At 72.6% G+C, this 56,586-nt stretch carries 55 protein-coding genes and 3 tRNA genes (1 of these 58 only partly in view); 29 read left to right on the top strand and 29 right to left on the bottom strand.

Annotation, left to right across the window (positions count from 1 at the left end; all coding sequences use genetic code 11):
- Positions 1-228, bottom strand: partial view of a Nif3-like dinuclear metal center hexameric protein gene (locus AC0I8G_RS08100; RefSeq protein WP_471729596.1) — the 5' end (the start) only. The gene continues 633 nt to the left of window position 1, outside the view; 228 of the gene's 861 nt are visible here — the first part of the coding sequence; the start codon lies at positions 226-228; its stop codon lies off the left edge, out of view.
- Positions 229-277: 49 nt separating this feature from the next.
- Here AC0I8G_RS08100 and AC0I8G_RS08095 point away from each other — a divergent pair.
- A tRNA-Val gene (locus tag AC0I8G_RS08095) sits at positions 278-350 on the top strand.
- A 2-nt stretch (positions 351-352) separates the two neighbouring features.
- Here AC0I8G_RS08095 and AC0I8G_RS08090 read toward each other — a convergent pair.
- Together AC0I8G_RS08090 and AC0I8G_RS08085 are read right to left on the bottom strand one after the other, a co-directional pair.
- Positions 353-820 (bottom strand): peroxiredoxin, encoded by a 468-nt coding sequence (locus AC0I8G_RS08090; protein WP_471729595.1) that lies wholly within the window; start codon positions 818-820, stop codon positions 353-355.
- 5 nt (positions 821-825) lie between these two features.
- On the bottom strand, positions 826-1,254 hold the full coding sequence (locus AC0I8G_RS08085; protein WP_380157175.1) for a DUF3052 domain-containing protein: 429 nt from the start codon (positions 1,252-1,254) through the stop codon (positions 826-828).
- A gap of 200 nt (positions 1,255-1,454) precedes the next feature.
- Between AC0I8G_RS08085 and fdhD the strand changes: the two genes are divergently transcribed.
- From fdhD to AC0I8G_RS08070, 3 genes are all read left to right on the top strand, one after another.
- Positions 1,455-2,339 carry a formate dehydrogenase accessory sulfurtransferase FdhD gene (fdhD, locus tag AC0I8G_RS08080; protein ID WP_471729452.1) on the top strand — a complete coding sequence of 295 codons (885 nt, stop codon included), beginning with the start codon at positions 1,455-1,457 and terminating at the stop codon, positions 2,337-2,339.
- A gap of 135 nt (positions 2,340-2,474) precedes the next feature.
- Positions 2,475-5,171 (top strand): pyruvate dehydrogenase (acetyl-transferring), homodimeric type, encoded by a 2,697-nt coding sequence (gene aceE / locus AC0I8G_RS08075; protein ID WP_471729594.1) that lies wholly within the window; start codon positions 2,475-2,477, stop codon positions 5,169-5,171.
- Positions 5,172-5,189: 18 nt separating this feature from the next.
- On the top strand, positions 5,190-5,627 hold the full coding sequence (locus AC0I8G_RS08070; protein WP_471729451.1) for a hypothetical protein: 438 nt from the start codon (positions 5,190-5,192) through the stop codon (positions 5,625-5,627).
- A gap of 1 nt (position 5,628) precedes the next feature.
- Here the strand turns inward: AC0I8G_RS08070 and AC0I8G_RS08065 are convergent, their stop codons facing one another.
- A complete protein-coding gene (locus tag AC0I8G_RS08065) occupies positions 5,629-6,321 on the bottom strand; it encodes a hypothetical protein (RefSeq protein WP_471729450.1) in 693 nt (230 codons plus the stop codon).
- A gap of 159 nt (positions 6,322-6,480) precedes the next feature.
- On the opposite strand from AC0I8G_RS08065, the gene AC0I8G_RS08060 reads away from it, so the two are divergent.
- The 5 genes from AC0I8G_RS08060 (at position 6,481) to fabF (ending at position 11,550) form a co-directional block, all read left to right on the top strand.
- Complete coding sequence (locus AC0I8G_RS08060) at positions 6,481-7,692, top strand: PucR family transcriptional regulator (RefSeq protein ID WP_471729449.1); 1,212 nt, start codon at positions 6,481-6,483, stop codon at positions 7,690-7,692.
- 155 nt (positions 7,693-7,847) lie between these two features.
- On the top strand, positions 7,848-8,813 hold the full coding sequence (locus AC0I8G_RS08055) for an ACP S-malonyltransferase (protein WP_471729448.1): 966 nt from the start codon (positions 7,848-7,850) through the stop codon (positions 8,811-8,813).
- Positions 8,810-9,856: a beta-ketoacyl-ACP synthase III gene (locus tag AC0I8G_RS08050; protein WP_471729447.1), complete on the top strand. Its 1,047-nt coding sequence runs from the start codon at positions 8,810-8,812 to the stop codon at positions 9,854-9,856. Before AC0I8G_RS08055 ends, AC0I8G_RS08050 begins: the two co-directional genes overlap by 4 nt.
- An 85-nt stretch (positions 9,857-9,941) precedes the next feature.
- Positions 9,942-10,187 (top strand): acyl carrier protein, encoded by a 246-nt coding sequence (locus tag AC0I8G_RS08045; RefSeq protein ID WP_012086932.1) that lies wholly within the window; start codon positions 9,942-9,944, stop codon positions 10,185-10,187.
- A gap of 91 nt (positions 10,188-10,278) precedes the next feature.
- Positions 10,279-11,550: a beta-ketoacyl-ACP synthase II gene (gene fabF / locus AC0I8G_RS08040; RefSeq protein ID WP_328295528.1), complete on the top strand. Its 1,272-nt coding sequence runs from the start codon at positions 10,279-10,281 to the stop codon at positions 11,548-11,550.
- A gap of 88 nt (positions 11,551-11,638) precedes the next feature.
- On the opposite strand, the gene AC0I8G_RS08035 is transcribed toward fabF, so the two are convergent.
- Positions 11,639-12,145: a DUF3145 domain-containing protein gene (locus AC0I8G_RS08035; RefSeq protein ID WP_328295527.1), complete on the bottom strand. Its 507-nt coding sequence runs from the start codon at positions 12,143-12,145 to the stop codon at positions 11,639-11,641.
- A gap of 231 nt (positions 12,146-12,376) precedes the next feature.
- Here AC0I8G_RS08035 and AC0I8G_RS08030 point away from each other — a divergent pair, with 231 nt between their 5' ends.
- On the top strand, positions 12,377-12,802 hold the full coding sequence (locus AC0I8G_RS08030) for a hypothetical protein (protein ID WP_471729446.1): 426 nt from the start codon (positions 12,377-12,379) through the stop codon (positions 12,800-12,802).
- A 101-nt stretch (positions 12,803-12,903) separates the two neighbouring features.
- Positions 12,904-13,545, top strand: coding sequence for a hypothetical protein (locus AC0I8G_RS08025; RefSeq protein WP_471729445.1), 642 nt, complete (start codon positions 12,904-12,906; stop codon positions 13,543-13,545).
- A 155-nt stretch (positions 13,546-13,700) separates the two neighbouring features.
- Here the strand turns inward: AC0I8G_RS08025 and efeB are convergent, their stop codons facing one another.
- From efeB to efeU, 3 genes are read right to left on the bottom strand one after another with little or no spacing between them, the layout of a single operon-like run.
- Entirely contained in the window at positions 13,701-14,972 is a 1,272-nt protein-coding gene (gene efeB, locus AC0I8G_RS08020; RefSeq protein ID WP_471729444.1) for an iron uptake transporter deferrochelatase/peroxidase subunit, read from the bottom strand.
- 10 nt (positions 14,973-14,982) lie between these two features.
- Positions 14,983-16,134 (bottom strand): iron uptake system protein EfeO, encoded by a 1,152-nt coding sequence (efeO, locus tag AC0I8G_RS08015; protein WP_471729443.1) that lies wholly within the window; start codon positions 16,132-16,134, stop codon positions 14,983-14,985.
- Positions 16,135-16,169: 35 nt separating this feature from the next.
- Positions 16,170-17,006 carry an iron uptake transporter permease EfeU gene (efeU, locus tag AC0I8G_RS08010; protein ID WP_471729442.1) on the bottom strand — a complete coding sequence of 279 codons (837 nt, stop codon included), beginning with the start codon at positions 17,004-17,006 and terminating at the stop codon, positions 16,170-16,172.
- A 215-nt stretch (positions 17,007-17,221) separates the two neighbouring features.
- Between efeU and ilvA the strand changes: the two genes are divergently transcribed.
- Together ilvA and AC0I8G_RS08000 are read left to right on the top strand one after the other, a co-directional pair.
- Positions 17,222-18,529 carry a threonine ammonia-lyase IlvA gene (ilvA, locus tag AC0I8G_RS08005; RefSeq protein WP_471729441.1) on the top strand — a complete coding sequence of 436 codons (1,308 nt, stop codon included), beginning with the start codon at positions 17,222-17,224 and terminating at the stop codon, positions 18,527-18,529.
- A 79-nt stretch (positions 18,530-18,608) separates the two neighbouring features.
- Positions 18,609-18,869 (top strand): thioredoxin family protein, encoded by a 261-nt coding sequence (locus AC0I8G_RS08000; protein WP_471729440.1) that lies wholly within the window; start codon positions 18,609-18,611, stop codon positions 18,867-18,869.
- A gap of 510 nt (positions 18,870-19,379) precedes the next feature.
- Here AC0I8G_RS08000 and AC0I8G_RS07995 read toward each other — a convergent pair.
- From AC0I8G_RS07995 to dnaG, 5 genes are all read right to left on the bottom strand, one after another.
- Positions 19,380-19,453 (bottom strand) — tRNA-Ile (locus AC0I8G_RS07995).
- Positions 19,454-19,543: 90 nt separating this feature from the next.
- Positions 19,544-20,686 carry an XdhC family protein gene (locus tag AC0I8G_RS07990; RefSeq protein ID WP_471729439.1) on the bottom strand — a complete coding sequence of 381 codons (1,143 nt, stop codon included), beginning with the start codon at positions 20,684-20,686 and terminating at the stop codon, positions 19,544-19,546.
- A 13-nt stretch (positions 20,687-20,699) separates the two neighbouring features.
- Positions 20,700-21,137, bottom strand: a complete 438-nt coding sequence (locus AC0I8G_RS07985) for a DUF4396 domain-containing protein (RefSeq protein ID WP_471729438.1) — start codon at positions 21,135-21,137, stop codon at positions 20,700-20,702.
- 101 nt (positions 21,138-21,238) lie between these two features.
- Positions 21,239-21,311 (bottom strand) — tRNA-Asn (locus AC0I8G_RS07980).
- Positions 21,312-21,396: 85 nt separating this feature from the next.
- A complete protein-coding gene (gene dnaG, locus AC0I8G_RS07975; protein WP_471729437.1) occupies positions 21,397-23,274 on the bottom strand; it encodes a DNA primase in 1,878 nt (625 codons plus the stop codon).
- Between the two features lie 52 nt (positions 23,275-23,326).
- Here dnaG and AC0I8G_RS07970 point away from each other — a divergent pair, with 52 nt between their 5' ends.
- The 4 genes from AC0I8G_RS07970 (at position 23,327) to AC0I8G_RS07955 (ending at position 26,514) form a co-directional block, all read left to right on the top strand.
- Positions 23,327-24,655, top strand: a complete 1,329-nt coding sequence (locus tag AC0I8G_RS07970) for an O-acetylhomoserine aminocarboxypropyltransferase/cysteine synthase family protein (protein WP_471729436.1) — start codon at positions 23,327-23,329, stop codon at positions 24,653-24,655.
- Complete coding sequence (locus AC0I8G_RS07965; protein ID WP_328295509.1) at positions 24,652-25,254, top strand: CoA-binding protein; 603 nt, start codon at positions 24,652-24,654, stop codon at positions 25,252-25,254. The genes AC0I8G_RS07970 and AC0I8G_RS07965 overlap by 4 nt, the downstream gene beginning before the upstream one ends.
- Positions 25,255-25,359: 105 nt before the next feature.
- Positions 25,360-25,788 (top strand): hypothetical protein, encoded by a 429-nt coding sequence (locus AC0I8G_RS07960; RefSeq protein WP_471729435.1) that lies wholly within the window; start codon positions 25,360-25,362, stop codon positions 25,786-25,788.
- Positions 25,789-25,851: 63 nt separating this feature from the next.
- Positions 25,852-26,514 carry a DUF4190 domain-containing protein gene (locus AC0I8G_RS07955; protein WP_471729434.1) on the top strand — a complete coding sequence of 221 codons (663 nt, stop codon included), beginning with the start codon at positions 25,852-25,854 and terminating at the stop codon, positions 26,512-26,514.
- On the opposite strand, the gene AC0I8G_RS07950 is transcribed toward AC0I8G_RS07955, so the two are convergent.
- The 3 genes from AC0I8G_RS07950 to AC0I8G_RS07940 are packed head-to-tail and all read right to left on the bottom strand — an operon-like array spanning position 26,504 to position 29,342.
- The gene (locus tag AC0I8G_RS07950; RefSeq protein WP_471729433.1) at positions 26,504-27,763 is read right to left on the bottom strand and encodes a deoxyguanosinetriphosphate triphosphohydrolase; all 1,260 of its coding nucleotides are present in this window, start codon (positions 27,761-27,763) and stop codon (positions 26,504-26,506) included. The genes AC0I8G_RS07955 and AC0I8G_RS07950 overlap by 11 nt on opposite strands.
- On the bottom strand, positions 27,760-28,926 hold the full coding sequence (dusB, locus tag AC0I8G_RS07945; RefSeq protein ID WP_328295505.1) for a tRNA dihydrouridine synthase DusB: 1,167 nt from the start codon (positions 28,924-28,926) through the stop codon (positions 27,760-27,762). Before dusB ends, AC0I8G_RS07950 begins: the two co-directional genes overlap by 4 nt.
- A complete protein-coding gene (locus AC0I8G_RS07940; protein WP_380260196.1) occupies positions 28,923-29,342 on the bottom strand; it encodes a universal stress protein in 420 nt (139 codons plus the stop codon). The genes dusB and AC0I8G_RS07940 overlap by 4 nt, the downstream gene beginning before the upstream one ends.
- 154 nt (positions 29,343-29,496) lie before the next feature.
- Between AC0I8G_RS07940 and AC0I8G_RS07935 the strand changes: the two genes are divergently transcribed.
- The gene (locus tag AC0I8G_RS07935; protein WP_471729432.1) at positions 29,497-30,480 is read left to right on the top strand and encodes a LacI family DNA-binding transcriptional regulator; all 984 of its coding nucleotides are present in this window, start codon (positions 29,497-29,499) and stop codon (positions 30,478-30,480) included.
- A gap of 174 nt (positions 30,481-30,654) precedes the next feature.
- The gene (locus AC0I8G_RS07930) at positions 30,655-31,605 is read left to right on the top strand and encodes a hypothetical protein (protein WP_471729431.1); all 951 of its coding nucleotides are present in this window, start codon (positions 30,655-30,657) and stop codon (positions 31,603-31,605) included.
- A 66-nt stretch (positions 31,606-31,671) separates the two neighbouring features.
- Here AC0I8G_RS07930 and AC0I8G_RS07925 read toward each other — a convergent pair whose 3' ends face one another.
- From AC0I8G_RS07925 to AC0I8G_RS07895, 7 genes are all read right to left on the bottom strand, one after another.
- Positions 31,672-32,280 carry a response regulator gene (locus tag AC0I8G_RS07925; RefSeq protein WP_471729430.1) on the bottom strand — a complete coding sequence of 203 codons (609 nt, stop codon included), beginning with the start codon at positions 32,278-32,280 and terminating at the stop codon, positions 31,672-31,674.
- Entirely contained in the window at positions 32,277-33,395 is a 1,119-nt protein-coding gene (locus tag AC0I8G_RS07920; protein WP_471729429.1) for a sensor histidine kinase, read from the bottom strand. The genes AC0I8G_RS07925 and AC0I8G_RS07920 overlap by 4 nt, the downstream gene beginning before the upstream one ends.
- Before the next feature lie 38 nt (positions 33,396-33,433).
- On the bottom strand, positions 33,434-34,183 hold the full coding sequence (locus tag AC0I8G_RS07915; RefSeq protein WP_471729428.1) for an ABC transporter permease: 750 nt from the start codon (positions 34,181-34,183) through the stop codon (positions 33,434-33,436).
- Positions 34,180-35,121 (bottom strand): ABC transporter ATP-binding protein, encoded by a 942-nt coding sequence (locus tag AC0I8G_RS07910; protein WP_328295499.1) that lies wholly within the window; start codon positions 35,119-35,121, stop codon positions 34,180-34,182. The genes AC0I8G_RS07915 and AC0I8G_RS07910 overlap by 4 nt, the downstream gene beginning before the upstream one ends.
- A gap of 69 nt (positions 35,122-35,190) precedes the next feature.
- Positions 35,191-36,453, bottom strand: coding sequence for a benzoate/H(+) symporter BenE family transporter (locus AC0I8G_RS07905; RefSeq protein ID WP_471729427.1), 1,263 nt, complete (start codon positions 36,451-36,453; stop codon positions 35,191-35,193).
- On the bottom strand, positions 36,390-36,839 hold the full coding sequence (locus AC0I8G_RS07900; protein WP_471729426.1) for a MerR family transcriptional regulator: 450 nt from the start codon (positions 36,837-36,839) through the stop codon (positions 36,390-36,392). The genes AC0I8G_RS07905 and AC0I8G_RS07900 overlap by 64 nt, the downstream gene beginning before the upstream one ends.
- A 58-nt stretch (positions 36,840-36,897) precedes the next feature.
- A complete protein-coding gene (locus AC0I8G_RS07895) occupies positions 36,898-38,286 on the bottom strand; it encodes a glycine--tRNA ligase (protein ID WP_328295496.1) in 1,389 nt (462 codons plus the stop codon).
- 203 nt (positions 38,287-38,489) lie between these two features.
- On the opposite strand from AC0I8G_RS07895, the gene AC0I8G_RS07890 reads away from it, so the two are divergent.
- The 3 genes from AC0I8G_RS07890 to ppc all read left to right on the top strand — a co-directional run bounded on the left by AC0I8G_RS07890 (position 38,490) and on the right by ppc (position 42,311).
- A complete protein-coding gene (locus AC0I8G_RS07890) occupies positions 38,490-38,891 on the top strand; it encodes a Fur family transcriptional regulator (protein ID WP_471729425.1) in 402 nt (133 codons plus the stop codon).
- 136 nt (positions 38,892-39,027) lie between these two features.
- Complete coding sequence (locus AC0I8G_RS07885; protein ID WP_380260202.1) at positions 39,028-39,306, top strand: HU family DNA-binding protein; 279 nt, start codon at positions 39,028-39,030, stop codon at positions 39,304-39,306.
- Positions 39,307-39,476: 170 nt separating this feature from the next.
- Positions 39,477-42,311 (top strand): phosphoenolpyruvate carboxylase, encoded by a 2,835-nt coding sequence (gene ppc, locus AC0I8G_RS07880; RefSeq protein WP_471729424.1) that lies wholly within the window; start codon positions 39,477-39,479, stop codon positions 42,309-42,311.
- A 61-nt stretch (positions 42,312-42,372) separates the two neighbouring features.
- On the opposite strand, the gene AC0I8G_RS07875 is transcribed toward ppc, so the two are convergent.
- Entirely contained in the window at positions 42,373-43,143 is a 771-nt protein-coding gene (locus tag AC0I8G_RS07875) for an isoprenyl transferase (protein ID WP_380162154.1), read from the bottom strand.
- 77 nt (positions 43,144-43,220) lie between these two features.
- Between AC0I8G_RS07875 and AC0I8G_RS07870 the strand changes: the two genes are divergently transcribed.
- Entirely contained in the window at positions 43,221-43,790 is a 570-nt protein-coding gene (locus tag AC0I8G_RS07870; RefSeq protein WP_471729423.1) for a histidine phosphatase family protein, read from the top strand.
- 8 nt (positions 43,791-43,798) lie between these two features.
- Here AC0I8G_RS07870 and recO read toward each other — a convergent pair whose 3' ends face one another.
- The 4 genes from recO to AC0I8G_RS07850 all read right to left on the bottom strand — a co-directional run bounded on the left by recO (position 43,799) and on the right by AC0I8G_RS07850 (position 49,199).
- Entirely contained in the window at positions 43,799-44,578 is a 780-nt protein-coding gene (gene recO / locus AC0I8G_RS07865) for a DNA repair protein RecO (RefSeq protein ID WP_471729422.1), read from the bottom strand.
- 33 nt (positions 44,579-44,611) lie between these two features.
- On the bottom strand, positions 44,612-46,192 hold the full coding sequence (locus AC0I8G_RS07860; RefSeq protein ID WP_471729421.1) for a GGDEF domain-containing protein: 1,581 nt from the start codon (positions 46,190-46,192) through the stop codon (positions 44,612-44,614).
- 144 nt (positions 46,193-46,336) lie between these two features.
- On the bottom strand, positions 46,337-48,064 hold the full coding sequence (gene leuA, locus AC0I8G_RS07855; RefSeq protein ID WP_471729420.1) for a 2-isopropylmalate synthase: 1,728 nt from the start codon (positions 48,062-48,064) through the stop codon (positions 46,337-46,339).
- 613 nt (positions 48,065-48,677) lie between these two features.
- Positions 48,678-49,199 (bottom strand): Uma2 family endonuclease, encoded by a 522-nt coding sequence (locus AC0I8G_RS07850; RefSeq protein ID WP_471729419.1) that lies wholly within the window; start codon positions 49,197-49,199, stop codon positions 48,678-48,680.
- A gap of 156 nt (positions 49,200-49,355) precedes the next feature.
- On the opposite strand from AC0I8G_RS07850, the gene AC0I8G_RS07845 reads away from it, so the two are divergent.
- The 4 genes from AC0I8G_RS07845 (at position 49,356) to AC0I8G_RS07830 (ending at position 53,773) form a co-directional block, all read left to right on the top strand.
- Positions 49,356-50,645 carry a glucarate dehydratase family protein gene (locus AC0I8G_RS07845; RefSeq protein ID WP_471729418.1) on the top strand — a complete coding sequence of 430 codons (1,290 nt, stop codon included), beginning with the start codon at positions 49,356-49,358 and terminating at the stop codon, positions 50,643-50,645.
- A gap of 26 nt (positions 50,646-50,671) precedes the next feature.
- The gene (locus AC0I8G_RS07840) at positions 50,672-51,595 is read left to right on the top strand and encodes a 5-dehydro-4-deoxyglucarate dehydratase (RefSeq protein ID WP_471729417.1); all 924 of its coding nucleotides are present in this window, start codon (positions 50,672-50,674) and stop codon (positions 51,593-51,595) included.
- Positions 51,596-51,706: 111 nt separating this feature from the next.
- Complete coding sequence (locus AC0I8G_RS07835; protein ID WP_471729593.1) at positions 51,707-52,975, top strand: enolase C-terminal domain-like protein; 1,269 nt, start codon at positions 51,707-51,709, stop codon at positions 52,973-52,975.
- A gap of 33 nt (positions 52,976-53,008) precedes the next feature.
- A complete protein-coding gene (locus AC0I8G_RS07830; RefSeq protein ID WP_471729416.1) occupies positions 53,009-53,773 on the top strand; it encodes a trans-aconitate 2-methyltransferase in 765 nt (254 codons plus the stop codon).
- Here the strand turns inward: AC0I8G_RS07830 and AC0I8G_RS07825 are convergent.
- Entirely contained in the window at positions 53,716-54,636 is a 921-nt protein-coding gene (locus tag AC0I8G_RS07825) for a LysR family transcriptional regulator (RefSeq protein ID WP_380260210.1), read from the bottom strand. The two genes, AC0I8G_RS07830 and AC0I8G_RS07825, sit on opposite strands and share 58 nt — an antisense overlap.
- Before the next feature lie 76 nt (positions 54,637-54,712).
- On the opposite strand from AC0I8G_RS07825, the gene AC0I8G_RS07820 reads away from it, so the two are divergent.
- Together AC0I8G_RS07820 and AC0I8G_RS07815 are read left to right on the top strand one after the other, a co-directional pair.
- On the top strand, positions 54,713-55,600 hold the full coding sequence (locus AC0I8G_RS07820; RefSeq protein ID WP_471729415.1) for an aldo/keto reductase: 888 nt from the start codon (positions 54,713-54,715) through the stop codon (positions 55,598-55,600).
- The gene (locus AC0I8G_RS07815) at positions 55,597-56,529 is read left to right on the top strand and encodes an aldo/keto reductase (protein WP_380260212.1); all 933 of its coding nucleotides are present in this window, start codon (positions 55,597-55,599) and stop codon (positions 56,527-56,529) included. Before AC0I8G_RS07820 ends, AC0I8G_RS07815 begins: the two co-directional genes overlap by 4 nt.
- Positions 56,530-56,586: the final 57 nt, after the last annotated feature.

Below are 56,586 nucleotides of genomic sequence, written 5' to 3'. Positions count from 1 at the left end.
CAGCAGCAGCGGGTGGTGGGTGACGAGCAGGTCCGCCCCGGCGGCGATGGCCTCCTCCACGACGGCCTCGACGGGGTCGACCGCGAAGTGGACCCGGCGCACCGGTGCGCTCGGGTCACCGCAGACGAGACCGACGGCGTCCCAGGACTGCGCCCACTCCAGCGGGTGCATGGCCTCGAGGGCGTCGGTCACCTGGCGCAGGGTGGGGGGCTCGCCGGCCGGGGAGATCACGGGCCCTGACCCTAGCGGTCGGGCGGGCGCTACGGTGGTCCGGTTGGGGCCTGTAGCTCAGTTGGTAGAGCACCGCGTTTACACCGCGGCTGTCGTCGGTTCGAGCCCGGCCGGGCCCACCTCAGAGCTGGTCGAGCGCGCTCAGGTGCGTCGCGAGGGACCGGGGCGCACCGAGTTCCCCGCGCAGGCTCCAGCGCACGGTGCCGTCGACGACCAGCAGCGACAGGCGCTGCGACACGCCGAGGTCCTCGTCGAAGGCACCCAGGTCGCGGGACACCGCCCCGTGCGGCCAGAAGTCGCTGAGCAGGGGGAAGGGGTAGAACCGGTCCTCGGCCCAGGACTTCAGCGACGTCACGGGGTCGCAGGACAACGCTGCGACCTGCACGCCCGCGTCGTCGAAGCGCTCGATCTCGAAGGCGAGGGACCCGAGCTCGGCCGTGCAGTGCGTCGAGAACGCCGCCGGCACGAGGACCAGCAGCGCGGGCCCCTGGGCCCACAGCTCACGCAGGGCCAGCCGCTCGCCGTGCTGGTCGGGCACCACCGCGTCCGGGACGGGGAAGCGGTCTCCCCGTCCCGGCGTGGTGCGCAGCTCGTTCAGCGACGGCCGTTCTTCGGCGTCGTCATGCGTGTCCCCGCCCAGTTGGCGGAGGCGCTCACGCTCGTCGTCGCGTGCAGGCCCGCCGTGGGGGCCGCTTCGTCGATCTCGGCCGCGGGGACGTGGCCCGCGCGGTTCTTCTTCGGCGTCAGGAGCCAGACGATGCCGCCGTCGGCGAGGTTGGTGATGGCGTCGACGAGTGCGTCCACCAGATCACCGTCACCCTCGCGGTACCAGCAGATCACGACGTCCGCGACGTCGTCGGCGTCCTCGTCGAGCAGCTCGCTGCCGACCAGGTCCTCGACGGCCTGCCGGAAGTCCTCGTCGACCTGCTCGTCCCAGCCGAACTCCTGGACCAGTTGCCCGGACTTGAAGCCCAGCTTGGCCACTGCAGCCTCATCGGCCGCAGGGTCCGCGGTCGCACCCACTCGTGTTCCTGCCTCTCTCAAGGCCCCACTCCCGGTCGGTGGGGACGCTGAACGTGCTCGTGACCTCCTAGTGCACCGGAGAGTGCACCCCCAGCGCAAGGCGAACCGCCCGCACGGTGGGATCACGAGCCCATCACGACTCGTCCACCGACGTCGCGGCGGGGGCTGCCAGGAGGCCCCGGGGGTGGCACTCTGAGCACGTGGGAAGGGTCACCGTCCGTACGCGCACCGTCCGTCTCGACCTCGCCGAGGGATCCGCCGACGCCCGACCGGACACCCTCGCCGTCGAGGAACCGCTGCAGCTCGAGGTCGACGGCGAGCAGCTGACGGTCACGATGCGCACCCCCGGCGACGACGTCGACCTCGCCCTGGGCTTCCTGCACGCCGAGGGCCTGCTGACCGGCGCCGACGACGTGGTCCAGGCGATCCACTGCACCGACGTGGGCCCCGACGGCGAACCGACGTACAACCTGCTCCGGATCACCGCCCGCCCCGGCAGCCGGCTCGCCGGTCCGCGGGTGGCCCGGCCCTTCACGACGACGTCGGCCTGCGGGGTGTGCGGCTCGGCCAGCGTCGACGACGTCCTCGCCCGCGTCCCCGCCCCGCTGCACGACGACCCGCTCACGCTGCGCACCGACGTCCTCGCCGTGATGCCCGACACGTTGCGCGCGGCGCAGGCGGCGTTCGAGCGCACCGGCGGGCTGCACGCGGCGGGACTGTTCGACGCCGACGGCACCCTGCTCTGCCTGCGTGAGGACGTCGGCCGGCACAACGCCGTCGACAAGGTCGTCGGATGGGGCCTGCGGGAGGGGCGCCTCCCGTTGCGCGGCACCGTGTTGGTCGTCTCCGGACGCGCGTCCTTCGAACTCGTCCAGAAGGCCGCGATGGCCGGGGTGCCCGTCCTGGCGGCGGTGTCCGCCCCCTCCTCCCTCGCCGTCTCGCTGGCCCGGGAGGTGGGGATGACGCTCCTGGGTTTCGTCCGTCCCCCGCGCGCGAACGCCTACTCCCGGGAGGACCGGCTGGTCCCTCCCGGGCCGCCGGAGCGGACCGGGGTGGGTCGGTGTCCGACGTCGGTCCTAACCTGAGTCCAGGAAGAGCTGGGCCCCCGCGGCTTCCAACCGGACCGCGGGACCCTCGACGACAGCGGGAGGACCACCACCGTGGCCAGACGCGATGAGGCGGGCAACGGCCCCGCCGGCAAGGGACCCATCCTCAACGGGATGCCCTCGCAGTTGCCGGACATCGACCCCGAGGAGACGGCCGAGTGGCTCGCCTCCCTCGACGGCGTGGTCGACGACCGCGGGAGCACCCGGGCGCGCTACCTGATGCTGCAGCTGCTGCAGCGCGCCCGTGAGCGCCAGGTCGGCGTCCCGAGCCTGACGGCGACCGACTACATCAACACCATCGGTCCCGAGAGCGAACCCTGGTTCCCGGGTGACGAGGAGGTCGAGCGCCGCTACCGCGCCTGGATCCGCTGGAACGCGGCGGTCATGGTGCACCGCGCGCAGCAGCCGGGCATCGGCGTCGGCGGCCACATCTCCACCTACGCCTCCTCCGCGACGCTCTACGAGGTGGGGTTCAACCACTTCTTCCGCGGCAAGGACCACGCGGGCGGCGGCGACCAGGTCTTCATCCAGGGCCACGCCTCCCCCGGTGTCTACGCCCGCGCCTTCCTCGAGGGCCGGCTCTCCGCCGAACAGCTCGACGGGTTCCGCCAGGAGGTCTCCAAGGCCCCGAACGGGCTGTCGTCCTACCCCCACCCCCGGCTCATGCCGGACTTCTGGGAGTTCCCGACGGTCTCGATGGGCCTCGGCCCGGCGAACGCGATCTACCAGGCGCAGTTCAACAAGTACCTGCACAACCGCGGCTTCAAGGACACCTCGCAGCAGCACGTCTGGGCCTACCTCGGCGACGGCGAGATGGACGAACCGGAGTCGCGCGGTTTCGCGCAGCTCGCGGCCTACGAGGAACTCGACAACCTCACGTTCGTCGTGAACTGCAACCTGCAGCGCCTCGACGGCCCGGTGCGCGGCAACGGGAAGATCGTCCAGGAGCTCGAGGCGTTCTTCCGCGGTGCCGGCTGGAACGTCATCAAGGTCCTCTGGGGCCGTGAGTGGGACACCCTGCTGGCCCAGGACAACCAGGGCGCCCTGGTGAACCTCATGAACGCCACCCCCGACGGGGACTACCAGACGTTCAAGGCCGAGAACGGCGCCTTCGTCAAGGAGAACTTCTTCGGGCGCGACCCGCGCACGGCGAAGCTCGTCGAGGGCATGTCCGACGACGAGGTCTGGAACCTCAAGCGCGGCGGCCACGACTACCGCAAGGTCTACGCGGCCTACCAGGCGGCGGTGAACCACACCGGTCAGCCGACGGTCATCCTGGCCAAGACCATCAAGGGGTACGGCCTCGGGCCGCACTTCGCGGGCCGCAACGCGACCCACCAGATGAAGAAGCTGACGCTGGAGGACCTCAAGCTCCTGCGCGACTCGCTGCGCATCCCGATCAGCGACGAGCAGCTCGAGAAGGACCCCTACCGCCCGCCGTACTACCACCCGGGTGAGGGCGACGAGTCGATCCAGTACCTGCGCAAGCGCCGCGCCGACCTCGGCGGGCCCGTGCCGCAGCGACGCGTCCAGCACGCTCCGCTGCACCTGCCGGGCGAGGACTCCTACAAGATCGCCGCCAAGGGGTCCGGCAAGCAGGAGATCGCCACCACCATGGCCTTCGTCCGCCTGCTCAAGGACCTCATGCGGGACAAGGAGTTCGGCAAGCGCGTCGTGCCCGTCATCCCCGACGAGGCCCGCACCTTCGGGATGGACTCGCTGTTCCCGACGATCAAGATCTACAACCCGCACGGGCAGCAGTACACCTCCGTGGACCGCGAGCTGATGCTCGCCTACAAGGAGGCCACCGACGGGCAGATCCTGCACGTGGGCATCAACGAGGGCGGTTCGATGGCCGCCTTCACCGCGGCCGGGTCGTCCTACGCCACGCACGGGCAGCCGATGGTCCCGATCTACGTCTTCTACTCGATGTTCGGGTTCCAGCGCACGGGCGACAACATCTGGGCCGCGGCCGACACCATGGCCCGCGGGTTCATGATCGGCGCGACGGCGGGGCGCACGACGCTGACGGGTGAGGGCCTGCAGCACGCCGACGGCCACTCGCTGCTGCTCGCGGCGACGAACCCGGCGGTCGTGTCCTACGACCCCGCCTACGCCTACGAGATCGGCCACATCGTCAAGGACGGTCTGCGCCGGATGTACGGCGAGGACCCCGAGAACGTCATCTACTACCTGACGGTCTACAACGAGCCGATGATCCACCCGGCCGAACCGGCGGACGTGGACGTCGAGGGCATCCTGCGCGGCATGCACCGCATCTCCGTGGGCGAGGGCGACGGTCCCCGGACCCAGCTGCTCGCCTCCGGTGTCGGCGTGCCGTGGGCGCTGGAGGCCCAGCAGCTGCTGAAGGACGACTTCGGCGTCGTCGCCGACGTGTGGTCGGTGACGAGCTGGAACGAGCTGCGCCGCGACGGCCTGGAGAGCGACGAGCACGCGTTCCTCAACCCCGGCGAGGACCGTCGGATGCCCTTCGTGGAGCAGAAGCTCGGGGAGACCACCGGCCCCGTCGTCGCGGTCAGCGACTGGATGCGTCAGGTGCCCGACCAGATCGCGCAGTGGGTTCCGGGCGACTTCGCCTCCCTGGGCGCCGACGGGTTCGGCCTGTCCGACACCCGCGCGGCGGCCCGTCGCCACTTCCACATCGACGGGCCCTCCGTCACGGTCCGGGCCCTGGAGATGCTCGCCAAGCGCGGTGAGATCGACTGGCGCGCACCGGGTCAGGCCATCGAGAAGTACCGGTTGCACGACGTCCGTGCCGGGCGCAGCGGCAACGCGGGCGGCGAGAGCTGACCCGGCGGTGACCGCGCGGTGAGCAGCCGGCAGCTGCTGCCCGAGGAGGTGGGGATCACCGTCCTCGGGCGGTTGCTGCTGGTCGGACTCGGCGCCGGCGCGCTCATCGGGGGCGCGACCGGCGCCGTCCTCGGTGCGGGGACGGCGGGCGGCCCCTGGACCGAGGTCTACGTCTACCTCGGAGTGGTGGTCGGGCTCTTCGCCGGCGTGCTGACCCAGTCCGTGACTGCTCTGGTGGTGCACCTCGTGCACCACCGCGTGGCGTGGGGGACGGTGCAGCGCAGCGCCCTCGTGCCCCCCGTGCTGGCCTCGGGTGTCCTCGCGGTGCTGGCGGGCGATCCGCTGCCGGCCGACCTGGGCCTCGCGGGCGCCGTCGCTGCGGTGTCCCTGGCCGCGGTGGCCGCCGTCGCCACCGTGCGGTGGTGCCTGGCCCCCTACCCGCGGCCCCGGTGGTGACTCAGCGGCGCGCGCGGTCCGCGCGGGCCAGGGCGTCCTCGAGTTCCGTGCGCAGCTGCACGACACGGCCGGTGTCCGGGTGGTCGGCGAGCGCCTTGAGGTGACGCCGCGCCTCGGCGAGGCGACCGGCGTCGATCGCGGCCGCCACCAGGTGACGGCCCGCCTCGAGGTCGTGGTCGCGCGGGCGCCAGTGCCCGACCCCCAGGCTCAGGGCCTCGTCGTTCATCCCGGCCTCGCGCAGGACGGCGAGCGCGGCGGCCAGGGCCTGGCCGCTGGTGTCGCGGTCGGCGGCGATCCCGAGCCGACGCAGGGCCGCGTCCCGGTCGTCGGTCAGCGAGAGCCGCCCGAGCACCAGCAGCGGTCGCCACGCCCTGGGGCTCTGGGCGAGTTCCTCCGCGAGGGCCCACACCGCGTTGTCCGCGGCGCGCTGCACCTCGGCGGGGTCGGGGGTGGCGTCCTGCGACTCCCGTCCGCTCAGTTCCTCGTGGGCCAGCGCGGCGCGGGTGCGGACGAGTTCGGCGAGGGTGGCGAAGGCCCGTTCATCGTTGGGGTCCTCACGCAGCACCTCGCGCAGCTGGGCCTCGCCCAGCACCGCCTCGGCCTGCTTCGCGCGTCGACGTGGACGGCGGCTGGGCGGGCGGGCATCGGGAACGGTTGCGGGGCGCGGCGTGCGCCACCTGTCGAGCAGTCCCATGCGTCCCCTTCCGTGGACCCCCCGGGGAACGTCCCCGGAGGTCGTCGGGCGGGTCACCCGGGCTGACCCTAGCCCAGGCGGGGGAACCCGGCCCCCTGCGCGGACCGGCACCTGCGCTCGACACCGGGGGTGGGTCCGTCACGCCCTACGCTCGCGTGCGTGTCCACCGCCCGGTCCGAACTGTCCCCGTCGACGGTCCGACGCCTGGAAGCGGCCCAGGGATCCTTCGCCTCCGCGATCGCGGCCCGGATGGACTCCGCCCACCCCTGGTACGCGGCGCTGCCCGCGGACGAGCGGTCCTGGGTCGGGCTGGTCGCCCAGGCCGGGTTCGGCGACTTCCTGCGGTGGCTCTCCGAACCCGAGCCCGACGTCCTGGCCGGGATCGCGGTCTTCGGGACGGCACCGCGGGAGCTGATGCGCTCGGTGACCTTGCAGCAGACCGTGGAGCTCGTCCGGACGGCGATCACGGTCGTGGAGGAGGGACTGGACGCGGTCGTCGGCGACGGGCACCCGGCGGAGCAGGTCATCGCCCGCCAGGCCCTGCTGCGCTACTCCCGCGAGGTCGCCTTCGCCGCGGCCGCCGTCTACGCCCGGGCCGCTGAGGCCCGCGGCGCGTGGGACGCGCGGCTGGAGGCGCTGGTCGTCGACGCGGTGCTGCGCGGCGACGGCGAGGACACCATCGCCTCCCGCGCGGCGGCGCTGGGCTGGAGCCTCGACGAGTCGACGACCGTGGTCATCGGTCCCTCCGGGGAGACCTCCGCCGGCGCGGTGGCCCGGATCCGGACGCTGGCCCGCGCGGCGGGCGGCGAGGCGCTCGTCGGTGTGCAGGGTGACCGCCTCGTCGTCGTCCTCACCGGCGGACTGGACGTGCAGGCGACGGCGGAGCAGCTGGCGCGCAGCGAGTTCGGGCCCGGTCCGGTCGTCGTCGGGCCCACCGTCGCGACGTTGCCGGTCGCCGCGCGCTCGGCCCGGGCGGCGCTCGCGGGTGTCGTCGCGGCCCGCGCGTGGCCGGAGGCCCCCCGGCCGGTGCTGGCCGACGACCTGCTCCCCGAACGGGCCCTCAGCGGGGACGCGACGGCGAGACGCGCCCTGGTGGACCGCGCCTACGTCCCCCTCGAGGAGGCCGGCGGGGCCCTGCTGGAGACGTTGACGGCCTACCTCGCCCACGGTGGGTCGTTGGAGGCCTGCGCACGCTCGCTGTTCGTCCACGCCAACACGGTCCGCTACCGACTGCGACGGGTCGCCGAGGTCTGCGGCTGGACGCCGTCGGCCCCGCGGGAGCGCTTCGTCCTGCAGACGGCTCTGGCGTTGGGCCGGTTGTCGCAGGCCGGGCCGGGTGGGCGGGCAGAGGGCCCACCGCTCGGTCGCTGAACCGTTCCCCACGCAGCGTCCCAACTCGGTCACGCACCGTTCACCCCTGCGAGTGGCCTCCGGTCCCCTCCTTGGAGGATCCCTACAAGGCGGGCCCGCAAAGTCGGTTCGCGTCGTGACCGTGTCCGAGGCCCCGCACCGGGCAGGCTGTCACGGTGCTCGTCTTCGTCTTCCCCGGCCAGGGTTCGCAGTCACCCGGCTTCCTCGCCCCCTGGCTCGAACTGCCGGGGGTCGCGGACCGGCTGAACTGGGCCTCCGCCGTCGTCGGCGACGACCTGCTCGCCCACGGCACGGTCTCCGACGCCGAGACGCTGCGCGACACCGCCGTCGCCCAGCCGCTCATCGTCGCCGCCGGCCTGCTGGGGCTGCGCGAACTCGTCACCTCCCCCGCCGACCTCGCCGCCACGGCCGGGGCCGTCGCGGGCCACTCCGTCGGTGAGCTCACCGCCGCCGCCGCAACCGGTGCGCTCGCCCCCGAGCAGGCCCTCGTCCTGGTCCGCGAGCGCGGTCGCGGAATGGCCGCCGCCGCCGCCGTCCGCCCCACCGGGATGAGCGCCGTCCTGGGCGGTGACCCCGCCGAGGTCGCCGCGGCGCTGCAGGAGCACGGACTCACCCCCGCCAACGCCAACGGCGGCGGGCAGACCGTCGCCGCCGGCACCCTCGAGGCGCTGGCCGCGTTCGCGGCGAACCCCCCGGCCAAGGCGCGGGTCGTCCCGCTGCAGGTCGCGGGCGCCTTCCACACCGAGCACATGGCCCCCGCCGTCGGCGCGCTGGCCGCGCTGGCCGCGGGGATCGATCCCGGGACGGCGAGCGTGCCGATCGCCGCCAACGCCGACGGGGAGCTCGTGACCGACGGTCAGGCCTTCCTCCAGCGGCTCGTGGCGCAGGTCAGCCGCCCCGTCCGCTGGGACCTGGTGACCGAGGCGTTCGCCCGGCTCGGGGTGACCGGTTTGATCGAGGTGCCCCCGGCGGGCACACTCACGAACCTGGCCAAGCGCACACTGAAGGGCGTGGACGTCCTGGCGCTCAAGACGCCGGACGACCTGGACAAGGCCCGCACCATGATCACCGACCACGGTGGCCTGGCCGCGACCGTGACGACCTCGGAGGCCACCCTGTGACCGCACTGACCGCTGCACCCACCCGCGAGGCACGCATCCTCGGGGTCGGCGCCCACCGCCCGCCCCGGGTCATCGACAACGCCGAGGTGTGCACCTGGATCGACTCCTCCGACGAGTGGATCCAGCAGCGCACCGGCATCAAGACCCGTCGCTGGGCGGCCCCCGACGTCTCCGTCGTCGACATGAGCGAGGACGCGGGCGCGAAGGCCCTGGCCGCCGCCGGTCTCAGCGGTTCCGACGTCGACGCGGTCATCCTCGCGACGGTCTCCTACCCCTTCCAGACCCCCGCGGCCGCGGCCGTCGTGGCCCACCGCCTGGGGGCGACCCCGGCGGCCGCGTTCGACATCTCCGCCGGCTGCGCGGGGTTCTGCCACGGCGTCGCCCTCGCGAGCGACCTCGTCCGCGGCGGCACCGCCCGCAACGTCCTCGTGATCGGGGCCGAGAAGCTCTCCGACTTCACCGACCAGCACGACCGCTCGACGGCGTTCCTCTTCGCCGACGGCGCGGGTGCCGTCGTCGTCGGCGCCTCCACCGAACCCGGCATCGGGCCCACGATCTGGGGCTCCGACGGCGGTCAGGCCGACCTCATCAAGTCCAAGTTCTCCTGGCTGGAGCTGCGCGCGGGCCAGTCCGGCGACGCCGCGCTGGCCGCGGAGGAGCCCGAGACGGTCGGCGAGGTCGAGCACTGGCCGTTCCTGGAGCAGCAGGGCCAGTCGGTCTTCCGCTGGGCCGTGTGGCAGATGGCCCCCGTGGCGCAGGCCGCGATGGACGCCGCCGGCGTGAGCGCCGGGGACATCGACGTGTTCGTGCCGCACCAGGCCAACGCGCGGATCATCGACGCGATGGTCAAGCAGTTGAAGCTGCCGGAGAGCGTCCACGTGGCCCGCGACATCGTCGACATGGGCAACACCTCGGCCGCCTCGGTGCCGCTCGCGATGGAGCGCGCGGTCGCCGACGGTGACGCGCCCTCCGGTGGGCTGGCCCTGCTCATCGGCTACGGCGCGGGCCTGTCCTACGCCGCCCAGGTCGTCCGGCTCCCGTAGTCGGATGTCGTCTCCTGGCCACGAACCCCGTGGTCAGGTCGTTACCGGTGACCGCCAGGTCGCCGACCAGATGGAGGAGCAACGCATGGCCAGTGAGCAGGAGATCCTCAGCGGTCTCGCCGAGATCGTGAACGAGGAGACGGGCCTGCCCACCGACAGCGTCCTCGCGGACAAGTCCTTCACGGACGACCTCGACATCGACTCGCTGTCGATGATGACGATCGTCGTGAACGCCGAGGAGAAGTTCTCCGTCCGCATCCCCGACGAGGACGTCAAGAACCTGCGCACCGTGGGCGACGCCGTCGCCTACATCTCGCAGGCCCAGGGCTGAGCACCACCCACCGGCCGGCCCGCTCCCGCGGGCCGGCCACCCCGCCCCACACCACAGTTCGCCGCAGGGCTTCAGGAGGAGCTGACCGATCATGACCTCGACGACCACGAACAGGACGAGTTCGTCGCGCCGCGTCGTCGTCACCGGGCTGGGCGCCACGACTCCGCTCGGCGGCGACGTCCGCACCAGCTGGGAGGCCGCGCTCGCCGGCCGTTCCGGCGCCCGCTCGATCACCGACCCGTGGATCGAGGAGTTCGAGCTCCCCGTGACCTTCGCCGCCCAGGCGGCGGTGCGCGCCGACTCGATCCTCGAACGCCGCGAGATCAAGCGGCTCGACCCGTCCCAGCAGTTCGCCGTGATCGCCGCCCGGGAGGCGTGGGCCGACGCCGGCTCCCCCGAGGTGGACCCGCTGCGCCTGGGCTCGGTCGTCGCCACCGGCATCGGCGGCATCTGGACCCTGCTGACGGCCTACGACACCCTCAAGGAGAAGGGCGCCCGCCGCGTCCTCCCCCTCACCGTCCCGATGCTCATGGCCAACGGCCCGACGGCGGCGATCAGCATCGAGTTCACCGCCCGGGCCGGGGCGCACACCCCGGTCAGCGCCTGCGCGTCCGGCGCCGAGGCCATCGCCTACGGCGCCGACATGATCCGCACCGGCCGCGCCGACATGGTGATCTGCGGTGGTACCGAGGCCGCCATCCACCCGCTGCCGATCGCGTCGTTCACCTCGATGCACGCGATGTCCAAGCGCAACGAGGACCCCGAACGCGCCTCCCGCCCCTTCGACTCAGCCCGTGACGGGTTCGTGCTCGGGGAGGGGGCCGGGATCCTGATCCTGGAGTCCGAGGAGCACGCGAAGGCCCGGGGGGCCCGCATCCACGCCGAGGTGCTCGGCGCGGGGCTCTCCGCCGACGCGTACCACGTGGCCGCCCCCGAACCCGAGGGTGCGGGGATCAGCCGGGCCATGCTCGACGCGCTGCGCCAGGCGGACCTGACCCCGGCCGACATCGTGCACGTGAACGCGCACGCGACGTCGACCCCGGTCGGCGACGTGGCCGAGGACAAGGGCCTGCGCCTGGCCTTCGGTGACGCCGTGGACGGCATCGCGGTCTCGGCGACGAAGTCGATGACCGGTCACCTCCTCGGTGCGGCCGGCGCGGTGGAGAGCATCTTCACGATCCTCGCGCTCCGCGACCGGATGGCGCCCCCGACGATCAACGTCGACGACCTCGATCCCGCGATCACCCTCGACGTCGTCCGCAAGGAGTCCCGTCCGTTGCCGGCGGAGGGTCGCCTCGTCGGCCTCAACAACGCGTTCGGCTTCGGCGGCCACAACGTGAGCGCCGTCTTCGCGACCCCCTGAGGCCCCGCCCCACCAACTTCTGGGGACTTCTCCACCCTTCCTGAGCGCGGGAAGGGTGGAGAAGTCCCCAGAAGTCGTGGGGGGGAGGTCAGCCGACCTGGTGCAGCCAGCGCACGGGGGTGTCGTCACCCGCGTGGCGGAACGCCTCGAGCTCGCAGTCCCAGGCCTCGCCGACGGCCAGCGCCAGCGCACGACGGGCGGCGTCGGCGTTCCCCTCGGCCATGAGGTCCATCGCGGCCCGGACGCGGTCCTCGGGCACCTGGACGTTGCCGTGCACGTCGGTGACGGCGTGGAAGATCCCCAGCGCGGGGGTGTGGCTCCAGCGACCGCCGTCGCAGCCCTGGGACGGTTCCTCGGTGACCTCGAAACGCAGGTGCGACCAACCGCGCAGAGCGGAGGCGAGCAGTGCCCCGCTGCCCTGCGGCGCCTGCCAGGAGTACTCCGCACGCAGGCAGCCGGAAGCGACCGGCTGGCCCGTCCAGTCGAAGGACGCGCGCACACCGAGCACACCGCCGGCTGCCCACTCGATGTGCGGGGTCAGCGCTCGCGGTGCGGAGTGCACGAAGAGCACGCCGCGGGTCGTCGCACCGGACATGCCGTTCTCCTTCTGCGTTGGTGTGAGGGACGTCTTCCCCAACGACCTCACGACACGCAGCGAACGACTATCGGTGATGCTCTGACTACACGGTGTGCTGCTCCGTTACCGCCATCATGCCTCACCGGACACCGACGGCACCACCGCCCCGCCGGAGTCTCAGGAACCACCTCCGCGCTGCCGATGAAGCCTCAGGACCAGCGACGCAGCACCAGACCAGGGGGACCCCACGTGGACGACCAGCTCACCCAGCCCGCCACCAGGGCCGCCACCGGGGAGATCTCCGAGGTCATCCGCCCGGCCGCGATCGTGCCCGAGGAGGCGGCCCGGTCCGTCCTCGTCGAGCTCGCGCTGCGCGACGTGCAGAACGGTGGCGTCTGGCAGGCCGGCCCCTCGCTCTGGAGCCGCTACGACCGCCCCTGGCACGGCGCGGAGAACGCCGCGGGCGCCGAGCTGATCGGGCGCATCCACGTCGCCTACGGCACCCCCACCAAGTACGAGATCACGATCTACCGCGTGACCGTCACCCTCTTCGGCAGCCAGCTCGGCTGGAGCGTGGAGTCGCTGTGCGACGAGGCACTCGGACACGGCGGCCTGCGCCTGCAGGACTGCCCCCGCGCCACCCTCGCCGCTCCCCCGCCCCCCTTCCGCGGCTGACCCCCCCAACTCCTGGGACACTCTCCACCCTTCCCCGGCTCGGGAGAGGTGGAAAGTCCCCCAGAAGTCGTTGCGCGCACGAACGGTGGCACCATCGTCGCGTGCCCGATCCCGCACAGCCCCCGCGCCGTCACCACCACCGTCCCGCCCTGCCCGGCGACGACGCGATCGTCTCCATGGCCGGCGGGGTCGACCCCTCCGCCGTCCAGGAGGCCGCCCACGCCGCGGCCAGCGCCCTCGTCCACGGGGCCCGCTCCGCCCGGGACTCCGAGGTCACCCGTCGCGTCGTCCGGCTCGCGCAGGACGAGGGCCTCGAGGTCATCGCCGACCTGTGGGCCGACGCGCCCGCGGACACCCTCGCGGGCGCGCTGTGGCGGCTGTACGTCCTGCGGACGTGGGTGCAGCGCCAGCCCGTCGCCGTCGCCCGCCAGTACGGCGAAGGCCGCCGCCACGCCCCCGTCCTGGAGGTCGTCGCCGGGGTCGCCGACCCGCCGGGCCCCGCCGAGGTCTCGGCCATGGTCGACGCCGTCCTCACCGGGGTGGCGGAGGGGGACTTCGCCGTCACCCTCGAACGGGCCGCGGCCTTCTGCCGGATCCTCGCCGTCGGCCGGGCCCACGACGCCGACGCCCCCGCGGCGGAGGACGCCGCGAGCGCGCTGACCCACTCCGCGGCCCGCCTCGTCCGCACCGCGGAGCAGCTCGAGCACGCCGCCGGACGGTGGCGACACGGAGATCTGGGCTGACCCGCAGCGCGCCTGGGCTGGGCGCATCGCCGAGGGCTCGTTACAATGGGAGGGCGTCGGGCCGCGGTAGCCCCGGGTCCCAATTTGAAGCCGCTACGAGCGGCCGTGCGCCGTGAGGCGCTTCCCGGTCCGGCGCACCTTCGTGAACACCAGGGTCAGGTGAAGAGCCCCTCGCCCCACGAGCCCCCCGCGGAGATCCCGGGCGGGCACGCGAAGATCGCCGAGCCGGTGTGCTTGAGGTACTCCGTGAGCGCGTCCTTCGCGCCGAGCTTGCGCTGGACCGCGACGAACTGCGACGCGGGGTCGTTGCCGAAGACGATGAAGAACAGGCCCGCGTCGAGCTGTCCCGTCGTCAGGTCGAGGCCGTCGGTGTAGGAGTAGCCGCGGCGCAGCATCCGCATCCCCCCGTTGGTCTCCGGCGCAGCCAGGCGCACGTGCGCGGCGACGTCGATGGCCGGCTTCCCGGTGGCCGAGGTCTTCGCCAGGTCGAGCGCGTCGAACTCCCTCGTGCCCGACAGCGGCGCCCCGGAGACCTTGGCCCGGCCGATGACGCGTTCCTGCTCGTGCAGCGAGGCCCGGTCCCAGCTCTCGATGAGCATCCGGATGCGGCGGGCGACCAGGTAGGTCCCGCCCCGCATCCACTCCTGGTCGACGGCGGGCGACCCCTCGCCCCCGACCCAGACGAAGCGGTCGAGGTCGGCGGTGTCCTCGGCCCGCAGGTTGGCGGTGCCGTCCTTGAAGCCCATCAGGTTGCGCGGCGTCGCCTGCGTGCTCGACGTCGTCGAGGTGCGCCCGAAGCCCAGCTGCATCCAGCGCACGGTGACGACGCCGCGCCCGATGCGCACGAGGTTGCGGATCGCGTGGAAGGCGACCTGAGGGTCGTCCGCGCAGGCCTGCAGGCAGAGGTCGCCGCCGCACTTGGTCGGGTCGAGCTGCTCCCCCGGCAGCGCGGGGAGCTCCTCGAGGTTCGCGGGGCGACGCTCGGCCAGGCCGAAGCGCTCGTCGAACAACGAGGGCCCGTAGCCGAGGGTCACGGTGAGGTTCGCGGCCGGCAGTTCGTGGGCCTCACCGGTGTCCTGGGGCGGTTCCCCCGGAGCGCCACCGAGGCCGCCCGGGCCGCCGACGGGGACCCCGGTCGCCATGGTCGCGGTGGCCTCGCTCCAGCGCTGCAGGACGTCGGCGAGGTCGGCGGGGTTGCGGCTCGTGACGTCGAGCGCCGCGAACACCAGGGAGTCCTGGGCGGGGGTGACGATGCCGGCCTGCCGGGTGCCGTGGAAGGAGACCGTCGAGGCCGCCCCGGCCGCCGCGGTCGCCGTGGTCGCGGTGTCCCGCCCCGCGAGGGCGCTGACGCCGACACCGACCCCGGCGGCTCCGACGACCGCAGCGCCCGTGAGGACGCCGCGACGGCTGGGACGAGAGGCGCTCACGGGTTCGTCCTCACTGGTCCGCAGCGCCGACGACCTTGCCGGACACCGTGGACAGCGGCTCGGCCAGCGCGTCGACGTCGGTCGCGAGCTCGCGGACCTGGTCCTGGGTCAACGTCGTGTAGAGGGCGTAGGTGTCGCCCTGCTGGTAGGGCGCCAACGCAGCGGTGACGGTGTCGAACTGGGTGGTGAGGGTCGTCACCAGGTCGGGGTCGGTGACCTGCAGCGCCGGGGTCAGCAGGTTGAAGGCCTTGCGGGCGCCGTCGACGTTGGCCGCGAAGTCGAGCAGGTCGAGGTGGGAGTACGCCTCCTCCTCGCCCGTCACCTTGGACTTGGCGACCTCGTCGAGCAGTCCGCTGGCTCCGTTGGCGAGGTCGGCCGGCTGGTAGGTCGTCGTCTGCACGAGCTCGGCAAGCTTCACCACGTTCGCGTCGAGCTCCTGGGCCACGGGGGTCATGCCCGCCGTCGTGCCGTCGACCCAGAGGGCCTGCTCGATGCGGTGGAAACCGCCCCAGGTGCTCGGGTCCTCGACGTCGGCGATGCGCGCGTCGATGAGCGGGTCGAGGTCGCCGAAGCTCTCGGCGACGGGTTCGATGCGCTCGTAGGGCACGCGCGCCGGGCCGTAGAGGGACTTGGCCTTCTCGACGTCGCCGGCCTGCACCGCCGCGGTGAAGGCCGAGGTCGCGGTGACCAGGTCGGCGACCTGGGCCTTGACGTAGTCCTGGTAGCCCTGGGTGGCGGCCGCGAACAGCGGGTCCGCGGTGCCCGACGCCGACGCGGCGGCCCCCGTGACGGTGAACTTCGAGGACTCGGTGGCGGCGTTGGGGCACTGGACGGTGTAGTCGCCGGCGTCGAGCGTCAGCGAGAACGTCCCCTTCAGCCCGGGGGTCAGGTTCTCCCGCTCACCGACGATCCGGCCCCCGGAGTTCACCAGTTCGCCCTCGGTCACCGAGCTCGCGCCCTCGTTGACGACCTCGAAGGTCCTGGCCCCCGCGGTCACCGAGGTCGGCTCCGCGGTGCAGCCGTCGTCGGTGAGGGTGATCTTCACGGTGCCCGGGGCGCCGGCGGCCCCGCCGGAGGCCGCCTCAGAACCCCCGCCGCAGGCGGTCAGCAGCAGGAGGGGACTCGCAGCGAGGGCGAGGAACAGGCGGGGCTTCGTGGTCACGACAGACCTTTCGCAGGGACGCGGGAGAGCGGGAGTCAGACGGAGACGGGTTGCGACGCGGCAGGCTGGCGCGAGCGCCGCGGCCACAGGACGACGACGAGCATGGGCACCAGGTAGACCAGCCAGCCGATGACCTCGGCGACGGTCGGTCGGGGCTGCCAGCCGAGGACGCCCATCAGGAGGGCGGCACGGACGGTGCCGGGCTCCACGACGGTGGAGAGGTCCAGCGCCTGGGCCTGTCCGGCCAGCAGCCAGCCCGCCTCGTAGGCGGTGTGCGCGGCGGACATGACCAGCCCGGCGGCGACGAGGACGAGCAGGACACCCGTGACGCGGAACAGGCGAGCGAGGTCCAGCGTGATGCCGCCGCGGTAGATCAGGTAGCCGAGGCCGACGGCCAGCAGGATCCCGAGCGAGGCACCGACCGCGCCCTCGGCGTTGCTGCCGGAGGCCTGGTAGGTGGCGAGCAGGAAGACCGAGGTCTCGAGCCCCTCGCGCAGGACGGCGAGGAAGGCCATCGCGACCAGCGCCCACGCGGAGCCCTTGGCCAGGGCGCTCGAGGCGGAGGCCTCGAGGTCGGACCTCATGGAGCGGGCGTGGCGGGTCATCCAGACGATCATGTAGGTGACCATCGCGACGGCGACCAGGGCGAGGACGGTCTCGAGCTGTTCCTGCTGGCGCTGCGGGAGTTGCTGCGTCGCGGCCTGCAGGGCGGCGGCGACCCCGACGCAGAGGGCGACGGCCAGCACGACCCCCGCCCACACGGAGCGCAGCGCACGACGCTGCCCGCGCTGGACGAGGAAGGCGGCGACGATCCCGACGATGAGAGAGGCTTCGAGGCCTTCACGCAGTCCGATGACGAACGTGGCGAGCACGGGGAACTCCTCCGGCCGGGACGATGGGGACCCACCGAAGTGAGGTGAGCCTCGCCGATGCTAGGCCTGCCTCACCCGCCCCGAACTCCCTCCGGGCCCGGATGTGCGACACATCACACGGGCGCGCAGGAACGTGGCCGGGACGGCGGCGTTGAGGGACCCGGTCCCACACCCCTGCTGGCTCTCGACGGGGAGGCACGGGCAGGATCGACCCCATGTCGCTCGACGCTGCCCGCCCCCCGGCGCCCTCCACCAGCCCGTCCGGCAGCCTGCCGAGGGCCGCGGACGTCGAGGAGGCGGCGCAGCGACTGGCGCAGGTCGTCACCCGCACGCCGCTGGAGACGAACCCGCGGTGGTCGGCCGCCCTCGGCGCGCACGTCCGGGTCAAGCGCGAGGACCTGCAGGCCGTGCGGTCCTACAAGCTGCGCGGGGCCTACAACCTCGTCGCCCAGCTGAGCGAGGACGAGCGGGCCCGGGGCGTCGTCACCGCCAGCGCCGGCAACCACGCCCAGGGCCTGGCCTACGCGTGCGCGGCCCTTCGCGTGCAGGGCCGCATCTACGTGCCCCGGACCACGCCCCGCCAGAAGCGCGACCGCATCGCGGCACTGGGTCAGGAGTTCGTCGAGACGATCGTCCTCGGCGACACCTACGACGACTCCGCGGCCGCCGCGACGCAGGACGCCGCACGCAGCGGGGCGACCCTCGTCCCCGCCTTCGACGACCCCCGGACCCTGACCGGGCAGGGGACGGTCGCGGTCGAGGTGTTCGAGCAGCTCGCCGAGTTCGACGAGGACCCCCCGGACGTCCTGGTCGTCCCCGTCGGCGGCGGCGGCCTGCTGGCCGGGGTCCTGACCTGGGTCCGCGAACGCCACCCGCAGGTGCGGATCGTCGGCGTGGAACCCGAAGGGGCGCCGTCGATGGCGGCGGCGCTCGCCGCGGGCCACCCGGTGCGCCTGGACACGTTGGACACCTTCGTCGACGGCGCGTCGGTGCGTCGCGTCGGTGACGTCACGCACGCCGTCGTCGCCGGTCACGAGGTGGAACTCGTCACCGTGCCCGAGGGGGCGATCTGCGTCGAGATGCTCGCGATGTACCAGACCGACGGGATCATCGCCGAACCCGCGGGCGCGCTCGCGACGGCCGCCCTGGCCGAGGCCGTGCGCGTCGAACCCGGCCAGAGCGTGGTCTGCGTCGTGTCCGGCGGCAACAACGACATCAGCCGCTACGCCGAGATCATCGAACGCGCCCTGGTGCACGAGGGCCGCAAGCACTACTTCCTCGTCGAGTTCCCGCAGGAACCCGGCGCGCTGCGCCGCTTCCTCGACGAGGTCCTCGGGCCGGACGACGACATCGCGCTGTTCGAGTACGTGAAGCGCAGCAACCGCGAGTTCGGGCCCGCCCTGGTGGGGATCGAGATCCCCGGCAAGGACGACCTGCCCGGGCTGCTCGCCCGGATGGAGGCCGCTCCCCCGACGTTCGAACGGATCTCCGCCGCCGAGCCGCTCTACCGCTACCTGCTCTGAGGCGCCCCCCCGCACCGCCGAGGGACTGCGTGATCCGGACCAGCGGAAGGCTGTCGGCCTCCTCGACGTTGTTCCCGTCGTGATCGTCGAACTCTTCTCGTCCGCGTTCTGCGGGCCGTGCCGCACGGCCCGCTCCGTCCTCGGCCAGGCGGCCCGCCTCGTCCCGCAGGCGCGGTTCGAGGAGGTCGACGTCGCCGACGACACCGTCCGGGCCGAGGCTGCGGACGTGTCGAGCACCCCGACGATCGTGGTGCGCGACGACGCCGGGACCGAGGTCTTCCGCGCCGCGGGCGCTCCGACGCTGCCGCAACTGCTGGCGGCGATGGGGCGCGCCGTCTGAGCACCCTGTGGTGATCACGTCGCCGTGGCTGCGGACGGGTCGCGGGGTCGGGTTTCACCCGATCAGCCGCTGTCGTCACCGCCGTCGCGCCCCGATCTTCTAGTCATCACCGACTGCCTCTCGCACCGCACCCCACGATTCGAAACCTCCCTGGTCAGCACCCTCCTCCCCCCTCGACGAGAGGTACCGCACCACGATGGCTGCACGTTTCGATCCGGCCCCGGGCCGGCGGTCCACCCCTGAGGGCAGGCTGCCACCCGCGGGCCGGGAACCGGACCCCGCTCGGTCGCCCGTCCCGCGGGGTCGACCGATCGTCGCGAACGGCACGGATCTCCCGCGCACGCCGTTCGGTCGTCCCTGCGCGTCGACGCGGACACCCCGTGGTCGCATGCTGCACCTGTTGCGCGGCAGGGTGTCGCACTGAGGACCTGAGGACGGCGGCACCGTCGCCGCTCCGGACTGCGCCGCCAGGAGACCCCGCTCACGGGCCTCGACCGGACCCTTACGCGGTAGGGCGGGTGGGGCTCGAACCCACGACCGAGGAATTATGAGTTCCCTGCTCTGACCGACTGAGCTACCGCCCCTCGCGACCTCCCGCGCGACGGTGCCGGCGAGCGAACGCTCCGCCGGACTCTACCCGACCGGCCCCCCACGCCCCCGGGGCCCAGGTCGGTTCAGGAGGGCGAGACGTCCTCGAACCCCTCGGCCGCGACGACGGTCGCGAGGCGGTCGTGGTGGATCCGTCCGGCGCTGTCCCGCAACGGTTTCCCGGTCCCACCCCACCGCGCGGCGGTGATCTCGGCGGCGATCGAGATCGCCGTCTCCTCGGGGGTCCGGGCGCCGAGGTCGAGCCCGATCGGCGAGTGCAGCCGGGCCAGCTGCGCTTCAGACACCCCTGCGTCGAGCAGTCGCGCGACGCGGTCCTCGTGGGTCCGACGAGACCCCATCGCCCCGACGTAGGCGGCGGGGCCGCGCAGGGCGAGTTCGAGCAGCGGCACGTCGAACTTCGGGTCGTGGGTCAGCACGCAGAGCACCGTCCGGTCGTCGACGGCGGTCCGGGACAGGTAGCGGTGCGGCCAGTCGACGACGACCGCGTCGGCCATCGGGAACCGCCGCGCGGTGGCGAACACGGGCCGCGCGTCGCACAGCGTGACGTGGAACCCGAGGAAGCTCCCGACGCGGGCGAGCGCCGCGGCGAAGTCGATGGCCCCGAAGACGATCATGCGGGCCGGCGGCGCGAACGACTCCACGAACACCTCGAGGTCGTCGGGACGGCGTTCTCCGTCCGGACCGACGTGCAGCACACCGCTGACGCCGGCGTCGAGCAGTCCGCGGGCGTCGTCGGTGACGGCGTCGTCGAGGCGTTGCGAGCCGAGCGACCCGGTACGGCCCAGCGGGTCCACGAGCATCCGCCGGCCCTGCGCCGCGCCCGGTGCGACGACGGTCGCCAGCGCCACCGCCGAACGTTCCGCGACGGCTCTCGACAGCGCGCGGACGAGGTCGACGTCGTCGACGAGGGTGACGAAGACCTCCAGCTCGCCCCCGCAGGTCAGCCCGACGGCGAAGGCGTCGTCGTCGCTGACCCCGTAGCGCGCGAGGACGGGCCGTCCGTCCGCGACGACCTGGCGGGCGAGGTCGTAGACGGCCCCCTCGACGCACCCCCCGGACACGCTGCCGACGACCTCACCGTGGTCGTCGACGGCGAGCGACGCTCCGGGTTGTCGTGGAGCCGAGCGCCAGGTGCGCACGACGGTCGCGACGGCCACCCGGCGACCCGCCGAGAGCCACCGGTCCACCTGGTCCAGGACGTCGCGCACACCCCATGGTCGCTCACGACGAACCGTGCCCGGCGTGGACCTCGTGCACGACGGCGTGCCCCCTGCCGCGCGACATCAACCAGCGGTTCACCGGCCAGGCCAGGACGAACGCCAGCGCCAACGAGAGGGCCAGGGTCCACCAGAACAGCCACTGCGACAGGGTGGCGGCCATCGCGCCCGGGACGAGACCGATGAAGCCGTTGTCGACGACCTCCATCACCGCGATCGAGACGGTGTCGGAGGCCAGGGCGAGTCGGGCCGCGCGCCGCCAGCCGACCCCGGCCGCGAGCACCCCGTGCATCGTCAGGGCGTACCCGAAGGCGAAGGCCAGCACGAGCGAGACGACCACCGTCGCGGCGTTGCCGAAGCCGAAGAGGGTGGCCAGGACCATCCCGAGGACCTCACCCGCCGCACACCCCGTGAGGCAGTGCCGGGTCGCCTGGGCCGCCATCCGCCACGTCGTCCGCACAGCACCGAGTAGACGACCGTCGGGGGCGCGACGCACCCGGAACGACGAAGGGGCAGGCCTTCCGGCCTGCCCCTTCGTGGAAGCTCCCGCAGTTGGACTCGAACCAACAACCTGCCGGTTAACAGCCGGCTGCTCTGCCAATTGAGCTATGCGGGACCACTTCTCACGACCGGGATGTAACCCCCGGTCACGACTGTCCAACCGTACCAGCCCCACGGACCGCTCCGTGCACGGCACGGGATCACGCGCCCTGGGCGCGCTCCTGCCAGGTCCGGCGGGCGGCTTCGAGGCGGAACAGCTCGGCCGAGGCCTCCCCGTACTCCGCGCTCGCGGGGTCGAGGCGCTGCAGCGTGCGGCGGGCCTCGGCCACGGCGCGGGTCGCGGACTGCCCGGCGAGGGCGGCCACGAGCTGACGTCCCCAGCTCTCCAGCTGCTCCTCGCTGGAGACGGGCAGGTCGGTGGCCGCGAGCTCGTCGACGAGGGCCGCGACGGGGCCGTCGGCGTAGTCGAGGACGCCGGCCAGCCAGGCCGGTCCCTGCGGAGCCTCCCCGGGGCCACCGGCGGCGGTGACGGCGTCGTGGACGGCCCGGTGCCCGGGCGCCGCGAACGCGTCGGCCTCCAGGGAGTCGAAGACCTCGGCGACGGCCCACGGCGCCTGCAGGACGCAGGCCAGCACCTGCCGCTCGAGCTGGGCCACGGGGTCGTTGGCGGCGAGCGAGCGGACCGGCTGCCGGGCGGGCGGCTGCTGCGGGCGCCCCTGCTGCTGCGGTGCCCCGCTCCCGGAGTGGCGACGGACCCGGTCGAGCACGAAGCGCTCGTCGAGGAACCCCGTCCAGCGGTCCAGGTTGATGGCGTAGCGCTGCTGCAGCCCGCGGTCGCGGATGGCGGCGACGATGGGCGCGGCGGCGTCGAGCGCGGCGAGGCGGCCGGCGTCGGAGTTCAGGTCGAACCGTTCGATGGTGGAGCGGATCGCGAACTCGAACAGCGGTACCCGGCCGTCGACCAGTTGCGCCACAGCGGCTTCCCCGGCGGACAACCGCAGGTCGCACGGGTCCTGACCCTGCGGGGCGACGGCGACGTAGGTCTGGGCGCTGAAGCGCTGGTCGAGCTCGTAGGCCTTCAGCGCGGCCTTCTGCCCGGCGGCGTCGCCGTCGAAGGTGAAGACGACCTCGGCGGAGCCGTCGCTCTCCCCCAGCATCCGCTGCACGATCCGGGCGTGGTCCTCGCCGAACGCCGTGCCGCAGGTCGCGACGGCCTGCCCGACCCCGGAGAGGTGGCAGGCCATGACGTCGGTGTAGCCCTCGACCACGACGACGCGCTTGGTGCGCGAGATCTCCCGCTTGGCGAGGTCGAGGCCGTAGAGCGCCTGCGACTTCTTGTAGATGGGGGTCTCCGGGGAGTTCAGGTACTTCGACTCGATGCGGTCGTCGTCGAAGAGCCGGCGGGCCCCGAAGGCGACGGTGTGACCGCTGACGTCGCGGATCGGCCACACCAGTCGCCCGCGGAAGCGGTCGTAGAGGCCCCGCTGGCTCTGCCCGGCCAACCCGGAGGTGACGAGCTCCTCCTCGCCGAACCCCTTGGCGCGCAGCTGACGCAGCAGCGCGTCGCCGGTGTTGGGGGCGAACCCGACCCCGAACCGGGCGGCGTCCTCGCGGCTGAACCCGCGTTCGGCGAGGAAACCCCGTGCCGTCTCCGCCGGGCCGACCCCCTCGAGCTGCTGGGCGTAGAACTCCTCGGCGAGGGTGTGCATCTCGAGGAGGCGCTGGCGCTGGCCCGCGTTGGAGGCGGGGCGCTGGGCGCTGCGACCACCGTCGTCGACGTAGCGCAGCTGGATCCCGGCGCGCTGGGCGAGGCGCTCCACGGCGTCGGCGAAGCCGAGACCGTCGATGCGCATGACGAACTCGATCGCGTCGCCGGACTCCCCGCAGCCGAAGCAGCGCCAGCGCCCGGTCGCCGGACGCACGGTGAAGCTGGGGGTCCGCTCGTCGTGGAAGGGACAGAGGCCCTTGAAGGAGCCCACACCCCCCGTCCGCAGGGAGACCTGCTCGCCCACGACCTCGTCGAGGCGCACGCGTTCCTTGACCGTCTGCAGATCGTCTGGATGGATGCGCCCGGCCACGGGTGGAGTGTAGGCGCCGGAGCGCCGCCGCCCGGGTGGCAGGATCGCCCCTGTGAGCAGCGAACGGACGAGCAGCAGCGCCGCGGGCAGCGACGACCGGGCCTGGGGCTTCCGCACCCGGGCCGTGCACGCCGGGGCGGTCCCCGAGCCGACGACGGGCGCACGCGCCGTGCCGATCTTCCAGACGACGAGCTTCGTCTTCGAGGACGCCGCCGACGCCGCGAACCTCTTCGCGCTGCAGAAGTACGGGAACATCTACTCCCGCATCTCCAACCCGACCGTCGCCGCCTTCGAGGAGCGCATGGCCTCCCTGGAGGGCGGGCTCGGGGCGCTGGCCTGCGCGAGCGGGCAGGCCGCGGAGTTCCTCACCTTCGCCGCCCTCGCCGGTGCGGGCGACCACGTCGTCGCCTCCAACAACCTCTACGGCGGCACCGTCACCCAGCTCGACGTCACGCTGCGCCGCTTCGGCGTGGACACCGTCTTCGTCGCCCCGGAGCCCGAGACCGTCCGCGCCGCGATCACCGAGAAGACCCGCTTCGTCTTCACCGAGCTCGTCGCCAACCCCTCCACGGTGATCGCCGACATCCGCGCGCTGGCCGACGTCGCCCACGAGGCCGGCATCCCGCTGATCGTCGACGCGACCACCGCGACCCCCTACCTCTGCCGGCCGATCGAGCACGGCGCGGACATCGTCATCCACTCCGCGACGAAGTTCCTCGGCGGTCACGGCACCACGCTGGGCGGCGTCGTCATCGACGCCGGCACCTTCCCCTGGGACAACGGCAAGTTCCCGGCCATGACCGAACCGGTCGCCTCCTACGGCGGCCTCAGCTGGTGGGGCAACTTCGCCGAGTACGGCTTCCTCACCAAGCTGCGCAGCGAGCAGCTGCGCGACATCGGCGCGACCCTGTCGCCGCACTCCGCGTTCCTGCTGCTCATGGGCGTGGAGACGCTGCCGCAGCGGATGCGCGAGCACGTCGCCAACGCCCGCACCGTCGCCGCCTGGCTCGAGGCCGACGACCGCGTCTCCTGGGTCCGCTACTCCGGTCTGCCCAGCCACCCGCACCACGGCCGGGCCGAGAAGTACCTGCCCGAGGGTCCCGGCGCCGTCTTCTCCTTCGGCGTCGTCGGGGGCCGCGCCGCCGGCGAACGCTTCATCAACAACGTCCAGCTGTGCTCGCACCTGGCCAACATCGGCGACGCGCGCACCCTCGTGCTGCACCCCGCCTCCACGACCCACCAGCAGCTCTCCGCGGAGCAGCTCACCGCCGCCGGGGTCCCCGAGGACCTCATCCGGATCAGCGTGGGACTGGAAGACGTCGAGGACGTGTTGTGGGACCTGGACCAGGCGCTCGCCGTCGCTGTGGAGGGGAACCGATGAACGACTCGACCAGCGGGGCGACCGGCACCGTTCCGGACGCGGGCGCGGACCTCGGCTCGGTCGCCGCCCCGGAGAACCTGGAGCAGGCCCCCGCCGCGACCGGTTCCAAGGACGCCGCTCCGACGTCGTGGACGGCCCCCGGCGCCGGGGAACGCCTGCGCATCCTGCGCCGCACGAAGACCGTCGCGATCCTCGGTGCCTCGAACAAGCCCTCGCGCGCCTCGTACTTCGTCGAGACCTACCTGCTCGCGGACTCCGACTTCGAGCTGTGGTTCGTCAACCCGAACGAGACCGAGATCCTCGGTCGGCCCGCCTACCCGTCGTTGCGTGAACTCCCCGGGGTCCCCGACCTCGTCGACGTGTTCCGCCGTCCGAGCGAACTCGGGGGTGTGCTCGACGACGTCATCGCGGTCGGCTCCCCCGTGATGTGGATGCAGCTGGGCCTCGCGGACGACGCCGTCGCCCAGCGCGGTGCCGAGCACGGCGTGACGGTCGTGATGAACCGCTGCCTGAAGATCGAGCACGCGAGGTTCCACGGCGGTCTGCACCTCGCCGGTTTCGACACGGGCGTCATCTCGGCCCGGCGCCGCGCCCGCTGAGAGTCGTCCACAGCTCGACCGCGGAGAACTCCGGGGCCCCCGAAGAAGCTCCTCTGGATCCTGGTCGGGGTCGGCGCCGCCGTCGGCCTCCACCTCCTGATCGGTGTGGCGGTGGTCGCCGCCGGGTTCGCCCGCGGCGCGTCCGACGTGCGCAGCACGGCTGCGCCGCAGTCGGTCCGCCTGTCCTCGACCGTCACCTGGACGGTGGGGACCTGTCTCGCGGAACGCTCCGAGGTCTCGTGTGCGAGCGGACACGACGCCGAGGTCGTCGTCGTCGTCCCGGTCACCGCCGACCTCCGCGACGGACGACGGCGCTGGGGCGCGAACTCCTCCTGCGCCCGCGAGGTGGCGGCCGTCATCGCGGCCGGGGAGTTCAGGCCGGACACCGTCACCTACGCCTCCGCCTACCCGCCCCACCGGCTCCACGACGAGCGGGTGTTCTGCCTGCTCGTCGCCGCCGACGACTCCCCGGTGCGGGGGTCCTGGACCGGCGGGGACCTGGTCGGGCCGACCGCCCCGGCTCCCTTCGAGTGAGTCCCGGACACGACGGGCGCAGTGTGCCGACCGCCGCGACGTGACCCGCCGTAACCTGGGCGGGTGATCGAGCACCGGCCGCCACGACCCACCGACGGGTTCTCCCTCGCCGCGCTCGTGACGGGAATCCTGGGCACCGGCCCGGTCGCCTTCGCCCTCGGCGCGATCGGGCTGCACCGCACCGGTCGTGCGCAGACGGCGGGCCGCGGGTTCGCGATCGCCGGGATCGTGCTGGGCGGGCTGCAGATGCTGGCCGCCTCCGTCGCGATCGCCTGGATCGTCGGTGCCGCGGTGACCGGGGTCTCGTTCCTCGGCCGCCTCCCCGCCGACCCCTTCGGGACGAGCACGGGCCCGACGACGATCGACGACCTGACGGCCGGCGACTGCTTCGACAGCGGGGACGACGACGGTCTGCACGGCACCGTCGAACGCACCGCCTGCGCCGACACCCACGACGGCGAGGTCCTCGAGGTCGTCACCCTGCCCGACGGGACCTACCCCGGCGAGGCCGAGCTGGAGACCTACGCCGAGGACCACTGCGAGTCCGACGCCTCCACCGCGGTCGACGACGCCGGCCTCGACCCGGACGACTTCGAGTACGGCTACTACTACCCGTTGGAGCAGAACTGGGCCGACGGCAGTCGGCTGCTGCAGTGCACCATCCACGGCTGGGAGGGCGACCTGCAGGGTTCCGTCCTGGACGGGGACGCCGCCGTCACGTCGTGAGATCGCGGGGCGTGAGCCGGCGGTGCCAGGCCAGGGCAGAGACGTCGGTGAGGGAGGCGACCTGGTCGATCACCACCCGCAGGCGGGCTGCGTCGTCGGGCGCGAGGGCGTGGTCCTCCCGGAACGGCGGTTCGAGGACGTCGGGCCCCTGCCGGACGAGGGCGTCGAGGAGCTCGCGCAGCAGTTCCCGCTGGCGGGCGTAGAACGGCTGACGTTCCTGCGCGCTCATGACGAACGTGGCCGCGACGCCCTTGAGGACGGCCACCTCGAGGGTCGTGTCCACGGGGACGACGACGTCGGCGGCGTAGCGGGTGAGGCGGCCGTCGCCGTGGCGTTCCCGGGTCGCGTGCTCGGCCGCGTTGGCGAACCGGCCGATGAGCTGGGAGGTCATGTCCTTCAACGCCGCCAGGTGGCGACGACCGCCGAACACCTCACCGGGTTGTTCCCGGGCCCAGAAACCCGACGTCGAGAGCCGTTGCAGCGCAGCGGCGACGGCCTCGTCGGAGGCGTCGGGCAGGTACCAGTCCCGCACCTGGGCGGCGACCCGGGCACGGATCTCGTCCTGGTCCAGCCAATCGAGGCGGACGTGACCCGCGACGATCGCGTCCTCGACGTCGTGCACCGAGTAGGCGACGTCGTCGGAGAAGTCCATGACCTGGGCCTCGACGCACGGCCGGTTCTCCGGCGCGCCGTCGCGCAACCAGGCGAACACCTCGGCGTCGTCGACGTAGGCCCCGAACTTCGAGGTCACGCGCGGCGCCTTCCCGTGCAGCCACGGGTACTTCGTCGAGGCGTCCAGGCTGGCGCGGGTCAGGTTCAAGCCGACGGGCGAACCGTCGGCGGCGACCGTCTTGGACTCCAGCCGGGTCAGCAGCCGCAACGTCTGGGCGTTGCCCTCGAAACCCCCGATGTCCTGAGCCGCGTCGGCCAGCGCCCGTTCGCCGTTGTGGCCGAACGGCGGGTGGCCGAGGTCGTGGGCCAGGCAGGCGGTGTCGACGACGTCGGGGTCGCAACCGAGCGCCGCCCCGAGTTCGCGGCCGACCTGCGCGACCTCGAGGGAGTGCGTGAGGCGGTTGCGGACGAAGTCGTCGGTGGCGGGGCCGACGACCTGGGTCTTGGCGGCGAGCCGGCGCAGCGAGGAGGAGTGCAGGACGCGGGCGCGGTCACGCATGAAGGCGCTGCGACCGTGCGTCTTCGGCGGTTCCGTGGCCCAGCGTTCGAGGTCGCCCTCCTGGTAGCCCGCGCTCATCCGCCGGACACCGAGAGCTCGGCCTGGGCGATCATCTCGGCCGCGGCGCCGGTGAGCTCCTGGGTCTCCAGCCAGCCCTCCGGCAGCGCGACCCTCGCCTGCGGCGACCCGGCCCGGCCGCGGGAACCCTCCGCGGCGGCACCCGGGTAGTCCTGGTCGAGGTCGAGGTCGGCGATGAGCTCGTCGAGGGCCTCGAGGGTGTCGACGAGGCCGAGGCGGGCTCGCATGTCGCCGCCCACGGCGTAGCCCTTGAAGTACCAGGAGATGTGCTTGCGGATGTCGCGGCAGCCGCGCAGTTCGTCGCCGTAGAACTCGACGAGCAGGTCGGCGTGGCGGCGCAGGACCTTCGCCACGTGGCGCATCCCGGGCCTCACCCGGTCCTCGCGACCGGCGAACCCCGCCTCGAGGTCGGCGAACAGCCACGGTCGCCCGAGGCAGCCGCGGCCGACGACGACCCCGTCGCACCCGGTGCGCCGCATCATCTCCACCGCGTCCTCAGCGCTCCAGATGTCGCCGTTGCCGAGCACGGGGATGGTGGTGACCGTCTCCTTGAGGCGCGCGATGGCCTCCCAGTCGGCGTGGCCGGAGTAGTGCTGCGACGCCGTCCGCCCGTGCAGCGCGACGGCGGCGGCCCCCTCCTCCTCGGCGGCCCTGCCGGCCTGGAGGTAGGTGAGGTGGTCGTCGTCGATGCCCTTGCGCATCTTCACCGTCAGCGGGATGCCGCCCTTGGACGCCTCGCGCACCGCCCCGCGGACGATGTCGCGGAACAGGGTCGCCTTCCACGGCAGCGCGGACCCGCCGCCCTTGCGGGTGACCTTGGGGACGGGGCAGCCGAAGTTGAGGTCGACGTGGTCGGCGATGTCCTCCTCGACGACCATCCGGACCGCCGCGGCGACCGTCGTCGGGTCGACCCCGTAGAGCTGCAGGCTGCGCGGGGTCTCGGTCTCGGTGAACGTCACCAGGCGCATCGTCTCGGCGTTGCGTTCGACGAGGGCGCGCGAGGTGACCATCTCGCTGACGTAGAAGCCCTCACCCTGCTCGCGGCAGAGCTGCCGGTAGGCGGAGTTGGTGATGCCGGCCATCGGTGCGAGGACGACCGGCGTCGCGGAGACGTGCGGTCCGATCCGCAGCGGCTGGACGGCCGTCAGGGTAGGTGCGCTCACACACCCATTGTGACGGCCCACGCGGGTGCCGGGGAGCCGGCGCTCGTGTCCGGCTCGGGGACGGACAGCACCGGGCACGGCGCGTCGAGCACGACGAGCCGTGCGCGACCGCCCAGGAGGTCGTCGACCCCGCGCCGGGCCAGGCCGACGACCAGCAGGGCGGCCTGTTCGCGTTCGGCCAGGTCGAGGACGGCCTCGACGACGTCGGCCCCCTCCGGGGGCAGGCGCAGGTCGAGTTCGACGGGGGCGCTGCGCAGCCGCAGCAGCAGCCCGTCCGGCAGCGGCGCCGCGGTCACCACCGCGATCGTCCCGCCGCGCAGGCGGGCCTGGGCGAGGGCCTCGAGGACGGCGTGCTCGTCCCCCGGTTCGTAGCCGACGACGATCAACGGGTGCTGCCGGGACCTCGGACCGCACATCGAACGCTCCTTCGCGTCAGGGGTGGATCGACGACCTGGGCACCGTAGGATCCGGGCAAGCGCTTGCGCAAGCGCTTGCCTGGTCCTGTTGCCAGACCGTGACAGGCCTACCGGGCCGGGTTCGACGAGCGAGGGGGCTCCTGCGGTGGTGACCATGGCCGACGTCGCGCGGCTGGCCGGGGTGAACGCCTCGACCGTCTCGCACGTCCTCAACGGGACCCGCGCGGTCAGCGGACCCACGCGGGAAGCGGTCCTGTCCGCGATCGCCAGCACCGGGTACCGCCAGAACACCCTCGCCCGCTCACTGGCCCGGTCCTCGACGACCACGCTCGGCCTGGCGAGCCGCTTCGTCTCCAACCCGCACTTCGCCGACCTCGTGACCTCCATCGAGGGCGCCGCCCACGCCGCCGGGTACACCCTCGTCCTCGCCGACACCCACGACGACCCCGCCGAGGAGGTGCGAGCCGTCCACGAGCTCGCGGACCGTCGCGTCGACGGGATGCTGCTGGCCCCCTCCGTCCACGCCGAGGTCGAGGCCCTCCCCTTCCTCGCCGCGCACGGCATCCCCACCGTCCTGCTCGACCGCTTCGCCGACGCCGACGTGGACCAGGTGGCGCCGGAGAACACCGAGGCGACCGCGCTGCTGACCTCCCACCTCGCCGACCTCGGCCACCGCCGTCTCGCGTTCGTCGCGGGGCTGACCGGGCTGAGTTCCACCTCCGAACGCCACGCGGGGTTCTCCCGGGTCCTCGCCGAACGCGGACTGACCGGCGTCGTGCTGGACGGGGGCAGCGAGACCTCCCTCGCCGAGACCGCGGTGCTCTCGGCGTTCGCCGGCGCCGACCGTCCCAGCGCCGTCGTCGTCGGCAACAACTCGATGACCGTCGGCACCCTGCGCGCGCTGCGGTCGCTGGGGTTGTCCGTCCCCGACGACGTCGCCCTCGTCTGCTACGACGACCCCGAGTGGGCCGACCTCGTCGAACCCCGCCTCACCGCCATCCACCAGGACGTCCCCGTGATGGCGACCCGCGCCGTCACCATGATCCTCGAGCGCCTCGCCGGCACCGCGCCCGACACCCCCCGCCGCGAACGCATCCCCCCCACCTTCCGGCACCGGAACTCCTGCGGCTGCTCCTGACCCTGCTCGTGGCCGGCGGGTTCGGGTCGTGGACGCCACGCACCGCTAGGTCCGGCGCGTGGCGTCCACGACCCGGAGTCATCCCGGTGTCCACAGGAACGCAGGAGTCCCCAGTCCTGCACAGACGCGAAGCCGGCGACCGGCGACCCCGCGTTCCTCCCGCACGATCCCCGCATGCCCCGGAAGAAGAACTACGACCGTGCCGCGGTCGATGCGTTGATCGCGCGGTCCGACGGCGTGGTCAAGCGCGCAGACCTGGTCCTCCTCGGAGTTCCGGACTCCACGCTGACCAACCTGACGGGACCTCGCGGTCGCTGGCAGCGCATCCTCCCCGGCGTCGTGCTCGCGCACCGCGGAAACCCGACGCTGCTCGAACGGCGCCGGGCCGCGTTGACGTACGCAGGGCCCGACAGCCGCCTCAGCGGCCACCACGCCCTGGACGTCTGGGGCGCGCTGGGTCGACGCGTCGAGGTCGGCCGGGAGATCCTGGTCGTGGTCCCCCATCCGCGGCACCGCGTGTCGAGCGGGTTCTGCGTCGTCGAGCGGTCAGAACGTGGAACGGGACGCGCCGAACGGGGTGGGCTGCGCGTCACGGGAGTCGCCCGAGCCCTCGGTGACGCCTGCCGACGGCAGGACCTCTCGCTCGACGACGTGCGAGAGGTCATGAGCACCGTGCTCGCCGCGGACCGGTGCACCCTGCGACAACTGGACGCCGTGATCAGGCACGGCCCCACCCAGCGCAGCGGTCACTCACGGGTGGCGCTGGAAGAACTCGGCGCGGCGACTCGCAGCGCGGCCGAGGGGCGCGCCTTCCGCGTCGTCTCCCGATCCGGACTCCCCCAGCCGGTGTGGAACGAGCCCGTCGTCGTGGCCGGACGGTGGATCGGGAACGCGGACGCCTACTGGCCCGACCTCGGCGTCGTCCTCGAGATCGACTCGATGACGTGGCACCTCGGAGCTCAGGCGCTCCGCCGCACCCAGGCGAAGGCTCGGCGTTACGCGGAGGCCGGTGTCATCCTGCTCTCCATCGCCCCCGCCGATCTCCTGGGCGACCCGACGGCGTTCCTGGACCAACTGCGGCGGACGCTCGAGACGGCGGCCGCGGCCAAGCGTTCGGGGCGTTGACGCCACACGACGAACCTGGTGGCGCGAGGCGTCCACGACCCGAACCCCCGGACCCCGCGACGACGGCTACAGCCACCCCCGCGACTCCGCCAGGCGCACCGCCTCGGCGCGGGTCCGCGCGCCGGTCTTCCCGATCGCGGCGGAGAGGTGGTTGCGCACCGTGCCCTCGGACAGCGACAACCCGCCGGCGAGGTCGGCGACGGTCCGGCCGTCGCGGGCCAGGCGCAGGACGTCGGTCTCGCGTTCGGTCAGGGGGTTCACGCCCGCGGCCAGCGACTCCGCGGCCAGCGCGGGGTCGACGACGCGGAGCCCGGAGGCGATGCGGCGCACCACGTCCGCCAGTTCCCGGGACGGGGTGTCCTTGACGACGAAACCGTGGGCGCCGGCCTCCATCCCGCGGCGCAGGTAGCCGGGACGGCCGAAGGTGGTGACGATGAGCACCCGCACCGAGGGGACCGAGCGGCGCAGCGCCGCGGTCGCGGCGATCCCGTCGAGACCGGGCATCTCGATGTCGAGCAGCGCGACGTCCGGGCGGTGCTCGCGGGCGGCGGCCACGACGAGGTCCCCGCGGGAGACCTCGCACACCACGGACAGGTCCTCCTCCAGCGACAGCAGCGCCGCCAGCGCACCCCGCACCAGCGCCTGGTCGTCGGCCAGCATCAACCGGATGCTCACACCCGGACCGCCAGTTCGAAACCGCCCTGGGCGGACCGGCCGACGGTCAACGCGCCCCCGGCGACGCGGGCGCGTTCGGCGAGGCCCGCGAGTCCCGCTCCGCCCCCGGACCCCGGCCGGGGCCCGGAGCCGTCGTCGCAGACCACCACGGCGCAGGACGAGACCGTGATCCAGCAGGTGCGCGCCCCGGAGTGCCGCACCACGTTCGTGACCCCTTCGCGCACGACCCAGCCGAACAACTCCTGCAGCTCTCCCGGGACCTCGTCCACGGAACCGGGCAGCCGGTCCGTGACCCCCGCGGCGGCGAGCGCCTGGCGGGCGCCCGCGAGTTCCGTACCGAGGGACACCTCGCGGTAGCCCTCCAGCGCGGCCCGGACGTCGGTCAGCGCGGTGCGCGCCAGGCGTTCCACGTCCTCGACCTCCACGCGGGCCCGTTCCACGTCGACGTCGAGGAGCCGTCCGGCGAGTTCCGCCTTCAACGTGATGACCGTCAGCGAGTGACCGAGGAGGTCGTGCAGGTCCCGGGAGAAGCGGGTGCGCTCCTCCGCGACGGCGAGGCGGGCCAGGTCCTGCTGCGCGGCCGCGAGCTGTCGGCTGCGCCGGATGAGCCGGGTCATCCCGAGGGTCGCGACGGCCGCGAAGAACGTCCCGATCGCGGTGCTCTGCAGGTCCGACCAACCGTCGACCCACCGCCCGGCGAGCACGAGCGCGACGACGCAGACGAGGAACAGTCCCAGCGCCGGTCGCAGCGGCAGCGTGAACGCGGCGTAGGCGGAGATGAAGTACACGGTGTTGAAGCCGCTGGAACCGGCGCCGGGGACGATCACCGCGGTCAGCGCGAACAGCGCCGCGAGCCCCAGGACGGCCCGCCGGCGGGTGGCCCCCAGGTCGCCGGTGGCCCGCATCGTCGACCAACCCCGCGACAGCAGGACGAAGTAGAGGACGGCGAAACCGAGGGTCGCCAGGATCGCGAGCGCCCCCAGCGCGCGGTCGGGGTTCTTCCAGGCGTCCTCGACGGTCTGGACGAGGATGAGCAACCAGACGCCCGCGAACACGAACCCCGACCCCCGCATGCGCGGGATCGCCAGGGCGGGCAGCGGTTCGCGCGGCGGCACGGGAGCACCCTCCCACGCCACCGCGCTCTCGCCGGAGGTCACACGCGGCCGGTGTCGCGGCGGAACAGCCACGCCGCGGCGGCTCCGAACACCCCCGTCCACACCACGAGGTTCACGACGGCTCCGACGAAGGAACCGGTGTGCTGCAACGGCCAGTGCGCCAGCACACCGACCCCGTAGGCCGGGGTGAAGGACGCGACGGTCTGCAGCGTCGAGCCGAACAACGTCAGGGGGACGAACAACCCACCCATGAGGGCCAGCAGGGCGAGCACCGGACCCATGACCTGCATGGCGTTCTCGGAGGGCACCAGGTAGCCGATGGCCAGCCCGAGGGAGGCGAAGACGAGGGACCCGATCCAGGCGACGAGACCGCCCACGACCCACGCGGAGGCCCGCATCGTCGCCCCGGTCACCGCCCCGAGGAGCAGTTCCACGACGACGGGGATGAAGGCGATGCTCGCCGCGGACAGCACCTTCGAGGTGACGTAGGTCGCCGGGCGCATCGGGGTCAGGCGCAACTGCCGGCTCCAGCCGCTGGCTCGTTCGACGGCCACGGAGGCGCCGACGCTGGTGGCCGCGACCATCGCCCCGTAGACGGCGAAGCTGATCATCACGTAGCCCTTCGCGTCGCCGTCGGACTGCGACGCGCCGAACGCGAAGTAGAAGACGACCGGCATGACGATGGTGAAGACCAGGGTGCGCCGGTTGCGCAGCACCCGCCGGATGTCCAGCTTCAGGTAGGTCGGGTTCACCAGTCCGCGCGGGACCTCGGGGGCGATCGCGGTCATCGGGAGACCTCCTGGGTGGAGTCGCTGGTCAGGGAGACGAAGGCGTCCTCGAGACCGCGGGCGGTCACCTCGAGGTCGGTGGCGGGGGTGCGCGTCAGCAGGAACCGGGCGACGGCGTCGGAGTCGGTGGCCTGCACCAGGACCTGGTCGCCGTTCACCTGCAGGTCCTCCACGCCCGGCATCTCGGCGAGGTCGTGCAGGCGCACCCCGGGCCAGGTGGCGCGGACGGTGCGCCCGGCGGAGAGCGCTTTGATCTGCGACGGGGTGCCGTCGGCCACGATCCGTCCGTGGGCGACGAGGACGATGCGGTCGGCGTAGGTGTCGGCTTCTTCGAGGTAGTGGGTGGCGAACAGGACGGTCCGCCCGCGCCGGGCGTCGTCGCGGATGGCGCCCCAGAAGGCCCGGCGGCCCTCGACGTCCATCCCGGTGGTGGGCTCGTCGAGGACGAGCAGGCGCGGGTCGGGCAGCAGGGCCATCGCGAACCGCAGCCGCTGCTGCTCACCCCCGGAGCACCTGCCGACGCGCCGGTCGGCGATGTCGGAGATCCCGGCCCGCTGCAGGACGACGTCGACGGGCTGGGTGCGGGCGAACAACGACGCGGTGACCTCGACGGTCTCGCGCACCGAGAGGTCCTTGAGCAGCCCGCCGCTCTGCATGACGGCGGACACCCAGCCGCGGGCGACGGCCTCGCGCGGGGGGACGCCGTAGACGCTGGCGGTCCCGGTGCTGGGCTGGGACAGGCCGAGCAGGACGTCGATCGTCGAGGTCTTGCCGGCCCCGTTCGGGCCGAGGAAGGCCACGACCTCCCCGGGGCGCACGACGAGGTCGAGACCGTCGACAGCGGTCACCGCACCGAAGCGCTTGGTGAGGCCGGTGACGGCGATGGCGGCCGGGCTCGTGCTCAGCGTGAGCGTCGCGTCAGGTGCTGTGCTCTCCATGAGGAGGAGCCTCACAGGTCGGGGACGTCGGTGCCTCGGCCTCGCGTCACCCCGGACCCATGACGGATGTCACCTCGTGACGGCGCGCTCCCGCGACCACCAGAAGACGAGGAGTCCAGCCGCGAGTCCCCAGAACGCCGACCCCACTCCGGCGAAGGTGACTCCCGAGGCGACGACGGCGAACGTGAGGCCGGCCGTCACCCGATGCCTCGGGTCGCTCAGCGCGGAGGTCAGTCCCCCGGCGAAGGAGGAGAGCAGGGCGAGCCCGGCGACGGCCTCGACGAGGACCGGGTCACCGTTGCCGACGAACTCGGCGATCGGGGTCGCGAGCAGTCCCAGCACCAGGTACCCGCCTCCGCCGGCCACGGCGGCGACCCAGCGCCGGCGCGGGTCGGCGGACGCGCCCGGCCCGGCGATGATCCCGGCGGCGAGCGCCGAGAGGTTCACCGCGTGGCCGCCGAAGAACGCCGCGACGGCGCTGCCCACCCCGGACCCGACGAGCACGCGCGCGACGGGGACGTCGCGGTAGCCCAAGGTGTCGAGGATCGCGAAACCTGGGACGTTCTGCCCGGCCATCGTCACGACGTAGAGCGGGACCCCGAGCGAGACGATGACGAAGGGGTCGAACGCGGGGACCACCGCCAGCAGCCGCGGCGCCCACTCGAGCGCGATCCCGCCCTCCAGCAGCCACGCCGTGCCGAGGAGTCCGACGACCATCGCGGCGGGCACCGCCCACGCCGCGGCGTAGCGACGCAGCACCAGCCACACGACCACGACGGCCAGCGCGGCCACGGGTTCGCGGCGCACCGCGGTGACCGGGGCCAGGCACAACGGCAGCAGCACCCCGGCCAGCAGCGCCCCCGAGACCGGGGCGGGAACCCGCCGGACGAGGTTCGCCAGCCACGGCCAGGCGCCGGTGATCACGAGCAGCAGCGCGCAGAGGAGGAACGCCCCGACGGCCGCGGCGAAGGAACCGGTGCGTCCCTGCGCGGCGACGATCAGCGCAGCGCCGGGCGTCGACCAGACGAACGACAGCGGCTGCCCGGTGCGCCAGGACATGAGGCAGGCGAGGAGCCCCTGGGCGAGGCAGAGGGCGAGCAGGCCGGACGCCGCCTGCGCGGGCGAGGCTCCGGCGGCGGTCAGCCCCGCGAGCACCAGGACGAAGGAGCTCGCGAACCCGGTCAGCGCGGCGACGACGCCCGCGACGACGGGACGGGCGAGTTCGGGACGGGCCAGCTCGTGACGGGGTTCGCCGGACGGGGAGCGGATCAGGCCACCTCGTCGACCCGCGCGGGGACCGCGGCGACGCACGGGGAGGGGTCGCCGACCCACGCCTCCCCCACGGTCCCGGCGGCGAGGCGCGCCGCGTAGAGGTCGACCTTCGCGGCGATGACGTCGCGGGCGGAGGCGAGTTCCGCCAGCTGCTCCTCGACGCGGTGCTGGTGGGCGGCGAGCAGACCGAGACGTTCGGCCTCGTTGCCCTCGCCGGCCCGGACGAGTTCCGCGTAGCGGCGGACGTCGGGCACGGGCATCCCCGTGCCCCGCAGCCGCGCGCACATCCGCAGCCACTCGACCTCGAGCGCCGAATAGCGGCGTCGACCACCCGGGTCGCGCCGGACGGGTCCGACGAGGAGCCCTTCGCGTTCGTAGAAGCGCAGCGCGTCGACGCCGATCCCCGTCAGCTCACTGACCTCACCGATCCCGAAGCTGGAGTCCACGCAGCAAGCCTAGACGGACGGCCGGAACCCTCGGGGGTTCCGGCCGTCCGCTCGTGGTTCAGGCGCCGATGAGGCGTGCCCCCAGCCACTGGGTGACCTGGGTCAGCCCGACGCGTTCCTGCGCCATCGTGTCGCGTTCGCGGATGGTCACCGCCTCGTCCTCGAGGGTGTCGAAGTCGACGGTGATGCAGTACGGCGTGCCGACCTCGTCGTGACGGCGGTAACGACGGCCGATGGCGCCGGCGTCGTCGAACTCGACGTTCCAGTTCCGGCGCAGCTCAGCCGCGAGGTCACGCGCCTTCGGCGAGAGGGACTCGTTGCGCGACAACGGGAACACCGCGGCCTTGACCGGGGCGAGGCGGTGGTCCAGGCGCAGCACGGTGCGCTTGTCGACGCCACCCTTGGTGTTCGGGGCCTCGTCCTCGGTGTAGGCGTCGACGAGGAACGCCATGAGCGAACGGGTCAGACCCGCTGCGGGTTCGATGACGTAGGGGACCCAGCGTTCGCCCTTGGTCTGGTCGAAGTAGGACAGGTCGACGCCGGACTCCCGGGCGTGCGTCGTCAGGTCGTAGTCGGTGCGGTTGGCGACGCCCTCGAGCTCGCCCCACTCCGAGCCCTGGAACCCGAACCGGTACTCGATGTCGACCGTCCGCTTGGAGTAGTGCGACAGCTTCTCCTGCGGGTGTTCGAAGAACCGGAGGTTGCCGGCGTCGATGCCCAGGCCCGTGTACCAGGACATGCGCTCGTCGAGCCAGTACTGGTGCCACTGCTCGTCGGTGCCGGGTTCGACGAAGAACTCCATCTCCATCTGCTCGAACTCACGCGTCCGGAAGATGAAGTTGCCGGGGGTGATCTCGTTGCGGAAGCTCTTGCCGATCTGGCCGATGCCGAACGGCGGCTTCTTGCGCGCGGAGCCCATGACGTTGGCGAAGTTCACGAAGATGCCCTGGGCGGTCTCGGGGCGCAGGTAGTGCATCCCCTCCTCGTTGTCGACCGCACCGAGGTAGGTCTTCATGAGGCCGGAGAAGTCGCGGGGTTCGGTCCACTGCCCGCGCACGCCCGTCTCCGGGTCCGGCACGTCGGCGAGACCGTTGACCGGGGGGTGACCGTGCTTGGCCTCGTAGGCCTCGAGCAGGTGGTCGGCCCGGTAGCGCTTGTGGGTCTGCAGCGACTCCACCAGCGGGTCGCTGAAGACCTCGACGTGGCCGGAGGCCTCCCACACGCGCCGCGGCAGGATCACGGAGGAGTCCAGGCCGACGACGTCGTCGCGGGAGGAGACCATCTGGCGCCACCACTGGCGCTTGATGTTCTCCTTCAGCTCGACCCCGAGGGGGCCGTAGTCCCAGGCCGAGCGGGTACCGCCGTAGATCTCACCCGAGGGGAAGACGAAACCTCGGCGCTTGGCGAGGTTGATGACGGCGTCGAGGCGAGGGGTGGGCGAGGCCACGCGGGATCTCCTGTCCGGCTGGGTGTCGGCGGTCGAGCGCCACCCCGCGGGCGGGGCGGGCGTCCTCGCAGAGGTTACGCGCTGAGCGATCCCGCCTGCTCGCTGCCCGACGCCGCTCGGCCCAGCGCACGCGAGCACGTAGGGTGACCTGACCCGCCTGTCGAGAACGGCTCGCAGGACGAACGGAAGGAGACGAGCCAGTCGTGTCGATCCCGGCCCGCCGGTCCACGAAGCAGCGTTCGGCCGTCTCCGCGGTGCTCGACGAGGCCGACGCCTTCCTCTCCGCCCAGGACCTGCACGCCAAGCTGCGGGCCCGGGGGGAGAACGTCGGCCTGGCCACGGTCTACCGCGCGCTGCAGGTCCTCGCCGAGGACGGTGACGTGGACGTGCTGCGCACCGACGACGGCGCCGAGGCCGTCTACCGCCGCTGCTCCACCGGGCACCACCACCACCTGGTCTGCCGCCGCTGCGGGGCCACCGTCGAGGTCGAGGGGCCCGCGGTCGAGGCCTGGGCCAAGCGGGTCGGCGCCGACCACGGCTTCACCGCCGTCCAGCACGTCGTCGAGGTCTTCGGCGTGTGCGCGGACTGCAGCGAGCTCGTCTGAGCACCGCGGGACGCTCTCGCGGGACCCCCACGGGCCCCGGCGACGCGGCCCGCGGGGAGCCGCGTGCTGAGCACGAGCAGTCACGACCGGTAACGTCACAGGCCGACCACCGTCTTCGAGACAAACGGGAGAGACCGTGAACCGCTCCGAACTCGTCACCGCCGTCGCCCAGCGCGCGGGCCTGACGCAGTCCGACACCGACACCATGCTCAACGCCCTGGGCGACGTCCTCGTCGAGGCCGTCGGCAAGGGCGAGGCCGTCAAGCTCCCGGGCCTGATGACCGTCGAGCGCGTGGAACGCGCCGCCCGCACGGGCCGCAACCCGCGCACCGGCGAGACCATGGAGATCGCCGCCTCCTTCGGCGCCAAGCTCACCGCCGGCTCCAAGCTCAAGGCCGCCGCCAACGGCAGCTGAGGTCGCGTCGCACCGAGGACGCACCTGCGCCTCGCCTCCCCCGGTTTCGTCCCTGGCGACGGACACGCAAGACTGCCCCCGCCGCCCCCTCCGGGCGGCGGACGGCAAGTCAGGACGTGCACCCGGAGTCAGCGTCGACCCGAGCACCGGCAGGGAGGCGAGGCGAGGCGATGAGCACCACGCACGACGAGACCAGTGGAGTGGACGACCAGGTACGGAGCACGTCCCAGGACGGGCTGACCGTCGACGGCGTCTCCTCCCACGAGGGTCACGCGGCCCTGCGGGCCTCCGTCCGACGGCTCGGGGAACTCCTGGGCGCCTCGCTCACCCGGCACGAGGGTCAGGAACTCCTCGACCTGGTCGAGCAGGTGCGTGCCCTGGCCCGCGAGGCCGACGACGGCGCGGAGCTGGCCCGACTGCTCTCCGGGGTGGACGACGCGACCGCCATCGTCCTGGCCCGCGCCTTCACCGCCTACTTCCAGCTCGCGAACGCCTCCGAGCAGCTGCACCGCGGCCTGGAGCTGTCCAAGCAGTCCGGTGGCGGCCTCGACGCCACCCTCGCCCGGCTGGGTGAGGCCCTGGCCGCCGGTGACCTCGACCCGGCCACCGCCCAGCAGATCCTCGGTCGCCTCCAGCTGCGCCCGGTCTTCACCGCGCACCCCACCGAGTCCAGCCGTCGCTCGGTGCTGGACCTGCTGCTGCGGATCACCACCATCGTCGAGGCCTCGGAGGACCCGACGCAGCGCCCCGTCGACGCCCAGCGCGGCCAGCGCCGCCTCGCCGAACTCGTCGACGAGCTGTGGCAGACGGACGAGCTGCGCGTCCTGCGCCCCCGGCCGGCCGACGAGGCCCGCTCGGCGCTGCACTACCTGCGCAACCTGACCTCCACGGTCCTGCCGGACCTGCTCGAGGACCTCTCGGTCGGGCTCGCCGAGCTCGGCCTGGACCTGCCGCTGGACGCCCAGCCGCTGCGCTTCGGCAACTGGGTCGGCGGGGACCGCGACGGCAACCCGAACGTGACCCCGGAGGTCACCGCCGAGGTCCTGGGCATGCAGCACGACGCGGCCCTGGACGTCCTCAGCGCCGCCACCCGCGACCTCATGACCCAGCTCGCGGCCTCGACCCAGATCGTCGGGTTCTCCGACGAACTGCTCGCCTCCCTCGAGGCCGACGCCGCCGCGCTGCCCGACGTGCACGCCTCCCGCGTCCACCTCAACGGCGAGGAGCCCTACCGCTTCAAGCTGTCCTACGTCCTGGCCCGCCTCGAGGGGACCCGGGCACGGCTGCACACCGGCAACGACCACGTCCCCGGCCGCGACTACGCGTCGGTGGCCGAGTTCACCGCCGACATCGTGATGATCTCGGAGTCGTTGCGCGCCAACGAAGGTCACCTCGTCGCCGACGGCGCCGTGGCCCGGCTGCTGCGCGTCACCCGCGCGGTGGGCTTCGGCCTGGCGACCCTGGACGTGCGCGAGGACGCGGGCAAGCACCACGAGGCGCTCGGCGCGATCTACGACCGCCTCGGTGAACTCATCACGCCCTACGCCGACCTCGACCGCACCGCCCGCACCAAGCTCCTCTCGAAGGAGATGACGGGCCACCGCCCGCTCATCGGCGCCGCGGTCCGCACCCTCACGGGGACTCCCGAGAAGGTCGTGCGGCTGTTCTCGACCATCCGCGACTCCCTCGACCGCTACGGCGACGAGACGATCGAGACCTACATCGTCTCGATGACCAAGGGCATCGACGACCTCTTCGCCGTCGTCGTCCTGGCCCGTGAGGTCGGCCTCGTCGACCTGGCCGAGACGCCGGGCGCCAACGACGTGGCGCGCATCGGGTTCGCCCCGCTCTTCGAGACCGTCACCGAGCTCGAGAACGCCGAGGAACTCCTCGAGGGTCTGCTCTCCGACGCCTCCTACCGCCGTGTCGTGGCGGCCCGGGGGAACGTGCAGGAGATCATGCTCGGCTACTCCGACTCCTCCAAGGACGCCGGGATCGCGGCCTCGCGCTGGCAGATCCACCGCGCCCAGCGCGCGCTGCGCGACGTCGCCGCCCGCTACGGGGTGACCCTGCGCCTCTTCCACGGCCGCGGCGGGTCGGTCGGGCGCGGCGGCGGTCCCACCGGCGAGGCGATCCTGGCCCAGCCGTACGGCACCCTCGACGGTCCGATCAAGGTCACCGAGCAGGGCGAGGTGATCTCCGACAAGTACGTCCAGCCGCGCCTGGCCCGCCACAACCTCGAGGTCGCGCTGTCCGCCGCGCTCGAGGCGTCCACGTTGCACCGCACGCCGTTGCAGCCGGACACCGTCCTGGACGACTGGGACGTGACGATGGGCATCGTCGCCGCGAAGGGCCAGGAGGCCTACCGCCGCCTCATCGGCGACCCCGGTCTCGTGCCGTTCTTCCTCACCGCCACCCCGGTCGAGGAGCTCGGGAACCTCAACATGGGTTCGCGTCCCTCCCGTCGCCCCGGCGGGACGGGCGGGCTCGAGGACCTGCGCGCGATCCCGTGGGTGTTCGGCTGGACCCAGACCCGCATCAACGTGCCCGGCTGGTTCGGGGTGGGTTCGGGTCTGAAGGCGGCCCGCGAGGCCGGGCGCAGCGACGACCTCAAGGCCATGGCGGCCGACTGGAGCTTCTTCCGCAGCTTCATCTCCAACGTGCAGATGACCCTGGCGAAGACCGACCTCGGCATCGCCCGGCACTACGTCGACGAGCTCGTCTCGCCCGACCAGCGCGCGACGTTCGACGTGATCCGCGCCGAGCACGCGACGACGCTGGAGGAGATCCTGCTGCTGACCGAGCAGGACGAACTCCTGCAGTCCGCGCCCGTGCTCAAGCGGACCCTGGAACTGCGCGACGCCTACCTCGCGCCGCTGCACGCCCTGCAGGTGTCCCTGCTCGCCCGCTCGCGGGCCAGCGGCGACGACGTCGACCCCGCCCTGCGCCGCGCCCTGCTGCTGACCATCAACGGCATCGCCGCGGGGATGCGCAACACCGGCTGACCCCGTTGGGGATCGTTGCCTCCCCGGTGTCGTCCAGTGACACCGGGGAGGCAACGATCCCTCAGGCGGTGGGCGTGTCCCGGGCCGCGCCGTAGCGCCGGTCCCGTTCGGCGTAGGTCTCGATGGCCGCCCACAACGACCGCCGGTCCACGTCGGGCCAGAGCACGTCGGAGAACACCATCTCGGCGTAGGTGGACTGCCACGGCAGGAACCCCGAGGTCCGCTGCTCCCCCGAGGAACGCCAGAACAGGTCCACGTCGGGCATGTCCGGTTCGTCGAGGTAGCGGGCGATCGTCTTCTCGTCGATCCGGTCCGGGTTCAGCCTCCCCGCCGCGACCTCCTGGGCGATGGCCCGGGTCGCGTCGACGATCTCCGCCCGGCCGCCGTAGTTCACGCACATCGTCAACGTGCAGACGGTGTTGTCCCGGGTCATCTCCTGGGCCGTCTCGAGCTCGGTGATCACGCTGCGCCACAGGCGGGGACGACGCCCCGCCCAGCGCACCCGCACCCCCCAGGAGTTCATGACGTCGCGCCGGCGACGGATGACGTCGCGGTTGAACCCCATGAGGAACTTCACCTCGTCGGGACTGCGCTTCCAGTTCTCGGTCGAGAACGCGTAGGCCGACACGTGGGTCACCCCCACCTCGATGGCCCCGGCGACGACGTCGAGCAGGGACGCCTCGCCCATCTTGTGGCCCTCGACGCGGGACAGACCCCGGGCGTTCGCCCAGCGGCCGTTGCCGTCCATGACGATCGCGACGTGCTTCGGGACGAGGTCGGCGGGCAACGTCGGCGGCCGCGCGCCGGAGGGGTGGGGCGGGGGCGCGACCACCTCGCGGTTCACGGGAGGCGGGGCTGAGCGTCGACGTCCTGGCACGGTCCCCAGGGTGCCAGGTGAGACCATGGGACGTGCCCTCCCCCACCGTTCCTCCCCGCACCGCACTCGTCCGGCACGGGGAGACCGACTGGAACCGGGACGGTCGACTGCAGGGACGCACCGACATCCCGCTGAACGACACCGGCCGCGCCCAGGCCCGTGCGCTCGCCGGGACCCTGGCCGGTCAGGGCTGGAGCGCCATCACCTCCTCACCGCTCTCCCGGGCCCGCGAGACCGCGCAGATCATCGCCACCCACCTCGGCCTGGAACTGCTGCCCGCCCACGACGACCTGGTGGAGCGCAACTTCGGCGAGGCCGAGGGCGGCAACCGCGAGGAACTCACCGCGCGGTTCCCGAACGGCGAACGCCCCGGTGGGGAGTCCTGGCCCGAGATCGTGGCCCGCGGCGCGGGGGCCGTGCGCCGGATCCGCGCCGAACACGGTGACGCGGCACTGCTGGTCGTGGCCCACGGAACCTTCATCCGCGCCACCGTCGACGGGTTGACCGGCGTCGAACTGACGCGGCTCGCGAACGCCTCCGCCGTGCTGCTGGAAGGCGCCGGCGAGGACTGGCAGCTGACCCGGGAACCGCAGAACGCCTGACCTGCCCCTCACCGCGGGACGAGCGGTTCCCGTTCCACGTGGCGCAGCGAGCGGATCCCGCGCTCCAGGTGCCACTGCAGGAAGGCCGCCACGAGACCGCTGCCCTCGCGGCGGGAGCGCTCCTCCACGGCGTCGGCGATCTCCCACTCGCCGCTGAGCAGCGCCGCGAGGAGCGTGAGGGTCCGCGGGTCGGGCGCGGCGGAACCCGGCGGGCGGCAGGAGGAGCAGACGGCCCCGCCCGCGGAGATGTTGAACGCCGCGTGCGGGCCGGGTGCTCCGCACTTCGCGCAGTCGGTGAAGCTCGCGGCGTAGCCGGCGATGGCCAGCGAGCGCAGCAGGAACGCGTCGAGCACGAGCGAGGAGTCGTGCTCGCGGCGGGAGAGCGAACGCAGCGCACCGACGAGCAGCAGGTACTGCTGGGTCGCGACCTCCCGTTCCACCTCGGTGAACCGCTCGGCGGTCTCCAGCATCGCCGAGCCGACGGTGTAGAGGCCGTAGTCGGTGGCGAGGTTCTGCCCGTAGGGGGCCAGGACGTCGACCTGGGTGACGGTGTCGAGGGTGCGGCCGTGGTGGAGCTGGACGTCGATGCAGGTGAAGGGTTCCAGGCGCGCGCCGAACTTCGACGACGTGCGCCGCACCCCCTTGGCGACGGCCCGCACCCGGCCGTGGTGGCGGGTCAGCAGCGAGAGGATCTTGTCGGCCTCACCGAGCTTGGTGGCGCGCAGGACGACGGCCTCGTCGCGGTAGGTCTTCGCCCCGCCGATGCTCGATCCCCGCGCCCCCGCCACACCCCCACTCTAGGCGTCCCCCACCCGGAGGGGTCAGGCGGTGACGAGGCGGTCGCGCCCGGCGCGCTTGGCGACGTCGCAGGCGGCGTCCGCACCGGCGAGGGCCTCGGCGGCCGAGGCCGGCCCGGCCAACCCCACCGACGCGGTGACCCGCAGCCCGAGGGAGATCTCCAGCCAGGGTTCCTTGCGCACGACCTCGAGGAGGCGTTCGGCGGTCGGTTCGGCGTTCCGGCTCCCCGGGACCAGGACGACGAACTCGTCACCCCCGAACCGTACGACGATGTCGTCGTCGGAGACGTTGCGCTGCAGGAGGTCGGCGATGCGCTGCAGGACGGCGTCGCCGGCGTCGTGGCCGTGCTCGTCGTTGACGGCGCGGAAGCGGTCGACGTCGAGCAGGACGGCGCTGAAGCGCTGGTCGGGGCGCTCCAGGACCTGCTGCAGCCGGCGGCGGTTGCCGAGACCCGTCATCGGGTCGACGAGGGCGGCACGCCCGATGCGCTCGTGCTGCTCGGCCATCTCGCGCTGCTGGATGCGGTCCTGCAGGGCCTCGAACCGGCTCTCCCGGTCCTCCCACAGCCGCGACAGCGAGATCTGCGCGAGGAGCTCGAGGGCGTCCGCGGCCTCGCTGCGTCCGTCGCGCAGGACGGCGTTGCGCGCCCGGACGGCGAGCGCCGTGAGGCCCCAGACGTCGAGCTGGGTGGAGGAGGAGACGCGCTGGACGGCGGCGAGGAGTTCGGCGGCCTCGGTCTGGTCGCCGGCGTCGGCGCGCGCCTGGGCCATGGCGATGCGGGCGATCTGGGTCTCGGCGAGTTCCTCGCGCAGCCGGAACGCGGCCATCGCGGGCCGCAGCCGGCCCTGGGCGAGGTCGGTCTGCCCGGTGCGCTGCAGGACGAAGGCCTCGATGGCCTCGGCGCGGGCGAGCATCTCGGGGTAGCCGACGTCGTGGGCGAGCGCGCGCATGCGGGCGGCGCGGGCGAGGGCGACGGTGTAGTGCGGCCAGGCTTCCGGGGCGCGGCCGGCGACCTCGAGCATGGCGCCCCACGCGACCTGCAGGACGGCGGCTTCCTGGGCGACGTTGAGCTGGACCCGGGCGGGCGGGAAGGTGAGGGCGAGCATCTGGACCATGAGCTCGTCGGCGGGTTCGAAGAGCGCGAGGGCGTTGAGCGCGAGCGCGACCGACATCGTGGCCGAAAGGTGGTCGTAGGTGCGGATCGGCTGGGCGGAGACGATCAGCTGGCCCTCGGCGAGGTGGTCCATCGCGAGGGCGGTCATGCCGAGGTCGACGCGGGACTCGGCGAGCAGGGCGAGGGCCTTGGCGCGCCACACGGGTTCTGCGTCGGTGCCGAGGCGGCGCAGCAGGTGGCCGGCCTCTTCGCTGGCCTCGCCGGCACGACCGAGCTGGTGCAGCGCGACCCCGCAGATGAACTGCAGGTAGCGGGCGGTGCGCTCGTCGCCCGCGAGTTCGGTGAAGAGGAGGCCTTCGCGGCTGGCGGCGATGGCGGCTTCGCCGTAGCCGTCGAGGTAGAGGCGGTGTGCGGACTCCGCGAGGGCGTCGAAGGGTCCGAACGGACTGACGACCTCGAGCTCGTTGCCCACCGCGCCCCCTTCGATCACCTCGCCACGATCACACGTGGTGACAGATCTTACCGGGTGCGATCGCGGAGCGTGGCTGAATCTTCTAGATGCACGTTCAACCACCTCGCCCCGTGATCTTGTGCGGGACACCGCACGAGATCATGGGGCGAGAGGGGCTGGGCGTCAGCGCAGAGCGCGGTTCACCGCGGAGACGATGGCCTTCAGCGACGCGGTGGTGATGTTGTGGTCCACGCCCACCCCCCACAGGACGCGCCCGCCGACGGCGCACTCGACGTAGGCCGCGGCCTGCGCGTCGCCACCGGCCGAGAGCGCGTGCTCGGCGTAGTCGAGGACGCGGACGTCGACGCCCTGCTCCCCCAGCGCCGCGCAGAACGCCGCGATGGGGCCGTTGCCGGTGCCCTGGACGGTGGCGACCACCCCGCCGTCGTAGAGGTCGACCTCCAGGGTGTCCGCCCCGTCGACCACGCTCACGGAGCGGGTGCCGCGCAACGCGAACCGGCCCCAGTCGGGGGTGCCGGTCTTCGAGGGCAGGTACTCGTCGGAGAACACGTCGAAGATCTGCTTCGAGGAGACCTCGCCGCCCTGGGCGTCGGTGTGCTCCTGGATGACGCGGCTGAACTCGATCTGCAGCCGGCGCGGCAGGTCGAGCTGGTGCTCGGCCTTCAGCAGGTAGGCCACGCCCCCCTTGCCCGACTGGGAGTTGACCCGGATCACGGCCTCGTAGGAACGCCCGACGTCCTTGGGGTCGATCGGCAGGTAGGGAACGGCCCAGGGGATCTCGTCGACGGTCTTCCCGACGGCCGCCGCGTCGCGCTCCATCGCCTCCAGCCCCTTCTTGATGGCGTCCTGGTGGGAGCCGGAGAAGGCCGTGAAGACGAGGTCGCCGCCGTAGGGCACGCGCTCGCCGACGGGCAACTGGTTGCAGTGCTCGACGGTGCGGCGGACGTGGTCGATGTCGGAGAAGTCGATCTGCGGGTCGATCCCCTGGCTGAAGAGGTTCAGGCCCAGGGTCACCAGGTCGACGTTGCCGGTGCGTTCGCCGTTGCCGAACAGGCAGCCCTCGATGCGGTCCGCACCGGCCAGGTAGCCCAGTTCGGCTGCGGCGACACCGGTTCCGCGGTCGTTGTGCGGGTGCAGCGACAGCAGGACGTTCTCGCGGTGGGCGAGGTGGCGCGACATCCACTCGATGGAGTCGGCGTAGACGTTCGGCGTCGTCATCTCGACGGTGGCGGGCAGGTTGACGATCACCTGGCGCTCGGGGGTCGGCTCGAAGACCTCGATGACGGCGTTGCAGATGCGGGCGGCGAACTCGAGCTCGGTACCCGTGTAGGACTCCGGGGAGTACTCGTAGTAGACCGTCGTGTCCGGGATCGTCTCCTCGAACTTCCGGCACAGCCGCGCACCCTGCAGGGCCAGGTCGACGATGCCGTCCTCGTCGCTGCCGAAGACGACGCGGCGCTGCAGCACCGAGGTGGAGTTGTACAGGTGGACGATCGCCTGCTTCGCCCCGCGCAGGGACTCGTAGGTGCGTTCGATGAGGTGCTCGCGGGCCTGGGTCAGGACCTGGATGCGCACGTCGTCGGGGATGAGGTCGTTCTCGATCAGCGTGCGGACGAAGTCGAAGTCGGTCTGCGAGGCCGACGGGAAGCCGACCTCGATGTCCTTGTAGCCCATCTCGACGAGCAGCGTGAACATCCGCAGCTTGCGCTCGGCGTTCATGGGGTCGATCAGGGCCTGGTTGCCGTCGCGCAGGTCCACCGCGCACCAGCGCGGAGCCTTCTCGATGCGCTTGGTCGGCCAGGTCCGGTCCGGCAGTTCCACGGTGATCTGCTCGTGGAAAGGCAGGTACTTGCCGAAGGGCATCGGCGACGACGTCTGGGTGTTCTTCACTTCGTTCTCCTCATGAGCGGCTGGTGTGGCGGCCGGCACGCACGACGAGGTCCCGCGACGGGGAGACCGGCCTAGCTGGCCCCGCCGCGGCGACGAAGGAGGAGGTTCTCCAGACGAGCCACACCGACACCGTACCCCCACGGACCCCGTAGCGCTAAAGGCCCTGACCCACCTGACTTCGGGAGTCCGTGAGGACGTGTTCCACGCCGTCCCGCTCGCCGCTGATGATGTCCCGCGCCCGGGCAACCCCCACCGGGGTTCGGTGCACCCCGCCGACTCAGCGCACCTCCCACGCGTCGATCGAGTTCGCTTTCCAGGACCTGCGTCGTGAGCGCGAAGACGGCCGAGCCGGTCGAACCTCCGAAGGAGCGGACTGTTCGAGGTCGTCGAGGAGTTGGACCGCCTCGTCGCCCCAGCGGTAGGGACGTCGGTGGACGGGGATGCTGAACGTGCAACCGCTGGAGAAGGTCTTCTGCAGCGACCGCTCGTGGGCAGCCGGTTCCTGCGCCACCTCTCGTCCTCACGCTCCCTCTGCGAGTTGTTCCTGAGCGACCTCCGCTGGTGGTTCGGCCCTCGGCGGGTCCCCAGCGACGGGTGGCGGACAGCTGGGCTCTCAGTCCCAGCCGAGCGCCGCCCGGATCTGGGCGAGCGTGACACCCAGGACGTCGCTCAGCCCGACGTCGTGGCCCACTGATGTCAGCACCCGCACGCCTCGGTCGTGGGGCGCGATGACCCACACCTCGCGCACCCCCCGCGCGAAGTAGAACGGCACCTTCTCCCACGTCTCGTCGCCAGGGGACTCCAACTCCACGACGATCTCCACGGAGGGCACGTAGAGGTCCGCGTCGTCGACGGGCGATGCGGTCCAGCCCATGTCGGGAACGCGGTAGTCGTTGGCGTCGCCGAGGTTGAACTCGCCCGTCGGGTTGACTCCCCTCGCTCGCGCCACCTCGTGCAGCTCGGCGCTGAGCTTGTGCGCGAGCTTGCCGTGATCGCTCCGTGCGTGCGGAACCAGGTGGTAGACCCCGTCCCAGACCTCATCGCGCCCGTCCTGGCCGAGTCGTCGACGCTCGTCCAGCCACCCGTCGAGACCACCGTCGTTCACGACGTGGCGCACCCGCGTCTCAGTGGTCATCCCGCCCCCTGGGTCGTGCTCGCCCTGCCCATCGACTCGTACTCGACAGGATGCCACGACCACAGATCCCTGCATCGAACACGTCCTAGGTCATTGTCCGCAGATGTGGACGTGTGGCACGATGGCGTCACCTCCTGCCGATGACGAAGGACGGACATGCCCAGCCGCAGCACCACGAGCCGGATCACGCGGGTCGAGATCACCCCGGTCGCCTTCCGCGACCTCCCCCTGCTCAACAACGTCGGCGTCCACGAACCCTTCGCCCTGCGCAGCGTCATCGAGGTCGAGACCGAGGACGGCGTCCACGGACTCGGCGAGAGCTACGGCGACGCCGCCCACCTCGACCGCCTCCGCGCGGCCGCGGTCCGGCTCCGGGGTCTCGACGTCTTCGACCTGAACGCGCTGCAGCGCGCGGTGGTGGACTCCCTCAGCGGGGACACCACCACCGGTGGGCACGGCACGGGCCTGCAGATCACCACGTCCAACACCGCCGACCGCGTCGTCGCCGCGTTCGAGGTCGCCGCCCTCGACGTGCAGGGCAAGCTCGTCGGCCGCCCCGTCAGCGACCTCCTCGGCGGGAGGGTCCGCGACGAGGTCGCCTACAGCGCCTACGCGTTCTACAAGTGGGCCGCCCACCCCGGTCAGGAGGACGACGGCTGGGGCGCGGCACTGGACCCCGCCGGGGTCGTCGCCCAGGTCCGGCGGATGGTCGACGAGTTCGGGTTCACCGCGATCAAGCTGAAGGGCGGGGTCTTCCCGCCGGACGAGGAGGTCGAGGCGATCCGGGCGCTGCGCGCGGAGTTCCCCGACCTGCCGTTGCGCCTGGACCCCAACGGCGCCTGGACCCCCGAGACGTCGGTCCGGGTCGCCGAGCAGCTCGACGGGGTCCTCGAGTACCTCGAGGACCCGACCCCCGGACTCGAGGGCATGGCGAGCGTCGCGGCGAAGCTGCAGGGGCGGATGCCGTTGGCCACCAACATGTGCGTCGTCGCCTTCGGTCACCTCCCCCCGGCGGTCGCGCAGGACGCCGTCCAGGTCGTCCTCTCCGACCACCACTTCTGGGGCGGGCTGCGCCGGTCGCAGGACCTGGCCCGGATCTGCGAGGTGTTCGGGATGGGATTGTCGATGCACTCCAACTCCCACCTCGGGATCAGCCTCGCCGCCATGACCCACCTCGCCGCCGCGACCCCGAACCTCGACTACGCGTGCGACACGCACTGGCCGTGGAAACGACCCGAGGACGACGTCGTCCTCCCCGGGGTGCTGGCCTTCGCGGGCGGCGCCGTGAAGGTGCCGACCACCCCCGGCCTCGGGGTGGAACTCGACCGGGACGCGCTCGCCCGGTTGCACGAGCAGTACCTGGCGTGCGGCATCCGCAACCGCGACGACACGACCTACATGCGCACCGTCGACCCGGGTTTCCGCCCGAACACCGCCCGTTGGTGAACCCCACCCCCCGAACCGGAGATCCCGTGACCCAGCCCAGCGACCTCGCCCCCACCGACCTCTGCGCCGCCCTCGGCTCCGGTCTCCTCTCGTTCCCGGTCACCCACACCCACGCCGACCTCAGCTTCGACGAGGCCGGCTACCGCGACCACGTCGCCCACCTCAGCGGGTTCGGCGCGTCGGGGTTGTTCGCGGCGGGCGGCACGGGCGAGTTCCCGGCGCTGACGATCGCCGAGGTCCTCCAGGTCGTCTCCGCGACGGTCGAGGCCAACGAGCACCGCAGCCCCGTCGTCGGCCCGGTCGGGTACGGCACGTCCACCGCGGTCGAGATGACCCGGGCCGTCGAGGCGGCCGGTGCGGACGGCGTGTTCGTCCTGCCGCCCTACCTCAACGAACTCACCCAGCAGGGGCTGTACCAGCACGTCGCCGCCGTCTGCGGGGCGACGTCCCTCGGCGTCGTCGTGTACCACCGGGCCAACGCGAAGTTCACGGCGGCGACGGTGAACCGGCTGGTCGAGGAGTTCCCGAACTTCATCGGGTTCAAGGACGGCATCTGCGACATCGACCTGATGGCGACGTTGTACGCCACCCACGGCGACCGCCTCGTCTACGTCGGCGGGCTGCCCACGGCCGAGACCTACGCCCTGCCCTACCTGGAACTCGGGGCCACCACGTACTCGTCGGCCATCTTCAACTTCGCTCCGCAGTGGGCGCTGGACTTCTACGGCCGGGTCACCGCCCGGGACCGCGACGGCGTCTACGACCGCCTGCGGGAGTTCGTCATCCCCTACCTCGACATCCGCAACCGGACCAACGGGTACGCGGTCTCGATCGTGAAGGCCGGGATGACCGCCGCCGGCCGGCCGGCCGGTCCCGTGCGCCCACCGCTGGTCGACCTCACCGCGGGCGAACTGGCCGAACTGAGCGACCTGGTCACGAGGGTGGTCTGACGTGGTGGAGCTGACCGGCGACCTCGTCCTGCCGGCGACGGAACCGGACTCGTGAGCGGTACCCCCGTCGTCGTCGACGTCCGGGTCGTCCCGGTCGCCGGCCACGACGACATGCTGCTCAACCTCTCCGGCGCCCACGCCCCGTTCTTCACCCGCAACGTCGTCGTCCTCACCGACTCCGACGGGCGGACCGGCGTGGGCGAGGTTCCCGGCGGGGAGGCGATCCGCACCACGCTCGTCGAGGCGGGCCGGCTCGTGGTGGGGCGAACCGTCGCACGCCACCGCCAGACGCTGGCCGAGGTGCAGCGCACCTTCGCCGGCCGCGACACCGCCGGACGCGGCCTGCAGACGTTCGACCTTCGCACCGCCGTGCACGTCGTCACGGCGTTCGAGGCGGCGCTGCTGGACCTGCTCGGGAAGTTCCTGGAGGTCCCCGTCGCGGACCTCCTGGGGGAGGGACGGCAACGGGACCGGGTCCAGGCCCTGGGGTACCTGTTCTTCGTCGGCGACCGGAGCGCGACCGACCTGGCCTACCGGGAGGAACCGGACGCGGCCGACGACTGGTCGCGACTGCGGCACGAACCCGCGCTGGACGCCGCGGCCGTCGTGCGCCTCGCCGAGGCGGCGCAGGCGAGGTACGGGTTCGCGGACTTCAAGCTCAAGGGCGGTGTCCTCCCCGGTGAGCAGGAGGTCGAGGTCGTCACCGCGCTCGCGCACCGCTTCCCCGACGCCCGGATCACCCTGGACCCCAACGGCGGCTGGTCGCTGGCCGACGCGATCCGCCACGGCCGCGACCTGCGCGACGTCCTCGCCTACGCCGAGGACCCGTGCGGGGCCGAGGGCGGGTACTCCGGCCGGGAGGTGATGGCCGAGTTCAAGCGGGCGACCGGGATGCGGACGGCGACGAACATGGTCGCCACCGACTGGCGCCAGCTCGGGCACGCCGTCCGCGCCGGCGCCGTCGACATCCCGCTCGCCGACCCGCACTTCTGGACGATGGCCGGTTCCGTCCGCGTCGCCCAGCTGTGCGAGGCCTGGGGTCTGACCTGGGGTTCGCACTCCAACAACCACTTCGACGTCTCGCTGGCGATGTTCACCCACGTCGCGGCCGCCGCGCCGGGTGACGTCACGGCCATCGACACGCACTGGATCTGGCAGGACGGCCAACGCCTCACGACGGAACCGTTCCCGATCCGCGACGGCCACCTCGACGTCCCCACCACCCCCGGCCTGGGGGTGGAACTCGACGAGGAACGTGTCGCGGCGGCGCACGAGCTGTACCAGCGCGAGGGTCTCGGAGCCCGCGACGACGCGATCGCCATGCAGTTCCTGCACCCCGGTTGGACGTTCGACCCGAAGCGTCCCGCGCTCGACCGCTGACCATCCGAGGGGTGCAGGCGTAGGGTCGGGACCGTGAAGTGGGATCCCAGTCAGTACGCCCGGTTCGCCACCCCGCGCTCCCGGGCGTTCGGCGACCTGGTCGCGCAGATCCAGGCGAAGGCGCCGCGTGAGGTCGTCGACGTCGGCTGCGGGGCGGGGAACCTCACGGCCACCCTGGCCAAGCGGTGGCCGGGGGCCCGGGTGCGGGGTTTCGACTCCTCCCCCGACATGATCGCGAAGGCCCCGACCCACGCGGGCGTGGAGTTCGGCGTCGCGAGCGCCCAGGACTTCGACGCCACCGGCGTCGACGTCGTGGTCTCCAACGCGGTCCTGCAGTGGGTTCCCGAGCACCGCGACCTGCTGCGGACGTGGGCGTCCCAGCTCGCCCCCGGCGGGTGGCTCGCCTTCCAGGTCCCGTCGAACTTCGACGCCCCCTCGCACCGCCTCATGCGCGAACTCGCGGAGTCCCCACCCTGGCGCCACCGGCTGGCGGGGGTGCTGCGCGGCACCGAGTCCGTCGCGACGCCCCAGGAGTACCTCGACCTGCTCGCGGGGGCCGGACTCCTCGCCGAGGTGTGGCAGACGGAGTACCAGCACGTCCTCCCCGGCCCGGACCCGGTGCTGGAGTGGGTGCGCGGCACGGGGTTGCGCCCGGTCCTGCAGGCCCTCGACGCCGAGAGCGCCGTGGAGTTCGAGCGCGAGTACGCGGCGCTGCTCCGCGAGGCCTACCCGGCCCGCGACTACGGGACGCCGTTCCCGTTCCTGCGCACGTTCGCGGTCTCCACCGTCCCCGCCTGATCGACCTCCAGCAGTTCCAGCAGTTGCGGGGCCGGTGACGAGCCCGGGGACGTGACGACGGAGACGATCCACTCCGGGGTGTCGGCGGGCATCGCCGCCACCGAGAGCCGGGTCGCCTCGGGTTTCGCGGCCACGTGACGCGGCACGATCGCGACGCCGAGGCCCCGGCCCACGAGGTCGAGCAGCGCGTGCACGTCGCCGACGCTGAAGCGGACCCGCCGGTGCACGCCGTGGGCGGCGCAGGCGGCGTCGGTGATCGGTCGCACCCCCCACGAGGGGACGAAGTCGATGAACGGGAAGCCGGCCAGTTCGCTCCACTCCACGACGGAGCGCCCGGCCAGCGGGTGCTCGGGCGGGGTGAGCAGCACGAGCGGTTCGCGTCCGAGCTCGTCCGCGGACAGCGCCCCGAGGTGTTCCGTCGTCGCCACGAAGGCGAGGTCCAGCTCCGCCTCGCGCAACCGCCCCAGCAGGTCGTGCGACCCGGCCTGCTCGAAGTGGATCTCGACCTGCGGGAACCGGCGGTGGAACCGTTCGAGCAACGTCGAGACGTCGACGACGCCGAGGCACTGCTCGGCCCCGACCCGCAACGTCCCGGACAGCCGCTGGGTGGCCTGGACGACGGCGTCGCGCGCCGCGGTGGCCTGGGCCAGCATCGTGCGGGCGAAGGGCAGCAGCGCCAGTCCCGCGTCGGTCGGTTGCACCACGCGGGGGCTGCGGGCGAACAGCGCCGTCCCGAGTTCGTCCTCGAGCGTCCGGATCGCGGCGGACAGACCCGACTGCGACACTCCGCTCAGGGCGGCGGCCCGGGTGAACTGCCGTTCGTCGGCGAGGGCGACGACGTACTGCATCTGCCGGAGGTCCATGCCATGAATCCTACTTCTGCGAACGAGAAGAAGCAGATGTTGGACTTCTGACCGATGGGTTCCTAGGGTCGGACACGTGAAGCAGCGCAGCCTCGGACGCCCCGGATCCCCCACCACCCGCCAGGTCTCCGCCATCGGACTCGGCGGGATGCCCCTCTCCATCGAAGGTCGTCCCGACGACGACCGCGCGATCGCCACCGTCCACGCCGCCCTCGAGGCGGGCGTGACGCTCATCGACACCGCCGACGCGTACCACCGCGACGCCGACGAGGTCGGGCACAACGAGTCGCTCATCGCCCGCGCCCTGCGCGCGTACGGCTCCCCCACCGACGACGTCGTCGTGGCCACCAAGGGCGGCCACCTGCGTCCCGGCGACGGGTCCTGGACCAAGAACGGCGACCCCGCCTACCTCAAGGAGGCCGCCAAGGCCTCCGCGAAGCGCCTCGGCGTGGAGGCCATCGGCCTCTACCAGTTCCACCGTCCCGACCCCGACGTCCCCTTCGCCGACTCCATCGGCGCGCTCGTGGAACTCCTCGACGAGGGCGTCATCGTCCGTGCGGGCATCTCCAACGCCGACGTCGCCCAGATCGACGAGGCCGACCGCCTCCTCGGCGGCCGCCTCACCTCGGTGCAGAACCAGTTCTCCCCCGCGTTCCGCTCCAGCCAGGGCGAGCTCGAGCACTGCGCCTCGCTCGGCGTCTCGTTCCTGCCGTGGTCGCCGCTGGGCGGCATCTCCAACGCCGCCGACCTCGGGTCGAACCACGCGGTGTTCGCCGAGGTCGCGCAGGCCCACGGGGTCAGCCCCCAGCAGGTCACGCTGGCCTGGGAACTCGCGCTGGCCGACGTGGTCCTGCCGATCCCCGGCTCCTCCCGCCCGGCCAGCATCCAGGACTCCCTGGCCGCGGCCGACCTCGAACTGACCGCCGACGAGATCACCCGCCTCTCCGAAGGAGCCCGTTCGTGAAGACCCTCCCCCTGGGTGGAACCGACCTGCAGGTGCCCAACGTCGTCCTCGGCCTCATGCGCATCGCCGAGATGGACGACGAGGCGATCCGCACCCTCGTCGCGACCGGCCGCGAGGTCGGCATCACGATGCTGGACCACGCCGACGTCTACGGCGGCTCGATGCACAAGTGCGAGGAGCGGTTCGCCGAGGCGGTGACCCTCAGCTCCTCCGAGCGCGAGAACACCATCATCCAGACCAAGGCCGGGATCGTCCCCGACGGCCCGTACTTCGACTTCTCCTACGAGCACATCATCGCGTCGGTGACGGGTTCGCTGAAGGCGCTGAACACGGACTACATCGACGTCCTGCTGCTGCACCGTCCCGACGCCCTCGTCGAACCCGAGCAGGTCGCCAAGGCGTTCGACGAACTGCACGCCGCGGGCAAGGTCCGCGCGTTCGGGGTCTCCAACCAGAACCCCGGCCAGATGGACCTGCTGCGCAAGCACGTCACGCAGCCCCTGGTCGCGAACCAGTTGCAGCTCTCGATCACGCACGCCCCGCTCATCGCCCAGGGCGTCGCCTCGAACATGCAGGGCCTCGACCAGTCGATCTCCCGCGACAGCGGAACCCTCGACTACTGCCGCCTGCACGACATCACCGTGCAGGCCTGGTCGCCGTTCCAGGCCGGGTTCTTCGACGGGGTCTTCCTCGACAACCCGAAGTACCCGGAACTGAACGCCGTCCTGGACCGCCTGGCGAAGCAGTACGACGTTCCCACCATCGCGATCGCCACCGCCTGGATCACCCGGCACCCGGCGAACATGCAGGTCGTCCTGGGCACGACCAACCCCGAACGGGTGCGGGCCGCGGCCCAGGGTTCGGACCTCGCGCTGACCCGGGCGGAGTGGTACGAACTGTTCCGCGCCGCGGGCTACCGGGTCCCCTGAGGTCCCTGAGCACCCTCCCCCCACTCGGCACCGCCGCCCCCGCCCCCCGGGCGGCGG

The sequence above is a fragment of the Kineococcus sp. AC630 genome (assembly GCF_979255925.1).
Note: the sequence above shows the minus strand (reverse complement) of the source record. Positions and strands in the feature narration are given on the sequence as shown.

Bases quoted from the DNA above. Each gene is read 5' to 3' on its own strand.
- AC0I8G_RS08035 (WP_328295527.1), bottom strand. From the start codon at position 12,145: ATGTCCGGTGCGACGACCCGCGGCGTGCTCTTCGTGCACTCCGCACCG.
- AC0I8G_RS07910 (WP_328295499.1), bottom strand. From the start codon at position 35,121: ATGGAGAGCACAGCACCTGACGCGACGCTCACGCTGAGCACGAGCCCG.
- AC0I8G_RS07965 (WP_328295509.1), top strand. From the start codon at position 24,652: ATGAACGACTCGACCAGCGGGGCGACCGGCACCGTTCCGGACGCGGGC.
- AC0I8G_RS07915 (WP_471729428.1), bottom strand. From the start codon at position 34,183: ATGACCGCGATCGCCCCCGAGGTCCCGCGCGGACTGGTGAACCCGACC.
- AC0I8G_RS08065 (WP_471729450.1), bottom strand. From the start codon at position 6,321: ATGGGACTGCTCGACAGGTGGCGCACGCCGCGCCCCGCAACCGTTCCC.
- AC0I8G_RS07825 (WP_380260210.1), bottom strand. From the start codon at position 54,636: ATGGACCTCCGGCAGATGCAGTACGTCGTCGCCCTCGCCGACGAACGG.
- ppc (WP_471729424.1), top strand. From the start codon at position 39,477: ATGAGCACCACGCACGACGAGACCAGTGGAGTGGACGACCAGGTACGG.
- AC0I8G_RS07935 (WP_471729432.1), top strand. From the start codon at position 29,497: ATGGCCGACGTCGCGCGGCTGGCCGGGGTGAACGCCTCGACCGTCTCG.
- AC0I8G_RS07845 (WP_471729418.1), top strand. From the start codon at position 49,356: ATGCCCAGCCGCAGCACCACGAGCCGGATCACGCGGGTCGAGATCACC.
- AC0I8G_RS07850 (WP_471729419.1), bottom strand. From the start codon at position 49,199: ATGACCACTGAGACGCGGGTGCGCCACGTCGTGAACGACGGTGGTCTC.
- fabF (WP_328295528.1), top strand. From the start codon at position 10,279: ATGACCTCGACGACCACGAACAGGACGAGTTCGTCGCGCCGCGTCGTC.
- AC0I8G_RS07930 (WP_471729431.1), top strand. From the start codon at position 30,655: ATGCCCCGGAAGAAGAACTACGACCGTGCCGCGGTCGATGCGTTGATC.
- AC0I8G_RS07940 (WP_380260196.1), bottom strand. From the start codon at position 29,342: ATGTGCGGTCCGAGGTCCCGGCAGCACCCGTTGATCGTCGTCGGCTAC.
- ilvA (WP_471729441.1), top strand. From the start codon at position 17,222: ATGTCGCTCGACGCTGCCCGCCCCCCGGCGCCCTCCACCAGCCCGTCC.
- aceE (WP_471729594.1), top strand. From the start codon at position 2,475: ATGCCCTCGCAGTTGCCGGACATCGACCCCGAGGAGACGGCCGAGTGG.
- AC0I8G_RS07835 (WP_471729593.1), top strand. From the start codon at position 51,707: ATGCTGCTCAACCTCTCCGGCGCCCACGCCCCGTTCTTCACCCGCAAC.
- AC0I8G_RS07950 (WP_471729433.1), bottom strand. From the start codon at position 27,763: ATGAGCGCGGGCTACCAGGAGGGCGACCTCGAACGCTGGGCCACGGAA.
- AC0I8G_RS08045 (WP_012086932.1), top strand. From the start codon at position 9,942: ATGGCCAGTGAGCAGGAGATCCTCAGCGGTCTCGCCGAGATCGTGAAC.
- AC0I8G_RS07985 (WP_471729438.1), bottom strand. From the start codon at position 21,137: ATGGCGGCCCAGGCGACCCGGCACTGCCTCACGGGGTGTGCGGCGGGT.